The organism is Pseudoalteromonas sp. SWN166 (assembly GCF_015864485.1).
Taxonomy (GTDB): domain Bacteria; phylum Pseudomonadota; class Gammaproteobacteria; order Enterobacterales; family Alteromonadaceae; genus Pseudoalteromonas.
Map to the genome: position 1 here is coordinate 115,343 of NZ_JADYXB010000006.1, position 56,330 is coordinate 171,672.

The window sequence follows — 56,330 nt, forward strand, 5'->3', positions numbered from 1 at the left end:
TAATTGGTATTGCGATTATTATTTCTCGGGGTTTAGCTAAAACCGGTTTGGGAAATCGTATTGGCTATAATTTTATTTCTCTTTTTGGTAAAAAAACAATTGGTATTGGCTATGCACTCGCGCTGTCTGAACTTGTTATAGCGCCTGTAACGCCAAGTAATACCGCGCGAGGCGGCGCTATTATTCACCCAATTATGAAGTCGATAGCAACAAGCTTTGGCTCGTCCCCTGAGAAAGGTACCTCTCGTAAAATTGGGCACTACCTTGCTTTAGTGAGCTACCATATAAACCCTATTACATCCGCTATGTTTATTACGGCGACTGCGCCAAACCCTCTAATTGTAAAGCTTATTGCTGATGCTACCGGTGCAAATATTAGTATTACATGGGATACGTGGGCGCTCGCTGCACTTGTTCCTGGCTTGTTATGTATTGCCCTTGTGCCTTTGGTTGTTTATGCCATTTACCCACCTGAAGTTAAAAGCACACCCGACGCTAAAAACTATGCAGAATCTAAATTAACTGAAATGGGCCCAATGAGTTATGGCGAAAAAATAATGGTGGGAGTTTTTGCCATGCTGCTTGTTTTATGGGCCGGCGTACCTGCAATGATTTTAGGGACTGACTACGCAGTTAACACAACCGCAGTAGCTTTTTTAGGTTTATCGGTTTTATTAGTGACTGGTGTATTAAGCTGGGACGATGCACTTAAAGAAAAGTCTGCGTGGGATACCGTTGTTTGGTTTTCAGCATTAGTAATGATGGCCACTTTTTTAAATAAACTAGGTTTGGTAACGTGGTTTTCAACACTTGTTGAGAGCAACATTGCACAACTGGGTTTTGACTGGATTGTATCGGCCATTATATTGGTAGCTGTGTATTTTTACGCTCATTACTTTTTTGCCAGTACCACAGCACATATTACTGCTATGTTTGCCGCATTTTACGCCGCAGGCTTGGCGCTTGGCGCACCGCCTTTATTTTTAGGTTTACTGTTAGCAGGCGCTTCATCACTCATGATGTCGTTAACGCATTACGCAACAGGTACATCTCCCATCGTGTTTGGCTCAGGCTATGTATCATTAAAAGACTGGTGGGTAATGGGCCTTATAATGAGCTTTATTAATTTAAGTGTATGGGGAATTATTGGCGGGCTTTGGTGGAAAGCACTTGGGTATTGGTAGTACTATAAAGATAGTAATGTCTTTGTTAATTTAACCAGCATATTTAACTCTATGCGCTTGTTTTAGTTGTATCTAATTAAAAGCGCTATAGCCCTAAAAATATAAACATTAGGGCTATATTAGGAAGCATTAAAACTTTATAAACGACTGGGTTTTACCATTCTTGATGAAGATAATTACGAGCACCGCATGCAAACGCGGGCTACTCGTAGCTAAAATTAGTCGCTTTGATCTCTGAAGTCTTTTTTTCTGAAAATAGTTAAATGCCAACCCCAATGCAAAGAGCCTAATCTTAAAAAGATAGTCGTGAAAAATGAGCCTAAAATACACCAAATGTAATCTACATTAAGGCTAAATAAAGCGGCATAAACTGCACCACCCGCTAAACACGCAGAGGCGTAAGGTTCGCTGCGCATAACCGTTGGCACCTCACGGCAAATTACGTCACGTATTAAACCACCAAATATACCTGTAGTGATACCCATGGTAATTGCGACCACCATGCCAGAGCCATTTATCAATGCTTTTTCTATCCCCATAATATTAAATAACGCCATACCAACAGCATCGACCAGCAAAAAGTAGTAGTTATTAACGCGCGGTAAGTATCGAATAAATGCAACGGTTGCTATAACAGCGCCATAGGTAGAATATAAATACTCAGGTGTGGCAATCCAAAATATCGGCTTATCTAAGAGTATGTCTCTTAGCGTGCCGCCACCCAGTGCAGTAACGGTTGCCACCACCACGACGCCAAAGCCACTGATGTTTTTTTCATACCCAAGCAACGCGCCTGCAACAGCAAAAAATGCAACACCGAGTAACCCCAGTGCCATAAAGTATTCAGCAGTCATAGTAATTCCTTTTTAAAATTTATAAGGAGTTGTATCAACTTACGTGCCAAAAAACATCCCTTAAAGGTTGAATTAACTTTAAAAAATACATTTAAAAACAACGCTGTAATTTACACTGAATGCAGTTTGAGGTTAGGTTTTATGAAAGGTAATATTTGAGAAGGTAATTATTTTAAAAGTAGGTATTTTTTACACGTTGTTTATAAGCAGGCCCATAAATTAAGCTAACGCTATTTATCCACTCAAAATAAGCAAGATAGCCTACAAAAATTGACTCAAAGATTAATAAGCTAATACCTATCCAACTTGCAGAATTACATAAAAAATAACGCTGACATCTACCCTAATTTTATTGTTGACGTAGGTCGGATAAATGACGAAGCCATGCCATCCGACAATTAATTTATAAACAAAAATGAGAGTTTATTGTGTTGGTAATTAGAGTGGATGACATCCTAATTTTCATTAAATTCACTCAAAAAAACGCCCTATATCGTCTGTCATTTTTACTGGTAAACCGTTACCAACCATAAAGTGATAAAAACGCAAATCATCAATCAAGTCAGGGGCTGATATTTCTATGTCTCGGTAGGTCGCGTCTCTAAATTTAAACCTTAAGGTATGCTCAAACCGCTTCGTTTGACAATAAAGTACTTCTTCTAGCTCAGACACCTTTATATTTATACCAAGTAATTTAAATTCACCATCCGTAATATCAATAGCTTGTGATTGCTTATTATTTGTAGATAGCCATTCAATAACCACTCCTAAAGAAGATAATCCAAACAAATATAAAAACTGATGCAATAAAGGTTTTTCGTTAATTACTTCCATGTAAAATAGCAAAATGACAATAAATAATGCTGATAGAGCCAAACTATAGACTATTTTAAATCCGGGTAATTTTTTTTGCCTAGGCAAAGTTGCCATAATTAATACCCTGATTAATCTACATAACTCACTTTTGTTCCCGCTATATGATCATGTAAACAGCGTTTATCTTTTCCAAATATAAATAATGGATTAACAAAACCAGCTATAAACTGACCTACCGAAGGGACAAGTGATAATAGTTGCATACAAAGCATGCGTTTAAAGTAAATTGTAGTAAAGCTTGCTTGTGTACCATCTAAATTTTCAATACGGATAGACATTAAAGATTTACCAATTGTTTGTCCGCGTTGGTACATAAGGTAACCATGAAGCACTAACGTGCTTAATATGCCATAACCTAGCAAACCTGCAGATAAAGTAAGCGTTGGTTGGCTTAAATTATCAAACCCTACGAGTATGAATACAGGTATAAAACAAACAACACCTAAAACGCCATCAACAATAGCAGCCATTAGCCTATCTGAGCGTGATGCTTTTCCGCCAACTATTTTTGAGTCGGAATTTTGTGTGGGATCTTGCGCTTCTCGAGTTTCTATCAGCTCGTCTATTTCTTTTGCGCGCTCAGGAAAGCGTTCTCGGTCAATTGCTTGTGCGCTGGAGTAAAGCTCATCTAAAGTGTAGGTAGAAAAATCTATTTCAGAGTCCATGAAAACAAAATCCATATAGTATTATTAAAAAGTAATTTAACACAATTAATTTAGGCTATTCAATTATTTATGACCATAAAATAAAAAAGCTACTAAGTAGTAGCCTTTAATTACTCGTAAAATATTTATTCAATTTACTGTTAAAAGTGCCATTTAACCATCAAGTTTGGGTTGTGCTCTGTTTCACCATCTACACCAAACTTATTTTTCCAAAATACATATTCAATACCTACATCTAGACGGCCTGTGTCTAGGCCAAGCATTGGGGCAATGTTATACTTAAGTTGCGAGGTAAAGTTAAAACCGCCTTCACTTTTACCAAACATGGTGTCGGTACTGTCAGTAATGTCTAAAAAGCCATCGTACCTAAAGTTGCCTTTGTTATAGCCTCACGTAACGGTTATTTGGTTGTTATCTTCACGCTCGATATCTATATCGTCTTGAAAACGAAGGTAATAAGCCACGTTAAAGTATTGAAATCCTGGTACATCTAACGATACACCGCCCCTAATAAATAATTATTTTGATCGGTATCGCCCGAGCCATACTCTGTTTGTAGGCCTAAAAATACCTCTTTGACAAAGCTGTTTTGTGGCTTGTAAAGAATAGGGTTTATGTTTAGCTCACCCTACACTTCATTAGGATTGCTTAGTCTATCCATAAAAAGAAGGTGACCCAGAAGGTGAAAACACCCCAAAAATGATGTCGATAGGTTTACATTGCCGCTTAATTGACAGACCAGGAAGAATAAAAGCATTAGCACGGTTTTTAGAATATGCCCGATCGCATGAGCAGGTTTGGTTTGCCACGCGTGTACAAATGGCCAAGCACTGGCTTAAAACACACCCGTATAACAAAACGTAGTTTATATTTTTTAAAACAAAAAAAGCCCAGCAATGCTGGGCTTAAGGTCACTTTAGGAGTAGTGGTTTATTTAGTTAAATGAAACTGTGATGATGTTAGAACACACATTTTCAGATACACAAAGTTGGTAATCGTACGATGGTAATGTAGCGCCACGTACATAATCACGGTATCTGCCGTTATCTGACGTTGTATCTACTAGCTCACCGTTACGGTATACGCTTAATGACTCAGCGCCTACACGATCCCAGCTTAGATCTACACGCATAGTATCTAATCGAGATTTATTTGCGCGTTTTAAGCTCAGTTCAAGCTCTACATCACTTACAACAACGCTTTGAGTTGATGTATTTGTATTACCTTCACTATCGGTTACTGTTAACACTACATCGTAGTTCCCTGATGCTGCATATACATGCATAGGGTTTTGATCAGTTGATGTTGCGCCATCACCAAAGTCCCAGCTCCATAGAGTGATATCGTTATTAGCATCAGTACTAGAATCTGTAAAATTAACTGTTAAACCTTGAGTTTCAGCCTCAAAACCAGCGCGTGGTGGTTGTGGGCTAACTTCACCAATAGCGCTTAATGTTAGTGACCAACCATTAATTGTTCCAGTATCAGCTGCGGCAGTATCTTCCACTTGTAGTGTCCAATCGCCAGATGCTACTTCACCGTTAAACGCATCTGAACTGAAGCTTTTAACAATATCATCGTTACCACCACCTACACTACTTTGTAATGTTACTTCAGTACCCTGTGCTGATATTAGTTTTACAACTAAATCACCTGAGTATGTATGAGTAATATCAACATCAGCAGTTGTGCCAAATACAGTTAAATCATCAGAAATATTAATTACTGAACTTGCACCCTCAGGATCATTATCTGGTATTTCTATACTTGCAGCGCTACTGTAAGTAAAGTCATTTAAACCAACTGGTTGAACCATTAACTTAACTGATTGCTGCTTAACAATATCACCCGCTGTAGCGGTTACCATTAGCTCGTAATCGCCCCACTGAGTGTCAGTGTCGGTTTCAACGTTAAGTCTTACTTCATCACCAGGGCGCGCTGTAAGCGATGATAAATAAGCACCACCTAATGTTGTTGATAGTTCAAGCGTTACTTCTTCATCCCACTCGGCAATTGAGCCAATTGTAAATGTATACTGTGCAGCTTCTCCGGCTACAATTTGCTGTGTAAGTGGGCTTACTGAAATTTTAAAGCCAGGTGTTGGATCTGCATCTAACAATGCTTGATTTGCGTTAAGGCGTGTACCGGCCACAGTTTTACCTTGAAGGGCTGCATTTGCATCACCGCTGCTCATTAATAACGCTTTTAACTCTTGTGTTGTTAAATCAGGGTTCACTGATAATACTAATGCGGCGGCACCCGCTACATGCGGCGTTGCCATTGATGTGCCCGAATAAGATGCATAGCTTTCACCCGGAGTAGTAGATACAATAGCAGTACCTGGAGCGCCCATATCAACACTGGTTAAGCCCCAATGAGAGAACCATGAAATATCATCAGTTTGATTCGTACTAGCAACCGATAACACACTTGCGTTTTCGTAGTTTGATGGGTAGTGAGGGTTTACATCGTTATCAATAGTATCGTTACCAGCCGCTGCTACAAATAGTAGTTCAGCTGCTTCACTCGATTCGATAGCATCAGCCAGTGCTTGGCTATATCCGCCACCGCCCCAGCTATTATTTAATACACGTAAATTAACGCCTGAATTTTTAAGGCCAACCATGTAATCAATACACTTTATGGCATCAGAAGTTGAGCCATCACCTACTGAGTCTAAAAATTTACAACCCACTATTGATACTTCTTGATTTACACCTACTACCCCAACTGAATTATTACCACTTGCACCAATTGTTCCTGATACATGAGTGCCGTGACCTTGATCGTCCATTGGGTCACCAGTATTTGTAATTGCATTAATACCATGAATATCATCAATAAAGCCGTTACCGTCATTATCAATACCATCACCTGCAATTTCAGCGCTGTTCACCCAAATATTACTTGCTAAGTCACTGTGTGTGTAATCAACACCGGTATCAATAACACCCACAACTACATCTCGGCTACCCGTAGAAATAGCCCATGCCTCTACCGCATCAATATCAGCATCAACAGTACCACCAGTCTGACCTTCGTTATTTAAGCCCCATAGCTCGTCAAAGCGAGGGTCGTTTGGGGTACTTGCCATGCTCACTCGATAATCAGGCTCAACATATTCAATAGCTTGGTGAGATTTCAAACGTGCAATAGCATCTTTAGTGCTCATTCCTGACACTTTAAACTTAGCTAAACGCCCCGACAGCAAGGACGTATAGTTATCATCAATTTCATCTTTATTTATATCAGTAATTTTAGCTCTAACTAATGAACGAGCCTGCTTACGCATTTCTTTCGTAGCATTACTTTTATATTTAACAATTATTGAATCACTGCTAGCGGTTGCCGATTGCTTTACACCCACATCAGGAACCTTTGCAGCGGCTAAACAAGGAAGTAAGGCGAGCGTAATAATAGATAATTTTGTTTTCATTGTTCTATCCATAGTTTTTGTTGGGTTAGCTTAGATGCTCTAAGCACGTTCTTTCACTATTTCGAGTACAAGGGATCACATGGCATACATTTAGAAAACAACCTAATTGATAATTAAACAAGTTAAAAAATTAAAATGCTTAAAAAACCATCCATTTTGACCAGTTAATGTATAAAAAAAACACTAAACACAGACCTTTTAATGAAATTAACACTCGACAACTTACCTAATACAGGGCCGTTAATTTTTACTGCTTTTTGTATCGAATTAAGAATGAAAACCAAAAACCATAATAACCAACTGAAAAATAACAATTAAATAATTGGTAAAAAATGATGATTTAAGAAATGACATTAGAGGAATACAGTAATTGGGTACTTAATAATTAACAGTTATTAAACGTAAGTTAAAAATAATGACAAAACGTTTATTAATAATTATTAATTACATTGTAAATTTTACTTTGAGAGCTTTTCAAGCGGATCACAAAACATTATATCGGCACGGCATGCTGAAACAAAAGATACCTTTTTAAAACTTATAACACCTAAGGTATTTTATTTTACTATTTCAAGGAGAAAAATAATGAAGTTAAACAAATCACTTTTAAGCTGCGCAGTAGCAATTGCAATGGGTACTAGCTTTGCCTCTTATGCAGATACATCAAGCAAATCAGCATCAAACTCAGAACTTGCTACTAACGTTTCTGTAGAAAGTATTGAAAACTCGATGACTTTAACACAAACTTTTAATGAAAATACCGCGCTACTAACTCAAGACGGCGACAGCAATACCATGCTTGTTACTACAACAGGTAACTACAATGAAACTGAAGTTTCTCAACTTCAATCAGGAAACTACGGCGAAGTTACCACGATTGGTGATAACAACGCGCAGGTATACGCCCAGGATGGGGTTGCTAATGGTTTTATTACTGAGCTGACTGGCAATAATAATATGTTAATGGTTTCGCAATTTGGCCAAGGCTTTTTTGTAAATAACGAAGCAATTAATACGGTAACTGGCGATGATAATATCATTGATGTTGAACAAGGCACTGGTGGCCACTGGTTCTACAACATGGATATGCAAGGAAACGCAAATGAAATCACCTCACTACAAACAGGTGAATGGCATGAAGCTGAAATCACCATGCTTACGGGCGATGAAAATGTTCTCGATTTAGTTCAAGATGGATATTGGAGTACGTTCAAGGTAAGTAGTCTTCAAGGTAATGAAAATGAACTTGAGGTTGAGCAACTGGGCGATCGCAATACAGCAACATTTAGTTCTATTTCAGGTGATGCTAATGAGCTTTCAGTTGAGCAAGATGGTAATACAAACGCAGTAACATTTGCAGCCGTTATTGGCGATGATAACGAAATAGATTTAGATCAAGAAGGATCAATGAATACTATTGAATCTAACTTGTTTGAAGGCTCAAATAACGAAGTTTCTGCTACACAAGTTGGCGCTAAAAACTTAACAACTGCCGATATTATTGGTGATAATAACGACGTTACTGCAATCCAAATGGGTGACTTAAACGAAACTTATATGGGTGTTATTGGTTCTGATAATGAGTTTATGGCTAATCAAGTTGGCGATTTAAACTCTATTCATTTAGCTAACTTTAATGGCACAGGTAACGATGTTGATTTGGCTCAGTCTGGTGATGAAAATGCAATGCTAGTGCAATCGTCATACCCCGATGTATCGCTTACATCTAACAATAACGATATCGACATTACGCAAAGTGGCTCGCAAAATGAAGCAATCGTTACGCTCGCTGGCATTTTAGACAGTAACGATAACCAAATTGATATTGCACAAAATGGCATGTTAAATCTTATTGATATGATGGTTGAAGGCAATAACCATAGTATTGATATTTCACAAACAGGCGAAGGTAACTGGGTTACAGGCGTTGAACAATCAGCATTTTTAGTTGGTGGTGAAAACGTATCGTTTAGTGTTACTCAAATGGGTAACGATAACATTGTTGAAGGCTCTGTAATTGGCTTTAACAGCACTGTATCTGTTACCCAAATGGGTGACGGAAACACAGCAACAATTACGCAAATGTAATTATTGAGGTGGGGAGAGCGACCCTCTCCCCATTTTAAATTATGAAAAAAAACATTAGCTTTAATAGTTACCTACTCACACTCTTCCTATGTTTTTCTGGAGCAACTCATGCTGCTGATGAACTAGAAATAGATGGCTTATTACTCGATAGAAGTATTAGCCGCTTTGGTCATCAATTTTATTATGAATTTTCGAACTATTGGCGAGATCTCCCCTCTACGGCTGGTTTTAATATCGAAATAAAAGAAACCGTAATACCAAAAGCGGGCACACAACTTTCTTTAATAATGAATAACCAACTTGTTTACGCGACTTATTTAGGTCGCAGATTAGAACCCCTTGATGAGCGTGTTGAACAAGCGGTATTTACAGTAATAGACGCAATGGCGCGAACAAACATGGCTGCATCAACCCCTGATATGGCTAAAGATGGATGGTAAAATGAAAAAAACGGCCCTTATAATAACAACAATATTAAGCTTTTCGTCCCAAGCGACTGAAATAATTTATACTCCAATTAATCCAAGCTTTGGTGGTAACCCACTAAATGCAAATATGCTGTTAAGCAAAGCACAAGCTCAAAATAAGCACAAAGCACCGGTAATCGAAAAAGGCTACGCAGAACAATTTCAAGACTCTTTAGAGCGCACCTATTTAAACCGCATGGTAAGAGAAATTACCGATATGGCATTTGGTGAGGATATAGAAGATAGCCTTTTTAATCAGGACTCTATTTTTATGAGTGGTGATTATCAAATTGAAGTTATAACCAGCACAACCGATTCTATTACAGTAAAAATAACAAATATATTAGATGACTCTGTTGTGATAATTGAAGTACCGAGGTTTGGATAATGTATAAACTACTAATAACAATAACATTACTGGTTTTGAGCGGCTGTGCAAGTTTGGGAAATCTTATTCCACCATCACAGCAAAAAGCTATTAGCTTAGAGCCAACTGAATTATTTGCAGACCTAAAAAACCTACCTAAACCTGTCGGTAGTATTCCGGTATCTGTTTACTCATTTAGAGATCAAACAGGTCAATATAAGCCGCAAACTAACGTAAGCTCATTTTCAACGGCCGTTACTCAAGGTGCTAATTCAATACTTATACAAGCACTGCACGAATCAGATTGGTTCACGCCATTAGAACGAGAGGGCTTGCAAAACATATTAACTGAGCGAAAAATTATTCGAGCAGGCCAAGGAGATAATCCTAACCAAGCCGATTTACCACCACTTACCACCGCTAAAATCATTTTAGAAGGCGGTATTATAAGCTACGACACCAATGTAAAAACAGGTGGCTTAGGCATGGAGTACTTTGGTATAGGCGCCTCTGAGCTTTATCGTGAAGATGCTATTTCAATATATCTACGCGCTGTAGATGTTCGCACAGGCCAAGTATTACTAAGTGTTGCCACCAGCAAAAAAGTATTAAGCCAAGAAATGCGTGCAGGATTTTTTAGATACGTGAGCTACAAACGTTTAGCCGAAGCAGAAGCGGGCTTTAGTGACAACGAACCTATGAGCATTTGTGTAACACAAGCAATAGAAAAAGCACTTACAGACCTTATAACAAAAGGTATTGATAAAGGCTTATGGGCTAAAAAAGTAAGCTAATCGCACTGGCAGTCATAACAAATAAAAAAGGCTACGCAAAGTAGCCTTTTTTATAGGGAAATTTAATGCTAAATAAGCTATTTAGCCATTGGCAATAATACAGAAACGTAGCGCTGAGCCCAATTAGCAAGCTCCACTCTATTGCGTGAGTTTGTTTTTTTAAACGCACTGTATAGATGTGTTTTTACGGTATGATCACTAATATTGAGTTTATCTGCAATGGTATGGTTACTTGCACCTTGTGCAATTAGATGAATAACAGACTTTTCTCGCTTTGTTAAATGATCGTAATCGTCCTGCTTTAATTCAATATCATCGTGTAGACCATTAAACGACGATGCCACAGCTAAAATATCACTAAATGCTTTTGAAATTACTTTACGCGTAAACCAAAGCTCGCCGCTATTAACCCGAACTAACCCTTTAAAAATATCTTCTGGTGCATCAGATTTATAAAAAACGCCATTAAAATGGTTAAGCAATAAGTTTTGCTCGCATACATCGTCTTTATCAACATTAAAAATAACTACGCTATAATGTTTAGCTAAACAAATAAGGTCTGCTGGAATGAGGTCTTGCCATTTGCTTTTAGCACCATCTATTAAAAACAAATCATAATTAGCTCGCTGCTCTACTTTAGGCACAACATCATCCATTTTAATATCACCGAACAGAGCTTGCAGTGTTCTTAAAATAGCGGTGTAATTATGCGAATGAAAAGATGATTGAAACGTTGTTTTTACAAATACCGAGTTTGTATGGGGCATAAATTTCTTCCTTGAAACATTTACACCACATTACCTAAATCAAATACAACTTACAATGAGATTTTGGTATTAAAATACAGTTATCGCTTCTCATCCTTAAATAAATAAAACAGAATAAAATCAATGCTTAAAATTAAAAATCGAGTCAATTAAATTGCTTTTATAAGATAAATAACAGATCGGATTAGTCGTTTAGTAACTTATAAAATCGAGTTGTTACACCATTTGTCCAACCAAAACCTTGCTGCACTTGGTACTCCCCACCACTTGCTAAAACGTTAGGGGTGCACACATTATATTTTTCGAGCAAGCACTTATTTATCTCAAAATTTTGCTCAACCATCTTTATCCAGTTTTGCATTATATTCGAGCTTAATTGTGTAATACCGTAATTATTAAGCCCTTTTACAGCAAACCACTGTAATGGTGCCCAACCATTTGGGCTGTCCCATTGTTGTGATGTATGAGTAATGGTTGTAACAATACCACCCTCTTTTAAAAAATCATTGGCTAACAATGTTGCTACTTTGGTAGCTTGGTCATTACTGGCTAGATTAACAAACAAAGCGGTAGAGGCTGCAGCACTAAGTACCTGAGATTGAGTGGCTTTACGGCTATTATAATCAACAAAAAAACCGATAGATTCATTCCAAAGATACGTGTTTATAAGTACTTTACGATTGCCAGCAAGTAATTTGTAATGCTCAGCTTGCTTACTATTGCCGAGCAGTTTAAAAAACTTACTTAACTGATTTTCTAAGTTATACATAAGGGAGTTTAAATCAATAGGAACAATATCGGTTGTTTGAATAGAGCTTAGCAAATTAGACTCCCCCAACCAACGAGAACTGAAATCCCACCCCGACTCACACGCAGCACGAATATTACGATAAAAATCAGCTTTTTGATCATCAGCCAACTCTTGTGCTAACTCTAAATCTTCTCGTAGTGACTCAGCCCTTGGCTCGCCCGCATCATCCCAATAACGATTTAAAATACCGCCACAAGGCATTCTTACCACACGGTTTGAACTCAACATATTATCTGAAAGCAACTGCGCGCCTTGCATCCAAAACCTATATTCTTTTTCAAGCGCTGCCACACACATATTTAGCCATTGCATATTAAGCGACTTACGGTGTGTATGCTCCCATAATAATTCGACCATGAGTGCTAAAACAGGTGGTTGCGAGCGTGACAAATAATAGCGGCGGTTACCATTTGGAATACTGCCATAATCGTTAATTAAATCGATAAAATTAAGTAGCATATCTTCAACTACATCACCTTTATCTGCATCAATTAAACCCAAGGCTGTAAAATAGCTATCCCAATAGTAAATTTCTTGAAAACGTCCACCAGGCACAATATAGCTGTGTTTTAGTGCAAGTAATGAGTCTTGCTTTGGAATATCGGCCTCTCTTCTAAGGCCAGTCCATAACGAATTTATATACTGTTTAACAGATGACGTATCAACTTCAGTGTCCATTGTTAGCACGGGGGAAGTAATAAAGTGTGCGTTTACAAACTCACTAAGCTGCGCATTATTTAAAGGAGCTAGTTGCTCATAACTTTTACATGCACTTTGCCAATTAACACGCGCAATTGCATCTGCAAATGTTTTACAGTCACTAAATACATGCTGTGTTTGAACATCTTTAAATAATTGGCTCTCGAAAAAACTCATAACTTTCCTTACTTTTAAGCTGTGGTTGTGTGTTGTGAGATAGCATCTGTCCGTTTTTTGAAAAAAACCACGCTAATAAAAATTAAACTAATAGGAACCAAAGAAAGGTAAAACGCATGCTGGCCACTAAAGTGCTCAAATACATAACCCGTTATTATTGAGCCTGTTGTGCCACCAAGTGCTGAAAAAACTACAATTAAGCCAGTCATAGCGGCATGACGATGTTTTTCAAGTGCGCTGAGCATAACGGAGTTAAGTACCGGATAAATAGGTGCCATAAAAAAACCAATTAACGGCAAAACAAATGCAGCAAGAGGAGCGTCAAATAAACTCGTTACGTTATTTTCAGTAATATTTTCGGTAAGTGGCAAGGTAATGAGTATTAAACCAGCCATAGCAATTAAACAACTGCACAATACAGCAAACCAATTAATATGTTTAAGTACTTGCCCTGCCACTAAGCGCCCAAGCGCAAGTGCTGCAGCAAAAATACTAGCCAACTGAATACTAATAGCGACAGGGAGTTTTAAAACTTCATTATTAAATGTGGGCAACCAAGTACCTACGCCCTGCTCAATTAGTACGTATAAAAAAGCGCTGATTATAAATATGAGCACTAATGGTTGATATGTTAGCTTTAGCATAGCTATAAAGTCATACCAGCTTGAGCGTTTAGTTTTACTTACAATAGCAGGCTTTATAGGCGCAGCAATGACGCTCGCTATAACAATTAGGGTTAGCGCTGCCAGCAAATAATAAACGTTAAGCCACGCGGTTGAATCGTCTGGATCTATAAAAGAAGTAAAAATCCAATAGCCGCTTAATACACCAACCATAAAAATGCCTTCAATGGTGTTTAGTAATGAAGAGTGGCTGTTAGCATCATCTGTTACTTGGCCAATAATAGAGTAAACCGATACTTTAACCACAGCAAAGCCACAACCAATGGCTGCGAATAAAATTTTAAACGCATAAAAGTCACTAATTAAAGCAGTACTTACACAAGCAAGCGCAACAACAGTAAGTGCCCCAAGCATGGCAAGCTTATAGCCCAAGCGAGGAATAAACGAAGCCACTAAAAATGACATTACCGCAATGGATAAATCTTTAAACCCCTCAAGAACTGAGGCCTCTGTTTTACTTACCCCTAGGGTATTTATTGCCTGCAAAATAACGGTACCTACACTATTTAATAAAATAGCGAAAATAAAGTAACTTGCTGCAATAGCCAGTGTGACTTTTGTTTTACTCATAATTGCCCTCGCTTTAGAGCGTTATTGAAACGCTATAACGACCTTTATTGTATGCCCATAATGAGTGCATACACTGTGTGTGTTTATATCAGTGAGGTTTGAGTTTAATTTAGAATAACCGCCAATGCAATCGTTTGCATTTTGATTTTAACATTAACTCAACATCATTTATAAGTTAACGTTTACTCGATTGACGGGTAATTAATTCAATATCAATGACTTGTGATTCGACTTTTTCACCAGCGAGTTGTTGCATTAGCTTTTGAACTAATAGCGTGGCTGCGTACTGTGTGTTTTGTCGGATGGTCGATAATGAAGGGTGGCTAATGTCGGCCATAGCAATATCATCAAAGCCCACTAAGGCTACATCGTTAGGAATACTTACATAGCGCTCTTTTAAGGCTTTCATTGCCCCTAAAGCAACCATGTCACTACATGCAACTATGGCATCAAAATAAAGGCCTTTTTCACGCAGTAATTGGTTAATAGATTGGTACGCAGAGCTACTTGTAATATCAATAGATACAACATGTTGCTTTAATTTGTGGGATGCTAATGCAGCAGAGTAACCTCGATGACGTTCGCTAATTTCACCGTGTTCTGGGTCACCTAAAAATACAATATTTTTAGCTCCATGCTCTATTAAATGCGTAGTTGCTTGCAAGCCCCCTAAATAGTTGTCGCTTCCTACAATGGCATAATTACTGGGTGTTTTAGGATCCCCCCATACTACCAGCGGAACACCTGCGTTAGCCGCATTTTCTATATTGGTTTGGTTTTTACCTTGGCCTACCACAATAATGCCGTCTGCACGGCGGCTATTAATAAAGTAATTAGCCCAATCGTCTTGCGCCATTATTGAGTTTGATAATAAAAGCTCTAACCCTTGTTGATTAAGCGCAAGGTTAATTTCGCTCACCACTTTAAGTAAAAATGGGTCGCTAATCGACTGCTCTGTTTGTTCATCAAGGTTAATTATAACTGCCACAACATTGGTTTTTTGTGTACGCAAGCGGCTTGCAGCAGTATTCAGGCTAAAATTATGTTCTTTAGCTAAGCGCTGTAGTTTGTCGCGGGTTTCTTGCTTAATTAGCGGATTATCATTAAGCGCACGCGAAACTGTTGAAGTCGATACACCTGCTAGTTTTGCTAAATCAATTAATTTAATTTTTTTATTATTCATGATTTCCCTAAATCGCCGGTTGCCACTAATTAGCCTGAACTCTGGTTGCTTAATACAATTATCTAACCTGCTGACAATATAGCATTATTATTTTTTACTGGCGCGAACAACGTCTTAAAAAATGTTTATCTGATAAATAAGCTCAATAAATAAACCATATAAATTCATAAATAATTTACAAATAAATATTGCAAACGTTTGCATTTATCTCTAAGGTTTCAACATACACAGCTTATTTACATTAAATTTTGAGAGATAAGGCTGAAAAATCACACTGTTTCACACACTAAACGGGATCACACACATGAAAATCAATAAAGCAAAAAGCACATTAGCGTGTGCAATTACTTTAGCGCTTAGCACTCAATGCGCATTTGCAGCAGAGCAAACACAAGAAAAACAGAAAGTTGAGCGCATTGTGGTATCGGGAACACCTACGGGTGTTGGAGTTAGAAAAATAGATGCCAGCTATGCGGTAACTAATATCGATAGTGAACAAATTATTAAACTGTCTCCAAAAAGCACCGCTGACTTGTTTAAAGCAATACCTGGTGTTTGGGTAGAAAGCTCAGGTGGTGAATCGGGCGCTAATGTATTTGTTCGTGGTTTTCCTGGTGGTGGTGATGCCCCATTTTTAACACTCAGTATTGAAGGCTCACCTATTTATCCTGCTTCAACATTGTCATTTTTAGAAAACTCATCAATGTTTCGTATTGATGAAACTATTGAGACAGTAGAAGCTCTACGTGGTGGACCTAATCCTGTTTTATCTAACGGACAACCAGGATTAACAACCAATTTTAGATTAAAACGTGGTGGCGAAGAAACAGAAGGCTTATTTAAATACACAACATCTGATTACGACCTACAGCGAGTTGATGCTGTGATGAGTGGTGAAATTACTGACGATTTATACTTTATGGTTGGCGGTTACGTAAAAAGCTCTCCGGGTATTCGTGATGCGGGCTTTACTTCTGAAAAAGGTAGCCAATTTACAATCAACATTACTAAAGATTTAGACAACGGTGAGCTTAACTTTTATACCCGCCAAACAGACGATCACGGTGCATGGTACTTACCAACACCCCTTAATGTTGATGGTATTGACGCAGAATATACGCAACTTGGTACGCTAAATCGTCAAGCAACAATATTTACAGGCCCCGATGCACAAGCACTTGATATTGACCTAGGTGATGGCCGAGGGTGGGACGGCCATGTTTCGGGCGGTAGTATTAAGCTAGAGCTAAAAGATGGTTGGCATTTTTCAGATCGCTTTAACATTACCAAAGGCGATGCAAATACCTACGGTTTAGTACCTAGTGGCTCAGCAACAACGGTTGGAGCCGTTGCTGATAACGGCCAAACTGCATTTGGAGCAGTTACAAACACTGAATACGCAAGCGATACCCCAGTCCAACAACTTGGTCGATGGGTCGTACTTAAAGAAATCAGCTCATTTACTAATGATTTAGCTTTTTCGAAAAAATTTGGCGACCTATCAACAACCTTTGGGTATTACACTGCAAGTACTTCAGCAAAAGATTGGTGGAGCTTAGGTAACACTGCATACCATGTACTTGAATCAGGCGGAGAAGCATTAACGGGGATTGAATGTAATCAAAGCACCGATGGTTGTGATTTTAACTACGACATAAGCTCAACAGGTGATGCGCGCACTAACGCGTTTTATGTCACCGGTGAATACAAATTTGCTGATGCGTTTACGCTTGATGTTGGCGTACGTCAAGAAAACCACGAAGTAGAATACAGTGTAGATGAGGGCCTTGACGGTATTATTACTAAAACCGTTAGCTATGATGAAAGTAAAACATCGTGGACTACAGGGTTAAACTACTCAATTAATGATGATATGGGTGTGTTTGCCCGTGTTAACCGTGGTTATAAAATGCCTTACTTTGATGACTTTAGAGATAACTTTGATGCTTACGAAGGCGGCGAAAAGCTTATTAAAGAAATAACTCAAGGCGAGCTTGGCTATAAGTTAATTACTGAATCAACCGACTTTTATGCAACCGTATTTGTAAATGAAGTTAAAGGCGACACATTTGTACGACGACCTGGCGTACCTGCTGAAATTTTAACAAACGAAGCATACGGTATAGAGCTTGATTACAACTTTAATCATGAGTCTGGTTTTTCTGTTAATTTAAATACGACTTTACAAGATGCTGAAATTACAGAGAGCCCAACAAACGATGGTAACCAGTCGCAGCGCCAACCAAAATGGCAAGTACGTGTAACACCAAGCTACGACTTTGAACTGCAAGGTATGTATGCAACTTTATACGGTACACTTTCAGCTGTTGATGATCGCTTTGGCAATAACGAAAATACGGTAACACTCGATGGCTATGAGAAAGTTGATTTAGGTTTCATCCTAGAACCAATGGAAGGTATTAAGCTTCAAGTAGCAATTGATAACTTAACTGATGAGCAAGGCATCACGGAGGGTGACCCACGTAATGCAGATTCACCAAATGGTCGCTACATTATGCCTCGCACTACGCGTTTTAGTGTAAGTTACGCGTTTTAAATAAAATACAATAGAAAGGGAGCATTCGCTCCCTTTCACTTTAATTAACCTAAACAAATGAATTTAAAGGCTACTCAATATTCGCTTTTAATTTATTTAACGCATCTACCGAAAAACCTCGGTCATAAAAATATAAAATTTCGCCACTGTTATTAATAAGTACTACGCGAGAGTTATTTGGACTTTCATTACCTGTAAATTTTTGAACCGCTTCACCATCTTTATAAATAGTGATTACTCCGCCCCATAATTCTTTAGGGATGCCTTTGCGCATACCACTGTCTATAAATGTACTGAACATGCGTGGCGCCATGCCCGCAATAGTAGGTAGCTCGTAGGTAGGAAGCGTAACGCCCGCCATGTCTAAGCCAATTAACCAACGGTCTATATCAAACTGACTGTCTTGCTTGTAACCAATAAGCAGCAGTGTTTTATCTGCTTTAAAGTCGCTAGGTATAGTTACCATATTTTGTTCTAAGCTTTCGCCGTTAATAATTGGAAACTGCTTCCCTGTTATTTGTTGGTTTGGGTATTGCGTGGTACATGCGCTAAGTAGTAAAAATGCAAAAGCACTTAATATTAATTTGATCATAATAAACATAATTTTTTAAATTTCATAACGATACGTTTAGTATGGCAGCTGAGATCTAAAAATGTTGATTAGCTATGTAACTTTTAAATTTAGATGCAGTCATAGCCTTGCCATATTTCCAACCTTGTCCGTAATGTACACCCGCTGTTTTTAAAATAGCTTCTTGTTCTGTGGTTTCAATCCCTTCGGCTACGCAGGTATAATTAAACTTATGCACAAGTTCCATAATATTTGGGATCATAGAAGCTTTTAAGCCCTCAGTTGCTATATCTTGAACAAACGTACGGTCAATTTTGAGTTGGTGAAAACTTAAATTTTGTAAGTTTCTTAAATTTGAGTAACCCGTACCAAAATCATCTAATGATAAATTAAACCCCGATTCAACTAATGTTCTAAAATGAGCATGCGCAATGCTTGTATCAAGGTATTCGTCTTCGGTTATCTCTAAACAAATAATAAAGCGTGAATTGGTTAGCTCTGTAATTTGCGGCAGTAACGACACATTACCTTGCTCTACATCGCACGGAAATATATTAAGCGATACTTTAAAGCCATCAGGTAATGCCTCTATAGCGGTCAACTCTTTTATCGCTGTAGCAATCATTGCCTTAGTAAAAGTCCATGTTAAATTGTTTTTTCTGATAACCGGAATAAACTCATCTGGGAATAAAGCCCCGTACTTATCTTCAAAACGCGCAAGTACCTCACAACCAATCAGCTTGCCACTTTGTAAACAAATAATGGGCTGGTAAGTCCAATAAAATGATCCCTTTTTAAGCCCTTTACGGATACGCTGGTTAGTAGAGCGACGTGCAGCAATTCTTGCATCAACAATTAGTGCAGTCGATATGCCCGCTAAACAGGTTAAAATTAACGAAATTATTAATAATAAGTGATTATTAGAAAAAAACAGACTCCAAGGTAAGTGCACTACTACACAATAATGACTATTTGTAGAGCTGCAAACTGAATTAGTTGAGTAAGGAAAGAAAACATTACTTTTTACCTGCTGATACACCCCCTCTTTACCCGCTAAATGATGTAAAGCATTTGGTGCTTTATAAATAACCTCCCAATCTGGCGCAATAATTCCGATATTGGTAAAAGGCGTGCTCTGCACAATTAAATTATAGTCACCTTGCCTGACTATAATTACTTCCATAGGGCGTTCACTAAATAATAATAAATAAAGCTCTGGCTCAAAACGAACTCTCACCTCTTCATCATCTCGAATAAAGTCAGGCTGTTTGTCATTAATTGGTTTACTTAATAAGCCCGCGCCAGTAGTGCAAACTAGCTGGTTATCTTTAAAAAAGCCTATATCAATTACATATTTTGCGTCAAATAAAGCGCGGCGCATCTCAAGAAGAGTCGCGTTATCACACTGTTTAAATGCCAGCTTATTTAATGGGGTAAGAATTCGACGCCTCTCTGCAATTGCACCATCTATATGAGTTAGAATATACTCAGCATCAGATTTTGTTTGTGCTGTTAACCGCTGGGCTGAAAAATTAAGCAAAATAAAGCAGCCAGTTACAAAAACTAACCCTCCGGTTAAAATAGCTATAATCGATTTTTGTTGGTACTTTTTCATAGCATCCCGAGCTTATTAATTTATATCACTACTTTATTTAGATGATTGCATAAGTTGCATTAAATTCAAACAGGTAGATTTAAGGGATTTTTAACAATTCTTGAACTAATTGAGTAATTTCAAAGCTTACCGTTAAGTGTTGGCTACTTTCAAAATGGATCCCGTCACCGCCAAACACGTTAATAGATGCATTAAGGTCAATAAAATCGCATTTATTATTAGCTGCCACGCACTTAAATTCGTTAGATAGTTCTATTGCTTTTATATCGGCCCCTTCAAAAATACGTGAGTACTGCTCGGTAATTCTTATTTTAGGTGGGCTGGCAATAATAATTTCAGGGGCTTGTAAAGTACTACCTTGCTGATAATAAATATGTATAGAGTTAATTAAATCATTTAAGCCATCGGCTATTAAACGAGGTGTTAAGTTAAAGCGCTTTTTAAGATCGTTCGTACCAAGAGCAATAATAATAAAGTCGAGCTCGTGCTTATCTAAATAAGGCTTTAAATAACTAACACCACTTAGCACACCATCAAAAGGCGGGTTATATACTAAAGTACGATTAGGTTGCCCCGCCTCAATTACAGTAAAGTCACACCCTAAGTTTTTAGCTAATAGCGATGTCCAGCGGGTATTTTCATCAAAACGTTTACCCGTTATAGGGTTTAATCCCCAGGTATTAGAATCGCCAAAGCAGAGTATGTTTTTTGTCATTTGAGTCATTAAAATGGATTGAGTGTATAACCTTGTTGTTGTAACTGAGCATGTGCTGTCATCGCCGAAAGTGACATTTGCACACCTTCTATTAGTTGTTCTGGCGCTACTTTATAATGTGTAGCCGACTGCCCACATACATAAACTACGGTGTTATTGGCCAACAATTGTTTTATTAAACTTTGATTTTTGTTGTCCATTTTAAAACGTTCTTTATATTCACTGCTAGCCAATACATCAACGCTAGCACTACCATGAACTACTAACGCTAATTGAATGTTATCTGGTTTTACACCGTGTGCTACATGCATGTTAATAAAGCGGGCAAGTGAATTCATTGAATTGTTTTGATCACCTTTTTTAGCACCATCACCAACATCAAAAGCTATTTTAAATACGGTGGAATCATTAATCGGTGCATGCTGAGGTACATTATAAAAGCTACCAAAGCCTTTAATAAGGTTTTCACCCGCTTGCGAAAATGGGCTAATAAGTAAAAGTATTAATAGGTATTTCATAAACAATCCTGTGTTTTTTAAGATTATTACTAAACTACCAGAGACAACCAAAAAAGGCTGCAATTTAAGCAACCTTTTGGGTACTTTTATGGCTATGGTTAATAAACTGCATACCTAAATAGCAAAACGTATTCTTAAACTGCTCTATAAAACAAGCGGGAGCTTCGGTTGATGACGCATTTGAGAGCACTGAAAAATGCTTACCACGTAAACTACGAAGCTTTGGTTTTAATACTTCATCGTCCATGTAATCGGTTATTCTATCAATAAATAATTTCATTTGTACTGTGGTGCTGTACCAATAAACGGGTGAGGCAAACACCCAATGGTCATACTTTAAAAGCGCTTCAAATACAGCGTGAAAATCATCATTTTTATATTTTTTGTCATAACAGTACGGCGCAATTTTATAATTATCCAGGCAAATTACACGCACATCATTTTGCTCGGCAAAGCTATTAACATGGGCTGTGGTATTGCCGTTTTTTCGTGCGCTTGAATAAATAATAACAGTACTACGCTCAAGTTTTTGTTGCATTTAGTTAGCTCCTTTTTTAATGTGGTAGGAGCTTAAAACCTCAAGCTATATTGAGGTCAACTAAAGGATTAAAATAATGGACGCTTCACAAAAAAAATTAACCGAAGCCAATCTAACCGTTGGATATGTAGCAAAAAGAAGCGGTGTGAAAGTATCTACTCTTCACTTTTACGAAACAAAATTTTTGATACGTAGTTGGCGAAACAGTGGTAATCAGCGACGTTATAAACCCGATGTTCTGCGCCGAGTAGCGGTTATAAAAGCGGCACAAGCGATGGGAATTACACTCGATGAAATTAAAAACACCTTAGCCACCCTACCCGACAACCGCACACCAACAAAACAAGATTGGTCAGCACTTTCAAAACATTGGCAAGCGCAACTTGATGAGCGCATTACGCATATGCAGCGTTTACGCGACCGCGTTGATGGTTGCATAGGTTGCGGCTGTTTATCGCTCAAAAGCTGCCCTATTTATAATAAGGATGATCATTTAGGCGAGAATAAAAGCGGTGCTGTGCTTTTAAAGTCAGATCCTTTATCTGTGAAAAATAAAGCTTAACTTTTAGCTAAAGTAAAAACAGGTTATCCACAATCTCCGTATTATCAATTATATAATGATCAATATACTTTCCTTATGCGATAAACAAAGCCTTGCCCATACATATTAATTACTTACATTTAAATTAGATAATATCATGCCCGCTTATTTTATTTCTAGCTTAACAGTTAACCAACCCAGCCAAATAAATAGGTCATTAATCAATTATACCCGCACCAGATGTGTATCTTTTTTGTAGTACTTTGTAGTCTCGCCATTACATTTGAAACCATTTCTTTAATTAATATATTTAATCCTATTTTATGCAGGAATTAATTTTTTTAAAAAAAGATAATAAAAAACAACTCTCCTTCAAAAATCATGATAAATAACTCTAAATAACAGCCACTTAGAGTTTTAAGAAAAAACTCTATTTCTATAAACAAAAAACAACTTATAATAAAACTTAAATAATAAAAACGCCTTTTATATTAATAAATATTTAATATATCCCTATCTATAATTTTATATTTCGAAATTATTCACTTTTGTTTGGGTTTTATACATGCTTAGAAAAATATCAATCCGACTGCGCTCGGCACTCGCCTTTAGCTTTATAGGGTTATTAGTTATTCTTGTTGGCTTAGTTTCAATATTTAGACTTAACCTATTAAATACCGAGATTAATACGATTGCAGAAACTAACGTGCCAGCACTTGAAACCTCTCTAATTATCCTTTCAGACTTTTATAATTTAAGGTTGCAAAATAGCAATGTAATTAATGCAACTGAAGCGAATCAACTTTCATACAAACAAATTTTCGATAATACAAAACGCACGTTACTCGATAATATAAAAAAAATGGCGCCACTGCTTAATACTAAAAATGAAAAACACCAATTAGAAGTGATTGAATCTGATATTTATAAATTTTTATCTCTACAAAATCAGCAAATTAAATTATTAGCTGAAAATAACTTACAAGGCGTTCAAAGCCTTCAAGAGAATGAGATGAAGCAGGTTCGTGATGGCGTAACACAAGCTATTAATAGTATTGTAGAAAGTCAGCAAGCAAATATTCGTGATGGTAAAATTAAAGCACAATACGTTTTTGACCAATCCGTTTTTTTTGCTTGGATCACGTTAATTGTCGCCATTATTTTAGTTTGGTTTTTTGCTTGGTCGTTTACCAGAAGTATTATAAAGCCTATGCGCAACGTTTTACATTTAGCGCATTCCATAGCCCGAGGCGATTTAACCCAACCGATTAGCGATGAAGGGAATGATGAAACCACAAGCATGATTATAGCACTGAGTCAGATGCAACAAACGCTCAGAAATACCATTAATAAAATTCAAGACTCATCTCATAACTTAGTCTCTACATCAGAAGAGTTAAGTGTTATTACTGAGCAATCAACGCAGGGTATCATTTTGCAAAATGAGCAGTTAGAGCAAGCTATTTCCGCAGTTACCGAGTTAACAGTTTCAGCTGAACACGTTGCGCAAAGCTCAGCCGACACATCTCGAGAGTCAGACTCAGCAAATGAACAAGCGCTTGCTGGCTTAAAACAAGTAGAAGATACAGTAACTACTATTACCGCTCTTCTTAGTGAAATCGATAAAACTCAAGACGGTATCAAAAACTTAGCCACAGAGGTCAATAAAATAGGATCGGTGCTTGATGTGATCAGAGATGTAACCGATCAAACGAATCTACTGGCTGTCAATGCCGCGATTGAAGCAGCAAGAGCAGGTAGTTATGGCCGAGGCTTTGCTGTTGTAGCGGATGGTGTTCGTGCATTAGCCCATAGAACAAGTGAATCAACAAAAGAAATAGAGCTAATGATTCAGTCAGTTCAAAGTGGAACTAAAAACACAGTAATTTCAGTACAAAGCAGCCATGACAAAGCACAAAAAAGCTTAGATATATCACAGTTAGCAGGCAAAGCTTTAATAGAGATAACGACTGCTGTTGCGCATATAAACAGTCAAAATGCGACAATTGCATCTTCAGCTCACGAACAGGCAAATGTATCTCGTGAAATTGATAAAAACTTGCTAGTAATACGAGACATTGCTGCAGAAGTAGCCTCTGGCGCTACACAAACTAATATGTCGAGCCATGAACTTTCTCGTTTAGCCGACTCGCTAGATGACTTAATCAAACAATTTAAAGTTTAAAATAGTTCTGCCTTAGCTTAAATACTCACTTTATTAGGTATTTAAGCTAAGTAAAAATCTACCGGATAGCTATTTTTATATGCTGGAATATATATGTAAAAACATCTCCAATATGAGAAGCGGTATTGCTAACTGGCTAATTTTTAAGTATTCTTGCGTGCCTAAAAAGGAAGCAAAAATTTAAGGAATAAGCTATTGGAACCAACTAATCACACCCCAGAAAACAATACAAAACCACCTATAGTTACTCAAAAATTCACTCAAGCCCTTAAAACGGTCGATCATAAAGAACTGAAAAGCACAGGTTTTTGGCTAAATCAATTTTTTATGGTTATTTCTACTGTATTTGGTGTTTTTTTAGCGGCTCAAAGCGGCTTAGAACAAGCACTTAAGTTTGATTCATTTAGTAAAATGGAAGATAACTACTATTTACGTACATCACTTTATGACGAAGTTAATGATAATGCCAACACGGTAGCCGAGTATTCAGAACGCTTAGCGAAGAGCCCACCAACATCAGAGATGGAGTTTTTTAAACCGACACTTGAGCAGTATATATGGAAAACCATGCAATTTTCTCCTACTACGCTTGAAACACCGAGTGAATTTTTAACTAGAATACGTCGGTTTTATTCTCGAGCCGACTTTATCATCAATGCCGCAATAAATCGCAAAATGTCTGCTAAGCAAGCCTCTATCGAATTAGCAAAAATAACAGACTTAATTAAAACTCAAACACTACCAGCATTAAAAAATAGCGCTAAACAATTAAAAATGGAATTACAGCAGAATGATATTTCTGTTGGTTCGTTAAAGGAACTTGAAAATGCTAACTAAGAACTGTCCTCATTGCAAAGACCATCCATTAGAAGCAACCAATTATCAAGGTGAAGAAATAGATGTTTGCCGTGAGTGCGGTGGTTTATGGTTCGAGAAAAATGAAGTGAACAGGATGATTTCTGAGATAAATGACGGTCCTGAAGGTGATAAATTTGAAACTCACTTTGGTGAGCCATTAGGCGTTTCTGAGCTTGACTGTCCGGATTGTAAAAAAAGTTTGGAGCGTTTTCATTTACTTGAAGCTTTTCATACCGAAATTGATGTTTGTAGACACTGCGATGGCACCTGGATTGATAAAGATGAGCTTGAAAGTGTAGAAAAAAGCCCTGAAATAAAAGCGAGTTTAGGCGAGCTAAATCAAAAAGTAAGTTGGAAAACCTACTTGTTCCAATTTTTAACGCAAATGCCTGTTGAATATAACATTAAACCACAAAAAACCCCTTGGGTTACTCGCGGCCTTATTGTTTTAAATACATTGATTTTTGCACTTTATTTTTTAAATCCGAGCTCATTTAGCTATGTTATTGATAACTTTGCTATGACACCTGCAGATTTAAGCAAAGGTAATGAGCTATGGACTGTATTAACTTGCGTATTTTTACATGGCTCTATAATGCATTTAGTCGGCAATATGTACTTTTTATATATCGTTGGCGATAACCTAGAAGATGTTTTAGGCCATAAACGCTTTCTGTTGTGGTATTTAGCCTGTGGACTACTCGCATCGTTTGCAAGCTACATTGTAAGCCCAATGTCGGATATACCAGGCGTGGGTGCAAGTGGCGCCATAGCAGGTTTATTTGGCATGTACTTAATGTGGTTTAGACACGCAAGCCTTACTTTTATGTTTGTAATTTATCAGAAGAAACTTTCTGCAGTATGGTTTTTTGCTATTTGGTTAGGATTTAACATTTTTGGTGCAGTAACAGGCCCTGATGGCATTGATTATGGTGCGCATATTGGTGGCTTTATAGCTGGACTAATTATTGGTTATATTTTGAAAAGTAAAATATTAGAGCAAAACCCTATAATTCGTTTACTAAACCAAAATGAAGCACAGTTAAAACGTTAATCGTTATATTAAAGCCACTAATAGATAAACATTAGTGGCTTTATAAAACTTCTCACTAATTTCTATAACTTACAACGTGTATAAACTGTATAAAATTGACCCGTGTTTTTTATCGGTATATCGTATGTTATTGGCTCTTCAGTAAGCTCGCATTCAAAGTTATTTAATATATCAGACAGCAGCAGTACTTGCTCTTCGGTGAACTGTATAGTGGTGTACCATAAGATTGAATTTTCATCTTTTTTGTTTTCAATATAAATACTCTGTAGCAAAGAGCTATTAAAAAACATGTTTGAAGGCTTTGAACTGCGTATTTTTTTGTTATTAAAATAGAAGTAGCCAGCACTATCACTTATTGCTTCATCAACATAAGTGTCGCCATAAATCAGCTCTCTTGTTACTTTAACGCCCTGTTGGGGCTCACCCTTGTTTAATAGTCTGCCTTTTACAGGCAACGACAACGTAACGTCTTGTTTATTAAAAAAGCCAAACATGTCTGCACATCCTTGCATTGGTATTAATAAAAATAAAATAAGCGTTAAAGTCACGCCAGCCGATCTTGTATTAGTCATAAAAAGTCCTTTTCCTATTTATACTTTAACCTAACAATAAATCTGGAAAATAAATAGCGACAATACTACATCCCACATTAACTAAAATACATAACCACAACACAATAATAAAGCGTCGCTTTTGCGATTTATGACGTAGTAATTGTTGAGCAAGCAATGCCCCCGGCCATCCTCCAAATAATGCAAGAAGCTGCAGCGTGCGCTCTGGTGTGCGGTTCACTTTTGTATGTGAAGAGCGCTTAGCTTGTCGTTTATCCCATGCATACATTAAAAAGGTTATAGCACTTAATACACTTACATAACCTGGTACATATATTGGTATATAAACGGGTAAGTATTGCAGCGGGTAAGCCAACCAAATGACAGCTAAATAAAGCAATGAGAACGTGATTAATATTTTCTTTATCAATTAATTATCACCTATACTGGGCACTACGATTATAAAAATAAGAATCAAATTATGACATACTTTAAATCGCTATTCTTAGTATTATGCTTATGTACATTTGGTTGTTTTGCTAGTGAAACTGCCAGTAATCTCGATAAAGAGCTTGAAGTGTTTAAACCTTACCTAGGAACGTGGCAAGCTGACTTTAATGTACCTGAAGGCGCAAAACCTGTACAAGATGTAGGTAAGTGGGAACGCGCGCTAAATGGTAAAGCTATACGTACTATGCACTCAATTAACGAAGGTGAGTATGGCGGTGAGTCGATGATTTTTTACGATACTAAAAAGCAGTCACTCGTATTTTACTACTTCACCACCGCAGGATTTTATACAAAAGGGATTATGAAGGTATTAAGCCCTACTCAATTTGTCGCTTATGAAGATGTAACAGGCAGCAAAGATGGGATCACTAAGGTTAAATCGACCAGTAACTTACAAAACGGTAAGTTTGAAGTGTCGACCTCATATCTAAAAAAAGGTGAATGGACTAAACCTGAAAGCCGTACTTATACCCACAGTACAAAAGCGGTTAAATTTAAATAGCCGCAATTTATATACAAAAGGCAGCCTAGGCTGCCTTTTTGTTATTTCACTCTTTAAAAATCGTAAATTATTTTACGAATTTTTTAAATGGTGCATCTACTGGTGTATCAGCAAGGTGATTAGTGTAGTTGCTCATTACTTTTTGAGATAAACCAACAATAATTTCAAGTAGTTGCTGCTTGCCGTAACCTGCTGCAAAGAACTTTTCGATTTGCTCATCGCTGATCACGCCACGTTCACGTGTCATTGCAAGTGTAGTTTCACGAAGAGTTTCTAGCTTAGGGTTAGCTAGTGGTGTTTTGTTTACAAGTGCATCAACAATATCTTGGTCAACTTTCATTGAAGCTGCAATTGCACTATGTGCTGGTACGCAGTAGTGACACGCGTGCTCAACGTTAATTGACTGCCATACAACTGTTAGCTCTTCTGCGTTGAACGATGTTTTTTGAAACAACTCATGCAGTACTTGGTAACCTTTAAGTAATGTTGGTGCTTCAGCCATTACCGCGTGTAAGTTAGGTACCATACCAAATGCAGCTACTGAATCAGCCATTAGAGATTTTGATTCTTCAGGTGCATTTTCTGCTGTGTATAAAGTAAATTCTGTCATATCTAGCTCCAATAATTAATTAGTTTTAAGTAACTTCGAGACACATAATATTTGATTTTGAGCGACTGTTCAAGTTAAAATTGAGCAAATGTTCAAATTGATTGAGAATGATATGGCTAATAAGGTTAAATTTGAACGCGAGAATGTAGTTCGCGTTGCTAGTCAGCTATTTTGGCAAAAAGGGTTTCACGCAACCTCAACGCGTGACTTACAAGAAGCCGTTAATATGCGCCCGGGTAGTATTTACTCTGCGTTTGGCTCTAAAGAAGGGCTATACAGCGAATCGCTGAAAGATTACACCGTACAAATGAAAAACCAAATAGAAGGGTTTTTATCAAGTGCCGATACGGTTCTTGGTGGATTGCGTGCATTTGTAGAAAACGTGGTAATTAAAACAAAAGATTGCAGCCCAAGTGCAATTTGCATGTTAGTTAAAGCAAACAGTGAATTTGCAGAAAAAGACTCAAACCTATACGAGTTAAGTTTAGAGTTAGCAGCTCAATTTGAAGCTTATTTAACGCAATTGTTTACACAAGCAATAAACAAAGGTGAGTTAGGTGATACGTTAACCGCTGTTGAATATGCGCGCTTTTTTCAGGTGCAATTTACAGGATTACGTGGCTACTTTAACCGCCCTGGTGTTGAGCAATTAGCGCAGCCGATGATCAACCAAATGTTTATGTTGATTAAAAAGTTATAAACATTGATTGGCGTTTATTATCAACAAGTTATACTTACTCACTAAATAAAAATGGCCAGCATAAGCTGGCCATTTTTATACCTAAAACTTAAAATTAAGTTTTAAGTTTGTTTAGCTCGCTATCTTGCTGGGCAACAAGCGCATTAAGTGCTTCGCTGCTATCCCCAGCTTGAGTTGATAGGTCAGCAAGCTGCGACGCGGCATCAGATATAAGCGTAAGATTACGGTTAATTTCTTCAGTCACTAAGCTTTGTTCTTCAGCGGCGGTAGCAATGTGCGTAATTTGATTGGTTATTTCATCAACTTTAACAACAACACTGTGCAGTGCATCAAAAGCTACTGACGTTTCATCAACGGCATTTTGTGCTCGTACTACGCCTTTTTCTATTACCGTTGAAGCATTACCAACCTCGTGTAATAAGCTATCAATTAACTTACTTATGTCGTCAGTTGATGAACGTGTTTTAGAAGCAAGTGCACGTACTTCATCTGCTACAACTGCAAAGCCTCGGCCATGTTCGCCAGCGCGCGCAGCTTCAATAGCGGCATTTAGTGCCAGTAAGTTTGTTTGCTCTGAAATAGTCCGAATTACATCTAATATTTGCGTAATATCTTTACTACGTGAAGCTACTTTTTCGACTGCTTGGTTAGCTTCTTTAATTTCTTCAGACATGGTTTTAACTTGCGTCATTGCTGACGATAAACTCGATTCACTGCTAACAACTAAACCATTTATTTCATCGGCTTGCTGGGCTGATTGCTCTGATGCTCTTGCAACTTCAAGTGCTGTAGCGCTCATTTCGTTCATAGCCGTTACAACGCTTTCAATTTCGTGAAACTGCGATTGCACATTATGCTTAGTATCAATAGCTATATGCTGCGCTATTTCACCTTGTTGCTTGGTTTGATCAGACACATCTTTTAATTCTGTAATTAAAATACGTAACTTTGATAAAAAGGCATTAAAGCCCCCCGCCAGAGCAATAAGTTCTGCGTGGGTTTCAACATGAAGTGTATGTGTTAAATCGCCTTCTGAGCTTGCAAGATTATCTACACGTTGTTGAATTTGCTGAAGCGGTGCAACCACACTACCAATAACAATTTTCATAATGATAAACGCGATTACTGCAATTACAGCACCTGTAATTAAAATCATTGCGCCTAAGTCGTTTGCTGTGTCAGTCATATCTTGCGATAAAGCATCAGGGCCAGCTAAAGCTAAGTTACTTGGTACTTCAATAATTAAAAACCAGTCTGTGTTAGCTAGCTTTATATTTATAGGGTAATTAACTAAGTACTCAGAGGATGTTTTAAATATACCTTTTTGGCCTTTAAATTTTTCAAGCTCTTTAAACAAGTCAGAACTAACGGCTTCTTTAAATGGGCGTCCTAATTTAGATTTATAATGGCTACTGCCTACAACTAAACCAATATCGCTAAGCACGGTTACTTTGGCTTGGCCATTATAAAGCTGCTTAGAAAGCTCTTCAGTCATTGTTTGAAAAGTAGGTAGCGTTAAATCAACCCCCGCTAAACCAATAAACTGGCCTGACTTTAAAATAGGCACGGTTAACGAAGTTAGCATTACTGAATCGCCCGAAGGAATTTCGTATAAGTACGGTTCCATAATACAAGGCTTAAGCGTGTCTTTTGCACATAAGTACCAATGCGCTTCGCGAATACCAAATTCGTTTAAAGAGGCAATGTATTTATCGGCAGCATTAGCTACTTTTTGCTGCTCAATTACACCGTTTTGGTCACGTGTTATATAAACTTCTAAGGTACCATCGCCATTAACGGAGTGTTTGTAGCCTTTTTTAAAGCTCGAATCTTGTCCGTCAAACGCGTTTGGTTCAAACTGAGAATAAATAGATGAGAGTAATGTGTTTTGTTCTAAAATAGAGCGATTTATACTTACTACCGTATCGCGGCTAAGGGTTTCGCTTTTTGCGGTATCACCTAATAAAGCGGCTAAAGAGTATGGCACTCGGTAAGCTTCGTTTATAAAACCCGCTATTTTTTCACCATATATTGCGGCATTCGCATTTAACTTTTCTTCTACTTCAGCAACAATATAATTTTCTGACTTGCTTGCAAGCTCTTCATTACTTGCAGATAACTGCCACCATAAAATGCTCGAAAGCACCAATACGGTAATAAATATACTTCCGACAGTAAGCCACAGTAATTTTTTTGCTAGCGATATTTCCCGCATTCATCTCACCCTTTAATTAAAACTACTGATACAGTTTAGTAGATCTAACCAACGAAGCTATGAATATCATCAAACAAATTGAAATTAATACAATAAGTTGAGTTTTTAACGCTTAGCCAAGCATGCAGTTGTAATTGTAGCCATAATTAATAAACACACACTTACCCATAAACACGCCACCAGCCCATATACTTGAAAAACCCAGCCAGAGAGCACCGTACCAAGCAAACGCCCTATTGCATTGGCCATATAGTAAAAACCAACATCGAGCGATACCCCATCGTCTTTAGCAAAACTTACTATTAAATAGCTATGCAATGATGAATTTATAGCAAATACACCGCCAAAAATAAGTAAGCCGATTACAAGCGTAAAATGTACCGCTATATCAAATTGCATCAGTAACGCTAAAATACTGGTTACGCCACTTAATAAAGCAACCCACCAATACGCTTTTTTGACTGTGTGTAAGTTTGAATCACTTTGCCCGGTTATACGTGGCGCTTGCGACTGCACTAATCCATAAGCAATAACCCATAGGGCCATAAAGCCACTTACCCACCAATGATCCCAGTTAAACTGAGCAGCTAAGTAAACTGGCAATGCCACTACAAACCACACATCGCGCGCTGCAAATAAACATAGACGCGCTGCGCTAAGTAGGTTTATTGCCCGCGATTTAGAAAATAGCTCTTTAAACTTAGGTTTATTTTTGGCTTTGCCAATATCGCCTTTTAAATAAATTAAACTAATAACCCACGCAACACTAAGTAAAGCTATTAAACTTACTAGCGCACCTACAAAGCCAAATACGGTAAGTAGCAAGCCACCTAAAAAAAAGCCCACTCCTTTTAACGCATTTTTAGAACCCGTAAGTATGGCAACCCATTTATATAATTGGCTCTGCCCGGCATCGCCTTGCGGTACTAAATACTTAATAGCGCTTTTTGCGCTCATTTTATTTAAATCTTTAGCTATACCACTAAGTGCTTGCGCTGCCATTACGTAGGCAACAGTTAGCCAATCTCCAGGCACGCAAAGCATGGCCAAAGCGACAAGCTGCAGCCCAAGCCCTACATTCATGGTTTTATTTAACCCTAAATGCGCCCCAAGCCAACCACCGACTAAATTGGTGATCACACCAAAAATTTCATAAAACAAAAACAGCATGGCTATTGCAAATGCGCCATATCCTAACTGATGAAAATACAGCACCACCAGCATGCGCAGCGCACCATCTGTTAAAGTAAATGCCCAGTAATTACCGGTAATTATTAAATATTGTTTTATAGAACTTGGTAAACTAGCTAACTGCGCAAACATAGCGTTAAACCTTTTTAAACGAGATTAAACCACATCACTTTTTGCAACTTTAAGCATTAACTCAGCAGTACGGTTTGCATAACCCCACTCGTTATCATACCAAGCGTATAACTTAAGCTGAGTGTTGTTAATTACCATGGTTGAAAGGGCATCTATGGTGCAGCTGCGCGGATCTGTTTTGTAATCTACCGATACAAGCGGTCTTTCTTCGTAGCCTAAAATATCTTTTAGCTCGTTATTTGCAGCGTTTTTAAACCAAGTATTCACTTCACTTTGTGTAACGCCGCGCTCAAGCTCAAATACGCAATCGGTAATTGACGCATTAGTAAGAGGTACACGTACAGCATGGCCGTTTAACTTGCCCTTAAGCTCAGGGAATATATGCGTAATAGCCGTTGCACTGCCGGTTGTGGTTGGTATTAAACTAGTCCCACACGAACGTGCGCGACGTAAATCTTTATGCGGTGCATCAATAATAGTTTGTGTATTGGTTATATCGTGAATAGTGGTCATTGAGCCGTGCTTAATGCCCACTTTTTCTTGCAAAACCTTTACTATTGGCGCTAAACAGTTAGTTGTACACGAGGCCGCCGTAACAATTTTATGCTCGCTTGGGTTATAAAGGTCATCGTTTACACCCATTACAACATTTAGTATGCCGTCTTCTTTTACTGGCGCCGTTACTACAACACGCTTAACACCTTGTTCTAAATATTGCTTTAGCAATTCAGTGGTTTTCATTTTTCCGCTGGCTTCTATTACTACATCGCAATCTGACCAATCAGTTTCATTTATAGTTTTATTATTCGTCACTAAAATAGTGTGTTTACCTACACTAAAAGAGTTTTCATCGCTGGTAATGTGTTGTGCTAAGCGCCCGTGTACTGAGTCAAACTCAATTAAATGAGCATGGGTTTTAGCATCGCCCGCTACGTCATTTACTTTAATAAACTCTATTTCTGGCCAATCAACTGCTGCGCGCAGTGTTAAACGCCCCATACGGCCAAAACCGTTAATGCCTACTTTAATCGTCATAATAAAATACCTTTAATGAGTTAATTTATTTACTAATTAGTTAGTTAACAACAGCTAGCTGCTCGTTCAGGGCGATTACCCATAGTATTTAACCGCGTTAAATCGTTTTCATAAAATGAAGGGTTAGCAGTCAGGGTTTGCGTTAATACATTTTTAGCCCATTCAGGCAGGACTTTATTAATACTGTAATAAACCCATTGATTTTGCTTACGGTCGCTCAGTAATCCGCATTGCCTTAACTGTGCTAAATGGCGCGACACTTTAGGCTGGCTTAGTTCAAGTGCAGCAACAAGTTCGCACACACACAGCTCTTCTTGGTCGCTAATTAATAGCATTGCTTTTAAACGCGTATCGTCCGCTAGGCATTTATAAAATTGAAGTGGGTTGAATTGTTCCATAGTGTCCTCGCAGTGTTAGTGCATATACAATAAAACAAAAACTAAACATATGAAATAGTGAATATACGATTATTTGTATATTTAAATTATTTTGCTTTAAAACGCAAAAAAGCACACAACGACTAGTTGTCGTTGTGTGCTTTTATAACTTTTCTTTATTTAGTTATTAAATAACAGAAAGCTCTATTTCAATATTGCCACGTGTTGCGTTTGAATAAGGGCATACTTGATGCGCTTTATCTACAAGCTCTTGCGCAGCTGCTTTATCCATATCACCTAGTGATACAGCCAATTTTACTGCAATACCAAAACCGCCTTCAATAGCACCAATAGACACTTGTGAATTAATATGTGTGTCGCTTGGTAAATCTATTTTTTCGCTACCTGCTACAAATTTAAGTGCGCCAATAAAACATGCTGCATAACCTGCGGCAAATAATTGCTCTGGGTTAGTGCCTTGTCCGTCGTCTCCGCCTAAACCTTTAGGTGTTGATAAATTTACATCTAAACGACCATCATCAGATTTAGCTACGCCTTCACGGCCGCCAGTTGCAGTTGCTTTTGCTGTGTAAGCTACGTTTTGTAATACATTCATAATGAACTCCAAAGTTTTAAAATATCAATCAATTTAGTTTGTGTGCAAAATAATAGAGCAAGTAATTAGAGATTGCAAATACTTTGCATGCAAATTAAAATAGCATGTATTGAAATAAAGGATAACGTTATGCCGTTTGAGCAATTAAAGTTAAAAAATCAGTTATGCCACCGGTTATATATGGCATCTAACAGCATTGCGCGTGCGTATCGCGAGCCTTTAAACGAGCTAAATTTAACTTACCCGCAATACGTAGTAATGATGGCGCTGTGGGAGCAAGACGAAATAACAATTGCAGGGCTAATAGATAAAACCGCGATCGACGGCGGTGCAATGACCCAAATACTCAAAAAAATGAGCGAAAAATCATTACTGGCTGTTATTAAAGATGAGCACGACAAACGCAAACGCCTAGTGAAGCTAACCCAGCATGGCCAATCACTTAAGTTAAAAGCAGCCGATATTCCTAAAAATATTTTATGTAAATTTGATAGTGTAGATGCAACACAAGCGAAGCAGTTGATGCAGCTGCTCGATTTAGTAGTAAACGACTTAGCCGATTAGGCTCTTAATTTTTAAACAATAAACGTGTTTTAAAAGGTTTTAAAAATGACTCATATTAAAAAATTACTATTAGCTGCGGCGTGTAGCACGGCACTTTTAAGTAGCAACGCCGTATCTGCCAATACTGCTAATACTGCTGGCCAAAATGCTGATTTAAAAACAGTAGCCACTTTTGATGCGCAGCACCCACCGGGTAACATTGCTATTACCCCATCGGGCAGAAAGTTTTTATCTGTGCACGGTTTTTTTGGCCAAAAGCAAAAAATTATGGAGCTTTTAAGCGATGGTACAACTAAGCCCTACCCTAATGAAGAATGGGCATACGCTTACAATAACGGTAAAGGTTTTTACGATGTGCTTGGCATAAACGTATCAAGCGATGGCGTTTTATGGATGCTCGACACTTCAGGGCCCGATCACGCTGGGCGCTTAGTGGGTTGGGATACAAATAAAGAGCAACTGCATAAAATTATTTATCTGGCTAAACCTACCATTACCGACACCTCATTTTTAAACGATTTAGTCATCGATAATAAGCATGGCGTTGTATACATTGCCGACACAGCCCAAGGCAGCCAAGCCGCTATTATTACGGTAAACCTTAAAACAGGTGTAGCACGCAGAGTGCTACAAAATAGCCATTACACCACAGCCGAAAATATCGATATGGTTATTGATGGGCGCACAATGAGCCTTGGCGGACAACCTGCCCGCTTAGGTGTTAACCCAATTACGCTTGACCCTAACGAAGACTGGCTTTACTTTGGATCTATGTCGGGCACGTCGGTTTACCGTATTGCCACCAGCGATATAAATAACGAGAGCCTTTCGGCTAAAGCACTTGAGGATAAAGTTACGCGTTACGGCACTAAGCCAATTTCAGACGGTATTATTGTTGATGGCGGCGGTAACGTATACGTAACCGACATAACCAACGGTGCAATTGGCGTAATTAAACCTACTGGCGACTACGAAGTATTATTTAAAGACGAACGTCTTAGCTGGCCAGATGGTTTTAGCTACGGAGCTGATGATAAAATATACTTTACCGTTGATGATTTACATAATTCGCCTGTACTTAATAATGGCAAAAATCAAAGCCACGGTAAGTTTAAAGTAATGTCGTTCGAGCCTTTAGTAAAAGGAAAAGTAGGCCGCTAATTTACTTTTTAAGTGACTGTATTTTTTAAAAAGCCTTGCACATTTAAGTGACCCAATAGTTGCAGGGCTTTTTGTTAAAAACACACCACACTGGTGCATATTTTAAAAATACTTCACCTCTTTGGTGCTAATTCTTTAGTACATATTTACACTTAAATACTAAACACCTGATTTCTATTCATAAAATATTCAAGTTAATGTTGGCATACTTCTTCCTATAAACTGATGTGTTCAGTGAAAATACCAAGGAAAAACCATGTTCAATTTATACCATACTCTTTACCTTTTATGGCGTTTAGACATTAGCGTTTGGCAAGTTAATGATCCAACAAATACCCGCACTACTGCTGATAAAGAACGCGCCTATGTTAAGTAGCATCGTATTGTGTAAAGGCTTGGCATAAAGCTTAAATGTATAAACCTACTTTAGGCTAAGCTTTTGCACACTATGAAATTTATGAATAAACCTTATTTAATTACTTATTAGCCACCTGATATAAAAACGAAGCTCCCTGCAAAAAATCACACATATAAAAACATCGAAAAATTAGTAAAAACACTGCGTTTATAACTTTGCAAGCAGCCCTATTGCGTTGTATTGTTGCACCCTATTGAAAATTTTTAGTTGGAACGTGTATGCACGCTTTGGAAGTTAATTTTGATGGCTTAGTTGGCCCTACTCACAACTACGCTGGTTTATCGTATGGTAATGTTGCCTCGTTAAATAACGCAGCAAGCTTTTCAAATCCTCAAGAGGCTGTGCTTCAAGGCCTTGAAAAAATGAAAGCCATGCACGACAAAGGCCTAACTCAAGGTGTATTTGCCCCTCATGCGCGCCCCGACTTAAACGTACTACGCCGCTTAGGCTTTACCGGTAACGATGCGCAAGTTATTCATAAAGCGTTTAAAGCCGATCCTATTTTATTACGTGCGTGTTATTCAGCGTCTGCAATGTGGACAGCCAATGCCGCTACGGTATCGCCATCTCCTGATACAACCGACGGCAAAGTACATTTTACTTCAGCTAATTTAAATAATAAGTTTCATCGTTCATTAGAGCCTGCAACCACTACGCGCTTATTAAAAGCCATGTTTAATAACGATAAGTACTTTGCACACCATACCCATTTGCCTGACCAAGGCTTTTTTGGCGACGAAGGTGCAGCAAACCATACTCGTTTTTGTGACAGCCACGGCGAGCAAGGTCTTGAAATGTTTGTATTTGGTGCCAGCGCGTTTAACAGCCAATTACCAAAACCCGCTAAGTTTCCTGCAAGGCAAACACTTGAAGCCTCAGAAGCAATTTGTCGCTTACATAACTTAAAAGATTCAAGCCAAATTTTACTACAGCAAAATCCAGACGTAATAGACCAAGGCGTGTTTCATAACGATGTAATTGCAGTAGGTAACGCCAACGTATTACTGTGCCACCAGCAAGCATTTTTAAACCAAGCTTTGGCACTGCAAGATATTCGCGAAGCGTATGTGGGCAATAAAGAATTTTATATTATTGAAGTACCTACCGATAAAGTAAGCATTACCGACGCTGTAAGTAGCTATTTATTTAACAGCCAGCTAGTGAGCCTTGAAGATGGTTCAATGCTGTTAGTGGCACCACAAGAGTGTAAACGCAACAGCGCGGTTAACGCCTACATTGAAGAAATGATTATGGCTGATAACCCAGTAAACCAAGTGCAGTTTTTTGATTTACGCCAAAGTATGCAAAATGGCGGCGGCCCAGCTTGCTTGCGTTTACGTGTAGCTCTTAATGAGCAAGAACTTGCTGCAGTAAACCCAGAGGTTATTTTAACTGATACTAAATACACACAACTGTGTGACTGGGCAAAACGTAACTACCGCGACAAATTAGGCGCAAGTGACTTTGCAGACTCAGCCCTACTCACTGAAAGCTACCAAGCACTTGATGAGCTTACACAACTACTTAATTTAGGCTCAGTGTACGACTTTCAATTAGAGCGTTAATACCTCAGTCAATACAAAAATAGCGAGCCAAGGCTCGCTATTTTTATTTATGTTTATGTTTATTTTTATGCTAATACGTATTTAAGCATCTTTTTTAACAGTTATTGTCGATGCCATCGACTCAGATATATGCAGCGTACGCTGCGGAAACGGAATACTCAGCCCAGCACCTTCAATAGCTTCTTTAACGCGTTTATTTAGATCCCACACGGTTTGCCAATAATCACCATTTACAGTCCATGCGCGTAATTGAATGTTTACCGCGCTTTCACCTATTGATGTCACCATTACTTTAGGTGCAGGCTCTGCGAGTAATCGGCTCTCTGATGCGGCTAATTCTTTAAGCACATTTAAACCAACGTCAATCGAGTCGGCATACGAAATACCCACCACTATGTCCATTCGTCTTTTGCCATTACGGGTAAAGTTTTTAATATTGCCACCCCACACTTTACTGTTAGGGGATGCAATATAAAGACCGTCGGTGGTTTTAAAAATAGTAGTAAATAAATGTATTTCACTCACCGTGCCAAGCGTGCCACTGGCATCAACAAAGTCGCCTATTTTAAAAGGTCTGAGTATTAGCAGCATAATACCCGCAGCAATATTGCTCAGCGTATTTTTAAGCGCTAAACCAATCGCTAAACCAGCAGCACCCATTAGCGCAATTAAGCTTGCCGTATTAACGCCAAAAATATCTAAAATAAACAGCCCTGCAATTATATAAACCAAATAACCAGCAATGCTCGATAAAAGAGGAAGTAACGTACTATCCACTCTTTTTAATGGCGATTTAGAGTTTTTAATCGCTTTTTTAACCGAACGTGCAATAAGCGCGCTCGCAACTAAAATCGCCAATGCTAAAACCACTTTGTAACCTAAAGTGATGATTGTTTCTGAATGGCTTTGCCAAAACGCTAAAAGTTTCTCTTTCATGTTTGTTCCGATAAATGTGGCTGAAACTCAGCAAAATAATGGTTAAATTTAATAAAAACCGACTTCAAAAGAAGTGGCGCGAGTATATAGAATAAAAAATTTAAACCTACTTTTTTTAATCACTTATTTCAATTTTAATAACGGCCTATAAACCACGGTTATTAGAATATAAAACACAGCTATTTACGGCGAATTTATAGCGACTATTCAATGTAGGTTAATCGTTTATTGGTATGGTCGGTTTAAGTTTTTAACGTTCATTAAAGAGGTTATTTATGGCAAAAGAAAAAATAGTACTCATAACCGGCGCTTCAAGTGGCATTGGTGAAGCAACCGCAAAAACCCTTGTTAATAATGGTCATAAAGTAATACTTACCGCTAGACGCGAAGATAAATTAACTGAGTTAGTAGAGTCATTAGGCTCAAATAATGCACTGGGCGTAGCCGCAGATGCAACCGACTTTACTGCGCTTGAAAACGTAGTTACTAAAGGCATTGAAAAGTTTGGCCGATTAGATGTAGCCTTTGCTAACGCAGGCATGGGGGTTTCAACCGCAGGCACCGAAAAAGGCGACCCTGATGAGTGGTCAACCATGATCGATATAAACATCAAAGCGCTACTTTGGACGGCAAAATTAACCCTGCCGCATTTACGCCAAAACAAAGGTCACTTTATATTAACCAGCTCTGCCGCTGGCCGTAAGCCAATTGGAGGCTCTATTTACGGTGCAACTAAATGGTTTGCTTACGGGTTTGGACAAAACCTAGCTGAGGAAATGAGCGAGTGGAATGGCCGCTGCACCACCATAGCCCCAGGCATGGTAAACACCCCGTTTTTTGATGAAGCTAAACCCGACAAACTCGACCCACAAGATGTAGCCGACGCCGTACTGTTTGCTATTGAAGCAAACCAACGCAACAGCGTGCGTGAGATTTATTTAATGCCGACTAATTAAAACGTTATTTAGCTTGGACTGTCAGGTGTAATGCCAATGGTGTTAAACCTGATGGTTGTTAGTGCTTAGTTTGGGTTCGATGTTAGTAGGTAAGAATGGATTAAAGGTATTAGGCATTTAAAGTCTTGTTAATTGCCAATGCTGTCCTTAAACCATATGTAAGCAAAATATAGGACAACGGCAATATATCCAAAAGAAATAACTAGGTTTACTTTCCAAAGGTTTAGCCAAAAATTGCCTCTGAAATAAGTGCGTTCTCTTACTTTATGGTAAAACAATGCTACTGAAGTGGGCACTAATATTAACGCAGACCAACCAAGCATAGGTAACACCATAAACATAATGCCTATACCTGCACCTCCCGCTGAAGCATCGGATGCTTCACCATCAATTGGGGCTAGCATCACGTAGCCTAAAATAAACCCGGCAGTCGCAAGTATAAAACCTAAAAGCTGAAGTGTTCGCATAATTATCCTTGGCAACTAACAAGACTGTAAAATAACGCCAACAGCCAAATTCAATTAAAAAACGAGATTATGTAATTAACTTTAAGCATTTTTAAAGCATTACAAAATTTAGGTTGGGTGTCACTGTAATTCACGCAGGAGCAAAACCAACTGTTTTTGTCCTTATCGAATCGTCTTGTTAGCACAACGTACCACAACACTTTTTGAATTTTTTACCACTTTTACAAGGGCATTGTTCATTGCGACCAGTTTTTTTAGTGCCTTGAGAAGGTATTTGTGGTGGTTCGTAACCTGTAGTCATGGACATGCTTACACTACCTCCTCCGACACCTAAGCTCATTGATTCATTATTTATATCAACGCCTACTTTACTGCCAAATATTTCAATTGCACTGGCATTTAAAACATAACCTGTAGGACTTATGACTTTTAAGTTTTGATTTTCTCTACAAGTAATTTTTGAGCCAAGGTATTCCATTTCTAAACGCTCAATTATTAAATTTCGTGGAGGTTCAGTTCTTAAAATTAAAACAATATCTCCAAGTGCTTTCCTTATTGTAATTCGCCTGCCAACAACTTCTACATCCCAGTTTTCTGTTGTTGTAACCCACTCATTGTCTACAATTTTAAGTATTTCTTTCCCTTCTCGATCAGCTAATAAAGCATTAATTCTAAATGGTGCCCCATCAACTTCTGGTGGATGAATAGAAAAAATACTATTACCATTAATTCTGATTAATGTTTCTACATCTTCACATAGTAAAGTGCCAATTTTTATTTTAGGAGGCACAAGCCCCAAATCAAAAGGACCGAATGAAAAGCCTTGATTTAAACAGTAAGGTTTTTGAGAGCGTAATTTTATGGTCTCTTTAGACAGAATTTTTCTTGTAACTCGATCATGGCAACCACCGCACAAAAGTACAATATGATTTGGATTATGCTCAGTAGCTTCGGCAAATGTAGGCTCTACGTGTTCATATTGGTAAACGGCATTTCCACAATTAACACAACCAAAACCACACCTCTGTCTGATTTCTCTTTTTACACCATCTTTTATGGTATCAGTTAATCCAAACTTATTGATTCGTGCCATATGACTCCATTAGTTGTGCTAACAATTTAGTCTACGACATTTGTCGTTTTACAAACCGACAAATGTCTTTATATTACAATAATTTTATCCTAGCTATAAAATAAACAACTGTAAACTGTTAGTTAGCTTCGCCTTACCTTTTCTAAATGCAGCAAAAACCCCAAATGATGGAGGTCAGTAATATCAGGCAAATTGCTGTTTAGTTGTACTAGTTGCATATTAGTTAAAAGGTTATATTTTAAATACCTGTGTTTAAACTAATAACGCGTTCACCCTTAAACTTGTAGCTCGTTATTACTTATAAAATCTGTTAAAAATCACAATCTATTCCTATTGAATACTCTGTATTTTTACTTCATATTAAATACTCTTATTTCTCACTTATTATGCTGTTATGTCATTTTTAAAACTTAGCCATGCACTTATTCTCACACTTGCTAGTACCTTACCGCTTACAAGCCATGCGGCGCTTGATAAAAACGAGCGTGAAATAATAAAACAGGTCGATAAAAATATTCCCCAAGCTCTGCAAGAAATAGAGCAAGCCGTAAATATTAATAGCGGTTCGCTTAATATTGAAGGTGTAAAAAAAGTAGGTGCGCTGACAAGCGAGCAGCTTAAAGCCATTGGTTTTAAAGTAGAGTGGCTTGATGGCAGTGCGTTTAACCGAGCAGGGCATGTATTAGCAACCCATGAGAGTAATGATCCCGATGCAATAAAAATACTGATGATCGGCCATCTAGATACGGTATTTGCCAAAAACGATGACTTTACCACTTATAAAAAGCTTGATGCCAATACAGCCAGTGGCCCAGGCGTTGCCGATATGAAAGGCGGTAACACGATAATAATTACCGCACTTAAAAGCTTACAAGCCCTTAATTTACTCGAAAATGTAAGCATAAAAGTATTACTGACTGGCGATGAAGAAAGCAGCGGTCGCCCTCTTAGCTTATCTAAACAAGCTATTGTTGATGCAGCAATTTGGGCGGATGTAGCGCTTGGCTATGAAAATGGCGACAACAATATTAAAACTGCCATGGCGGCGCGCCGTGGTTATACCGGCTGGACGCTAAACGTAACGGCCAATGCTGCACATTCGTCGCAAATATTTAGTGAAAGCGTTGGTTATGGCGCTATTTACGAAGCATCGCGTATTTTAAATGATTTTAGAGAACAACTTGCCACGCAACCTAACTTAACATTTAATCCTGGGCTTATTGTGGGAGGCACAAATGCCGACTACGACAGTGCTAACTCGTCAGCAACGGCGTTTGGTAAAAGTAACGTAATAGCACAAACCGTGCATGTAGCAGGTGATTTACGTGCGCTTTCGCCAAAACAATTCGAAAGCGCAAAAAGGTCAATGCAACTCATTGCTAGCAACAGTTTAAATGGTAGTAAAGCTGAGCTTATTTTTGAAGACGGTTACCCGCCAATGGCATTAACTGATGGCAATAAAAAGCTATTAGAACTTTACAGCGACGCAAGCCACGATTTAGGCTTTAACAAAGTAGTAGCAGCAAACCCACGTAATGCCGGCGCTGCAGATATTTCGTTTGCGGCAAGCCATGTTGATATGGCACTTGATGGTTTGGGCTTAATGGGCAGCGGCGCGCACACTAAAAACGAAACAGCTGACTTAACCAGCCTTGATAAAAATATCAAAAAAACCGCATTACTTATTTATAGATTAGGGCAGCTACAAGAGTAGGTTTTTTACAAGTAAGCGAGGGCCAAATAAACTCAGTCCTACGCTTACTTACCGTTACTTTTAAGACATTATTTTAAACAATAAGTCTTTTACGGTTGCTGGCTCAAATGGTTTATCACAAATTGCATCAACACCTGCTTGGGCAATATTTGCTAGATGTGTTTCGTTTGCCTCTGAGCTCACCATTAAAATAGGGATATGGGAGTAACTATTTGAGCTTCTAACGGTTTCGGTTAGTTCGCGCCCGTCCATTTCTGGCATGTTGTAGTCGGTTACTATTAAGTCGAATGATTGATTATTTAAGTGCTCAATAGCTTCTTTACCGTTTTCAGCTTCTACTGGTGCAGGTATTCCCATACCGGCAAGTACGCGAATAATGTGCTTGCGCGCAAAGCGACTGTCATCTACAACCAATACTCGTAGTAATGTTACATCGAAATGTTCAAGCTCTACTTCTTCTTCACTAATTATGTCTAGCGTGGCTTTAAGTGCGCGTGTAATAGCGGTTGCACTAAAAGGCTTTGGTAAAATAGCTAATACGCCCGATTGACGAAGTTGCTCTAAATACTTTTTATTTCGCTCGCTCGATACAAGCATAAACGGTTGATGCTCGGTGCTTGGGTTTGATCTGATTTTTTGCAATAAGGTGTCGGCTGTTCCATCGGCCAAATACATGGCGCTTATTACTAAATCTGGTTGGTATTTAATAAGCAGTGCTAATGTTTGCTCTTGTGTGGTTGCCGTTTCTACTTGTTTAACGCCACTATCTAATAACGATTTTATAATTATTTTTTGTTGAACGTCTGAAGGTTCTACTAAAAGTATTGATAAATTGGCTATTGCGGTTAAATCACTCATTTATGTCTCTTGTATATTATTATGTTTTTATAAAGCGATTGCTTTTGCTAATTAATATTATAGAACAACATGTATAACTGGAGAGATAAAAACTTTGCAAAATTGTAAATAACATTAAAGATTGCGCGTTAAATACTCATAACGCGCTTACTTTAGTTGTTTTGAATGTACTCCAGTGCCGTCATTTTTTTATAACTCACATTGGGGTGTAAAATATGAGCCGGTTCGGGGTCCACAACTTCAATGGGAATGTTGTAATCACGGGCTATTTCTATCGCCATTTGTGTAATATTAACGCTAAACGAGGTGCCCATAAATACGATTTTATCGGCGTTGCTCATACGTTTTTGTGCTTCGCTAATTCTATAAAGCTCGGTGTAGTACTCGTCAAACAGCAAAACAAAGGGTTTAAAAGATTGATTAAGCTCGGGTGTTTGGTTTTTAATATTAAACACTTCAAATAAAGAGTTGTGCAGGCGGCTTTCGTCTACGTCTTCCCACGGAGCGGTAAATGGCGTTACGTCGTCGCCTTGCTCATGAAATAAGGTCATTTGATCAAGCCTGCCGTGTATAGCTATGTAATTTTTGTTACCTGCTTTGCCATCAAGCCCATCTATGTTTTGAGTAATTAGATTTTTGTCACTTAGCCAATGGTGCACGTCGTTTGGGCCATGGTTACGATACGTCGCAAAGCGATGGTAATACCATGCTAAAAACTCTTTAGGAGCGTTTTGGTACATTGCGCGTGTTGCCATTTCCATAGGCGTATAATTTTTACTGCCTATGGTCCAGTAACCATCCTCCCCTCGAAATGTGGGAATACCACTGGCTGCGCTGACTCCCGCCCCGGTAATGTAAAGGGTGTTCATTTTTGAACCTCGTAACCGAGTACGTTAGCACTTACTTGCTGGTTATTATCAATACCGCCAATTCGGTATAAAACACCGTTGTGCTCAAGTAAACCACGGTGATCCATACTTTTTACGTCAACCGGTGATAAAACCTGCCATTCGTTTTTATCAACACTAAAGCGCCAAACATGATTGCTTGCTGGTGCAGGTTTACCGTCGTAGCCTATTGCACCGTAGTTATATGGGTTATTAGAGCCTGCCAGCATATAAATATTGCCGTTATAGCTGGTGGCTGCCATTCGATAGTGAGCGGTGCCCGTTGGGTGTGGCAGCGTGCGCCAATCTATTTTTTGTGGATTAGTTGAATCTATAGTGCCTTTTAAGCACTGTGCTACGCCTGCAAACGAGCGACGCGAATCTGGGTTTGCTTGTGTTTTAACGCCATCACAAATAACAATGGTATTACCGCTAATTGCAGCAGCTTGGCCAAATACGGGCTCACCGAGAAATGGCGAGGCTTGTTGCCATGTATTATTTTGTGTGTCGTACACTTGTACTAAATTTACGTTGCCGTCGTTATGCCAGCCGCTAATTAAGTAAATGTAACGCGCTTTATAGCTTAGCGCTACGCTGTCGTCTACGGGTACTGGCATGCTCGCAAGGTGGGTGTAAGTATCTTTTATTACGTCGTACTTATATACGTCTGGGCTTGAAACTTCAGTATGATCCTCTGCTACCGTATAGCCGCCAAACACATAGGCGTACTCACCTAAACCCACTGCGGTACTAGCTAAGCGCCCTTTTAGTGGCAAACTTGAAGGCACGCCAGTTTTAGATTGCCACTGTGAATCGCCAATTTTAAGCGCCCACACTTTGTTATGCACTGACGAGTGCTGTTTATCGCGGCCCAGCCCCATAAAGCTTAAAAAATAGGTTTGGTTTTGTGCTGTTACTTTAGCTACCGCATTATTAGCAACAGGCTCTGGTAAAGCGGGAAGACTTGCTAACGCAAGGGAAAAAATAAGGCTCATAAGGCAAATAATTTAATAAAGATTAATATACCCAGATTAAATTATTTTAGCCTTATGAGCCAGTATTGTTATATCTAAATAATCAAACGCTTTTAATTGATAATTAGGCTAGTAGGCAATACTAATATGCTGATTTACATGCGCCGCATTTTGCGCTTCATCAACCATTGCTGTTGCGTAATCAGTGACCGAAACTTTGCTTTCGCCTGCGTCATTAGTAAAAAATGTATTGTCGCCTATACGGTAATCGCCTTCATTATCACCCGGATAAATAATGGCAGCAGGGCTTACAAACGTCCATGAAGCAGAGCTAGTTGTTGTTTTAAATACTTTAAGTGCTTCACCTTGTGCTAGCGCTTCGGCTTTATATTCATCAGGAAACTCTGGTGTTGATACAAGCGTAACTCCAGGTGCGACTTCTAAACTACCTGCACCACCCACCCACAATAAACGTGTATTAGTATTATTAAGTGCGTTAAGTAAGCGCTCTGCTGTTTGCGCTACAAGTTCGTGATTGCCACTTGCTCGACCGCCTACCGAAGCAATAACAACATCAACGCCTTCAAGTACTGATGCAATGCTATCTTGGCTTTGTAAATCAAATACACGAACGACCTTGTTATCAGTTACTTTTGCGGTATCGCGTACAATGCTAATTACTTCTAAACCACGTTTAGTTGCTTGTTGTACTATTGTGCTGCCAATCCAACCTGTTGCGCCTAAAACTGCTATTTTCATTATCGTTTCTCTATCTGTTAAGTTGATAAAGTAAGTTTACTTGCATTACTTAAAGTGATAAATACACAGTTAAGACACATATTAGTTCAAAGTAAGTTACCAATGGATAAAATAACCGCAATTACGAGTTTTGTTGAAGTTGCCCGCTGTGGCAGCTTTACTAAATCAGCCGAACATTTAGAGTTAAGCCGTTTACAAGTAACTCGCCATGTACAAGAAATAGAACAATGGCTTTCACTCAGGCTATTTCATAGAACCACACGTAAAGTAAGCTTGACCATTCAGGGCGAAGAAGCACTTATTTACTGCCAACAAATCCTCAGTACGGTGTCTGATTTACAAAGCAGAGCGCATAGCCATAATAATGAGCTGGTGGGCACAATTCGAATCGCCTCTCCTATTGGGCTTGGCCAAAACTTGTTATTTGATATGGTGGAGCAATTTACTGCTATTCATCCTCAAACTAATATTCAACTTGTACTTTCGGATAACTTGTCACAATTGGTTGATGAACGTGTTGATGTGGCGCTGCGTTATATTGATCAACCTAGTGAGCAGCTTATTGCGCGTAAACTCATGCATATAGATAGTGTGTTGTGTGCATCAAAAACCTATTTAGCTACATCACCTTTGCTAAACGAGCCACAGGACTTACTTAATCATAATTGCTTAGTGCATAGCAGCGCGGCTAAATGGCGAATATTATCGAGTAAAAGTAATGAACAAGTTGGCGTAAGTGGCAATTTGCAATCAAACGAAATGACCGTATTAGTTAAAGCTGCAGTTAAAGGAATGGGGATTGCTAATATTCCATGCGATTTAGCTAATCCTTACTTAAGGAGTGGCGAACTCGTTGAGGTTTTACCTGAGTATTACTCACCAGGACACAATTTATGGGCAGTTTATTTATCAAGAAACTACCAACAAACTGTTGTAAGAGCATTTATAGATTTTTTAGCACAGCACTGGCAAAGTGATATTAAAAATATGGCGACAAGTAAGATACTGTAGCGAAAGGTGTTGTGGTCATGAGTTAGTTTAAGGTGAAAAATCAACGTCGGTATTAAGGTAAATAGGCTACGTTGTCTAAGCCTCGTTGTTTATTTTTGTACATCGCTTGGTCAGCATGTTTTATAAGTTCGTGATCTGTTTGACCGTGCTCGGGGTAGTTTGCAATACCAATACTAGGTGAGATATTTAAGCTTAATTCATCAAGTGTAAATGTCGCTTTAAATTGGGCAAGCAATTTTAATTTTATAAAGTCAGCCTCGGTTAGTGATTTTAAATTATCTAAAATAATCAAAAATTCATCTCCCCCTAAACGCCCAACTGTATCGTACTCTCTAATGACACTAGAGAGCCTAATAGCAATGCTGTGCAGTAGTTTATCTCCCACACTATGCCCGTAAGTATCGTTAACAGCTTTAAAGCCGTCTATGTCGATAAATAGTAATGAAAAAAATGAATCGTTTCTTTGTGCTTTTATTAGCGTGCTTTGCAATCTATCCATTAATAACGAGCGATTAGGTAAGCCGGTAAGTACATCGTGGCCTGCCAGATAATACAATTGTTCTTCCATTATTTTACGCTCAGTTATGTCGTGCGCTACAGCAATTCTTACTTGATGTTGCTCTGACCAACGAACAGACCATAGTATATGAACTATTTGACCATTTTTTCTTATCCAGCGGTTTTCAAAGCGGGGGTTTACCGTTTCGCCAGACAATAGCGTAGCTACAGCGTTATGTGTTTTATAATGATCACCTTCGTAAACATAGTTAATCATTTTTTTGCCAACAACTTCATCGGCTGTATAACCAAAAATTTGCTCAAACGCGGCACTGACAAAAACAAATGTGCCTTGTTTATCTACCACGCATACCGCATCAAGCATTAAATCGAGAACTTCTTCTACATTAATTAATTCATTTTTTTCCATACTTTGGTGCCTTCAAAGCAAAACCAAGCGAATTTAAGTATTCTATATACCTTTAATAAAAGCAAAGAGAATTAAGTACTCAACAATAGTTAATTTAACGTTACACTATAATTTTATTTTTATGCCACTCTCTCTACCTTTATAAAAACATGGTCTAAAATATTAATGACCTAAAAGTGCTTTTAAATCCCTCTAAAATAGACTAACTTTTAACTTATATAACTGATAGCTATGAGTAACTTCCTCTTTGCTTACTCTGCTGAAAATATTTATATGAAGGCTGTATACTTTATTTCCAGATTTTTTTTACAATTCGTAACGTGTAATAAAAATTTAATAACTACAAAATTGATTTGTTTGATTTAATCGTAATTATACTTTTACATTGCTAATATATGTTAACATTGTGTGATATCACATGTTTTACAAAAACAATGACTGTTTTTGATTTTTTGATTGCGCTGGAGACTTTTGGGTGAAAATATCACAACGTTTATTTTGGCCGTTACTTTTTGTTTGCCCACTTTTAGCGGCTGAGCCGTTTGAAGACGAAGACCTTGATCTTGATGCTTTAATGGGTATGGATGTGCAAGCAACCTCTGCAATGAAAAGAGCGCAATCAGCATTTGATACCGCTTCATCTATTTACGTTTTAAGTAAAGAGCAAATAACAAAATCTGGAGCAACCTCTGTTCCCGAAGCACTCAAAATGGTGCCTGGTTTAATTGTACGTCAGCTCGATAATAATCAATGGGCTATTTCATCAAGAGGCATTGCCTCTCGCTTTTCAAGCAAACTGTTAGTAATGATTGATGGGCAAAGCTTGTATACCCCAAAATTTGCGGCAGTTTACTGGGAAACCCTAAACGTGCCTTTGTACGATATTGAACGCATTGAGGTAATACGCGGACAAGGCGGGTTACTTTGGGGTAGCAACGCAAATAATGGTGTAATTAACATTATTACTAAAAATAGTATTGATACTCGCGGTGGATACGCAAATATAACCACTGGTAACCAAATAAATGCTGATGCAAACCTTCGCTACGGTGGTGATATAAGTAACAAAGGAAGTTACCGAGTTTACGGCCACTTAAAAGATGCCAATGAGTCAAAAAAAGGAATTTCACTCACTCCAAGCGATACAACCAAGCAAAATTCTTTAGGTTTTAGGGCTGACTTTACCCCTAGTGATGAGTGGTCAGCACTACTTCAAGGCGATATAACTCACTCAAAACTTGGCCAAAACTATCGAGGCGTTATAGATGAAACCAACGCAAACATTGCATTTTCGGATGATTTAAAACGAACAGACTCACGCATAATGGCAAGGTTAGAAAATAGAATGTCGCCAGATGCAAACCAGATGCTACAAGTTTCTTGGCTTAAACAAAATGGCTCTCAAAATTATATTAAAGAAGACTTTCAATCGATAGATATTGATTATCAGATGAACTTTATATATCAATCTCTACAACTAGATTGGGGCTTAAACTACCGATACAATTCTATATCTTTCGCAGAAAGCGTATTTTTAGATAGTGATAAAGACTTCGATAACCTCACACAATATGGTGCACTTGTCCAAGCTCAGTACAATGTGATTCCTGATACCCTTGACTTTATTATTGGTACTAAACTTGACCATAACGATTTAACTGGGTGGGAAAATCAACCATCAGCAAGACTTATTTATAAGCCAGCCGACAACAACATTGTATGGGGTGCTGTATCACGAAGTGTTCGAACTCCTACTCTAATTGAGTTTAACGATAACTTTAAAGTTAATGGTACAAAAGTAATAAACCTAGCGGGTATCAGTTCAGGCTTTGAACAAATAGACAACTATAGAATTCCAACATACCTAAATGGTAATGACAATGTTAAGTCAGAAAACTATCTATCGTATGAATTAGGCTACCGATTTACAACTAACGACTGGTCGTTAGATTTATCGTCTTATTATACTGATGCTAAAAATGTAGCGGTTATTGATATGAATACTCATGCTGAGCAATTCATTTCTATACTCGATTTATTTCTAGCAGGGAGAATTCCAGAAGTCTTTCAAGCACTAACAATGACTCGCTTAGATTTAGACTTTGCATCTGTAGCAGACACAACCACTAAAGGGTTCGACCTAGTTGTATCATGGCAACCAGTTGATAACCTCAATACTGAGTTTGGCTATAGCTATACTGACTATAATTACGACTTACCTCCAAGAGTAGAACCGGCTATCGGCTATGACTCTAAAAACAGGCAGTTATTTGTAAAAGCCGATTATACATTCTTAGATGACCATAATGTATTTGCGACATTACGATCAGTAAACTCCAATGCATATAACACCGATAATTACACAACGTTAGATATTAGTTGGAATTGGCAGGCTACTCCAGTGTGGTCTACTGCAATTTCAGGTAAAAACCTATTTTCAGGTTCACATATTGAGTACAACAATACGCGCGAAACCTATACATTACCGAACTATATTGATGAATGTATTACATTCACTATTTCAGCAAATTTCTAAGTTAATTAGATGATTAAGTTAAGAAGTATAATTCACAGTAGCTTAATAACATTGACACTTTTTAGTGCCAGCGTTAGCGCTGTTGAAAAAGAATACATGTTAAAAGCAGGCTTCTTATATAACTTTGCACGTTTTGGACACTGGGATTATCAATTAGAATCCCTTAATGAATTTACTATTTGTAGCCCTGATAAATACTTTATTAATGTGGCTAATACCGCTTTAAAAAATCGCACGATAAAAAACTTACCTCTATACAACAAATTAATTACTCTTGATGAAGTCTCAACTTCTGCGTGTAACATGCTATTTATTACCTCGGATACATTTGCTCAATGGCAAAACATAACTCCTTTAGATCTAAAAAATATTATGGTCATTGGTGAAACAGACTCATTTATTGAAAATGGCGGCCATATCAAATTCTTTCTTTCCAGTGGTAAAATTCGCTTTGAAATTGCACCACAACAGCTTAAAGATGCAGGCATTACTATGAGTTCAAAAGTACTACGCCTAGCCCGCGTTGTAGAAAGGTAATGTAATGAAAAAACTATTTTCACTCAATACAATAAGTAAAAAATTATTATTCATCTTAATGAGTGTAGCGCTCGTATCTACCGCAATAGTGACGATTGTATTTAGTGCTTATGAGATCAGCAGCGCTAAAGAGGAGCAAATAGAAAGCTTAGGTTCTCTGTCAAAAATGCTTTCACCCAATATAACTACCGCACTTATGTTTGACGATATAGACGCAGTACAAGAACTTATAAACCCAATACTGATGCGAGCAGATGTCATTAGTATAATGGTAATGAGTACGACTGGTGAACAATTAGCTATTGCACACTCCGAAGATACACAAACAGAACAAAGCATTGAAGTTAATACTTTGCTTCAACTTGATATGTATAATTATGGTGTATTAAAGATACGTGCTAACGACAGCTACATTAAAGAAAGAATCACTTTTTATACCAAGTTTATAATGATCCTGATGGTATTTACCTTTGCGGTTAGCCTTATTTTGTCTCTTTTACTAAGACGTAAATTTTTAAACCCAATTTTATATTTAGCACAAACAGCCAGTAAAATAACCACATCACATGACTATAGTTTACGCGCAGAACAACTATCACAAGATGAAGTCGGACAGTTAACATCTTGTTTTAACGATATGTTATATAACATCGAAAAAAGAGAAAACTCATTAGAAAATCAAGTAAGGCTCCGTACTAATGAACTTGAAAATGCAAATATTCAGTTGCAACAATATGCCTACCAGGATGGGTTAACCGATTTACCAAATAGACGGTATTTTTACGAGAAACTACAAAGCTTAGTAAGTGTTGAAGGAATGAAATTCGCACTTATATTTATAGATTTAGATGGTTTTAAAGAAGTAAACGATAGCCTAGGCCATGATTATGGTGACTTATTATTACATCAAGTAGGAGCCAGGCTTCAAAGCTGTATAACAAGTAAAGATACAGTAGCTCGTTTAGGCGGAGACGAATTTACATTAATTTTAGAGGGTGTAAACAGTCCAGATGAAGCATCAAAAATTGCCGAAGCTATAAAAAACAGCTTAATGCAGAGTATTAAAATAAAAAAAGAAACCGTATTTGTTACGGCAAGCATAGGTTTAACGTTTTTTCCTACTGATGGTTCAACAGTAGAAGAACTCGTTAAACGTGCGGATCAAGCAATGTACTTGTCTAAGAATAAAGGTCGAAATCGCTACGAGTTTTTCTCGTATACTATTGAAGAAAAAGCCACAGAAAAACGTCGCCTAATAGAAGAAATACGCATAGCAATAACTCATAATCAATTTGAATTATATTACCAACCTATATTTTCAATTGATGGACAATCGGTGCCAAAAGCTGAAGCCCTTATTCGTTGGAATCATCCTGACCGAGGCCTAATAGGACCCAATGAATTTATACCCGTCGCTGAAAAAAATGGGTTAATAAACGACATCGGTCAATGGGTAAAATCTCAAGCGATTCAAGATACCGTTCAATTTAACGTTTTGAGTAAAAAAACAATTCAAATAAGTGTAAATACATCACCGCTTGAAATTGATCGTGCTGGTTGCTGGGTAGATGATTGGATTGCAGCAAGTAGGGAATATCAGCTGCCTGCAAAAACTATATTAATTGAAGTAACTGAAAACACACTAATGGATCCAGACTCGTCAATACAGCGACAATTAAAACGGTTGAGCGCCATTGATATAGATATAGCTATTGATGACTTTGGTGTTGGATACTCTTCTCTTGCATATTTACAGCGTTTAGATATCGATATTTTAAAAATAGATCGCTCGTTTATCAATGACCTTGAATCTAATGATAATAGCATCGCTCTCGTTAAAGCAATTATTACTATGGCACATAATTTAGATGTTATGGTTGTTGCTGAAGGCGTAGAAACACAAAAACAATACGATCTATTAAAGCAGCTTACCTGCGATTATATCCAAGGTTATATCTTTTCAAAGGCAGTTTCTAAAAAAGAGTTTATTAAAAAATATATAGAACAAAAAGAAGTTATCTAACTTATGCCTGTTATGCTTAAATTTATTAATCTAACATGGAGCACCCCACTAACTCTTCAATTTAAATCCTATATATTTAGAGTTTAATCCCAAGCTATAACCAGCGAGGGACAAGTTGCTTATACTCTTTATATTGTGTAGAAAAACGATGAGCTAAATGAGCTTCCTCAACTAAAGTTTGTCTATATATAGCTATAAAACCAATTACTAAGCAGGCCAAACTGAATACACTAGGTAAGGCTAAAAAGAAGCCGACCTGCGCTGCTACAACACCTAAGTACATCGGGTTTCTAGAATATTCATATAGCCCTGATGTTTTAAGCTCATGCGGTCCCTTGGGATCAATTCCTGAGCGCCAAAGTGCTGCCATATGAAAATGTACAAACATTGTTAAAATAAAGCCTGCGGTCAATAATACATCGCCAAATAATACTCCTGGCCAGCCATTGAGTATTGGGAATAGCCCTAGATAGCTATCTAACTCAGGTACAAACACCCTAATTACACATACAAACCAAATAGCAGCTCTGAAAAATTTAAAAACCATATGGTTCCACCAACTAGTACAGTATTTATCACCGGGATAAATAACGCCTGATGGTGTATCTCGATTTTTATAAATAATTCTAAATGTATAAAACCCCGCAACAAAAGTATAAAAAATAGCTAAGTAAATACGTGTAAATTCAACTAGCGAAGTAGAGTCATCTAAAAATGTTTCATAGGGCATCTAGTTACAGCTCACAATCATTATTGGTAGTAATTTTAAAACAACTAACTCAATAAATTTTAGTTATAAGGTCATGAAATTATATTAGTATTCATTGCCTTCATAAACAAGTTAAGTCGCTCGTTTGTTAGCTAATTTCAGTATTATTCAGAGAGTTAAATATAAAAAATAAGCTTATTCATTTACTAGTATTACCAAAAGCTCACTTTGTTTAAAACAGTTCATCAAGAGAATGCTGAATTAGCGATGAAAGGTCACAGTGTAAGTACTGCATTATTATTGGCGTAGCTTATTTTGTGTAATTAAACATTCTTTTAGCGTCGGGAGTCGCTGCGCTCGCCCGACCTACGTGGTAGGTGTTGATATGAGTGTGTATTAATTGCGCGTATTTCACTTTTCTTCAGACGTTAAAAAGCCCGAATCGCTAGATTCGGGCTTTCTACAATTTGAGGTCGGTGCGCTACGCAGTAGGATGTCGTAGTGCCCACAGCGGTAGAGAGTCACATAGCAAATGCTACACTATCTTTGGCCGGGGCTCGCCTTCGAGCTGTTTTGTTTCACTACTGAGTTCTGCATGCGCTTTTGGCTATTTATTAAATTCCAGACAGCAAAAAAACCGTCACATTTCTGTAACGGGTTTCTTTAATTTGAAGCCTGGTAATGTCGTAGTGCCCACAGCGGTGGAGAGTCACGTAGCAAATGCTACTATATTGGCGTGCAGAGGTATTGAGGGGTTTTATTGTGATTTTATTGTATTTTTAGCATCGGGAGTCGCGTTGCTCGCCCGACCTACGTGGTAGGTGTTGATGCATGTGCATTAATTGCGCGCATTTCACTTTTCTGTAGACGTAAAAAAGCCCAAATCGTTAGATTCGGGCTCTCTACAATTTGAAGCCTGGTAATGTCCTACTTTCACATAGCAAATGCTACACTATCATCGGCGCTGTTTCGTTTCACTACTGAGTTCGGCATGGAATCAGGTGGGTCCAAAACGCTATTGT

52 protein-coding genes, 1 rRNA gene and 1 pseudogene (1 of these 54 cut by a window edge) are annotated in these 56,330 nt (G+C 38.0%); 22 read left to right on the forward strand and 32 right to left on the reverse strand.

Annotated features, from left to right (window positions below):
* Window positions 1-1,184 carry the 3' portion of a DASS family sodium-coupled anion symporter gene (locus tag I6F49_RS05485; RefSeq protein WP_197179010.1) on the forward strand. It extends 283 nt beyond the left edge of the window, so 1,184 of the gene's 1,467 nt are visible here — the last part of the coding sequence; its start codon lies off the left edge, out of view; its stop codon occupies window positions 1,182-1,184.
* Window positions 1,185-1,402: 218 nt separating this feature from the next.
* Here I6F49_RS05485 and I6F49_RS05490 read toward each other — a convergent pair whose 3' ends face one another.
* The 4 genes from I6F49_RS05490 to I6F49_RS20325 all read right to left on the reverse strand — a co-directional run bounded on the left by I6F49_RS05490 (window position 1,403) and on the right by I6F49_RS20325 (window position 3,905).
* The gene (locus tag I6F49_RS05490; RefSeq protein WP_197179012.1) at window positions 1,403-2,038 is read right to left on the reverse strand and encodes a trimeric intracellular cation channel family protein; all 636 of its coding nucleotides are present in this window, start codon (window positions 2,036-2,038) and stop codon (window positions 1,403-1,405) included.
* Window positions 2,039-2,509: 471 nt separating this feature from the next.
* Window positions 2,510-2,968, reverse strand: a complete 459-nt coding sequence (locus tag I6F49_RS05495; protein WP_231615042.1) for a hypothetical protein — start codon at window positions 2,966-2,968, stop codon at window positions 2,510-2,512.
* Between the two features lie 14 nt (window positions 2,969-2,982).
* Window positions 2,983-3,579, reverse strand: a complete 597-nt coding sequence (locus I6F49_RS05500) for an RDD family protein (protein WP_197179014.1) — start codon at window positions 3,577-3,579, stop codon at window positions 2,983-2,985.
* A 140-nt stretch (window positions 3,580-3,719) separates the two neighbouring features.
* Window positions 3,720-3,905: a hypothetical protein gene (locus I6F49_RS20325; RefSeq protein WP_231615043.1), complete on the reverse strand. Its 186-nt coding sequence runs from the start codon at window positions 3,903-3,905 to the stop codon at window positions 3,720-3,722.
* Between the two features lie 337 nt (window positions 3,906-4,242).
* Here I6F49_RS20325 and I6F49_RS20330 point away from each other — a divergent pair.
* Window positions 4,243-4,443: pseudogene (locus I6F49_RS20330) on the forward strand (allantoinase); the annotation flags it as partial.
* A gap of 70 nt (window positions 4,444-4,513) precedes the next feature.
* Here I6F49_RS20330 and I6F49_RS05510 read toward each other — a convergent pair.
* Entirely contained in the window at window positions 4,514-7,015 is a 2,502-nt protein-coding gene (locus I6F49_RS05510; protein WP_197179016.1) for a S8 family serine peptidase, read from the reverse strand.
* A gap of 585 nt (window positions 7,016-7,600) precedes the next feature.
* On the opposite strand from I6F49_RS05510, the gene I6F49_RS05515 reads away from it, so the two are divergent.
* The 4 genes from I6F49_RS05515 to I6F49_RS05530 are packed head-to-tail and all read left to right on the forward strand — an operon-like array spanning window position 7,601 to window position 10,731.
* On the forward strand, window positions 7,601-9,103 hold the full coding sequence (locus I6F49_RS05515; protein WP_197179024.1) for a curlin: 1,503 nt from the start codon (window positions 7,601-7,603) through the stop codon (window positions 9,101-9,103).
* A gap of 41 nt (window positions 9,104-9,144) precedes the next feature.
* Entirely contained in the window at window positions 9,145-9,543 is a 399-nt protein-coding gene (locus I6F49_RS05520) for a curli production assembly/transport protein CsgE (RefSeq protein ID WP_197179026.1), read from the forward strand.
* Window positions 9,533-9,958 (forward strand): curli assembly protein CsgF, encoded by a 426-nt coding sequence (locus tag I6F49_RS05525; protein ID WP_197179028.1) that lies wholly within the window; start codon window positions 9,533-9,535, stop codon window positions 9,956-9,958. Before I6F49_RS05520 ends, I6F49_RS05525 begins: the two co-directional genes overlap by 11 nt.
* Entirely contained in the window at window positions 9,958-10,731 is a 774-nt protein-coding gene (locus I6F49_RS05530; protein WP_197179030.1) for a CsgG/HfaB family protein, read from the forward strand. The genes I6F49_RS05525 and I6F49_RS05530 overlap by 1 nt, the downstream gene beginning before the upstream one ends.
* 77 nt (window positions 10,732-10,808) lie before the next feature.
* Here the strand turns inward: I6F49_RS05530 and I6F49_RS05535 are convergent, their stop codons facing one another.
* The 4 genes from I6F49_RS05535 to I6F49_RS05550 form a co-directional block, all read right to left on the reverse strand.
* Window positions 10,809-11,498 (reverse strand): response regulator transcription factor, encoded by a 690-nt coding sequence (locus tag I6F49_RS05535; RefSeq protein WP_197179032.1) that lies wholly within the window; start codon window positions 11,496-11,498, stop codon window positions 10,809-10,811.
* Window positions 11,499-11,682: 184 nt separating this feature from the next.
* Window positions 11,683-13,185 carry a trehalase family glycosidase gene (locus I6F49_RS05540; RefSeq protein WP_197179033.1) on the reverse strand — a complete coding sequence of 501 codons (1,503 nt, stop codon included), beginning with the start codon at window positions 13,183-13,185 and terminating at the stop codon, window positions 11,683-11,685.
* A 14-nt stretch (window positions 13,186-13,199) separates the two neighbouring features.
* Window positions 13,200-14,438: an MFS transporter gene (locus I6F49_RS05545; protein WP_197179035.1), complete on the reverse strand. Its 1,239-nt coding sequence runs from the start codon at window positions 14,436-14,438 to the stop codon at window positions 13,200-13,202.
* 175 nt (window positions 14,439-14,613) lie between these two features.
* Window positions 14,614-15,621 (reverse strand): LacI family DNA-binding transcriptional regulator, encoded by a 1,008-nt coding sequence (locus I6F49_RS05550; protein WP_197179037.1) that lies wholly within the window; start codon window positions 15,619-15,621, stop codon window positions 14,614-14,616.
* Window positions 15,622-15,925: 304 nt separating this feature from the next.
* Here I6F49_RS05550 and I6F49_RS05555 point away from each other — a divergent pair, with 304 nt between their 5' ends.
* Window positions 15,926-18,178, forward strand: a complete 2,253-nt coding sequence (locus tag I6F49_RS05555; protein ID WP_165729404.1) for a TonB-dependent receptor — start codon at window positions 15,926-15,928, stop codon at window positions 18,176-18,178.
* A gap of 70 nt (window positions 18,179-18,248) precedes the next feature.
* On the opposite strand, the gene I6F49_RS05560 is transcribed toward I6F49_RS05555, so the two are convergent.
* The 5 genes from I6F49_RS05560 to I6F49_RS05580 all read right to left on the reverse strand — a co-directional run bounded on the left by I6F49_RS05560 (window position 18,249) and on the right by I6F49_RS05580 (window position 22,135).
* Complete coding sequence (locus I6F49_RS05560) at window positions 18,249-18,770, reverse strand: hypothetical protein (RefSeq protein ID WP_165729403.1); 522 nt, start codon at window positions 18,768-18,770, stop codon at window positions 18,249-18,251.
* Window positions 18,771-18,825: 55 nt separating this feature from the next.
* Window positions 18,826-20,364 (reverse strand): EAL domain-containing protein, encoded by a 1,539-nt coding sequence (locus tag I6F49_RS05565; RefSeq protein ID WP_197179039.1) that lies wholly within the window; start codon window positions 20,362-20,364, stop codon window positions 18,826-18,828.
* Window positions 20,365-20,443: 79 nt separating this feature from the next.
* Complete coding sequence (locus tag I6F49_RS05570; RefSeq protein WP_197179041.1) at window positions 20,444-21,079, reverse strand: SGNH/GDSL hydrolase family protein; 636 nt, start codon at window positions 21,077-21,079, stop codon at window positions 20,444-20,446.
* Window positions 21,080-21,087: 8 nt separating this feature from the next.
* On the reverse strand, window positions 21,088-21,597 hold the full coding sequence (locus I6F49_RS05575; protein ID WP_197179043.1) for a DsrE family protein: 510 nt from the start codon (window positions 21,595-21,597) through the stop codon (window positions 21,088-21,090).
* A gap of 64 nt (window positions 21,598-21,661) precedes the next feature.
* The gene (locus I6F49_RS05580) at window positions 21,662-22,135 is read right to left on the reverse strand and encodes a flavodoxin family protein (RefSeq protein WP_197179045.1); all 474 of its coding nucleotides are present in this window, start codon (window positions 22,133-22,135) and stop codon (window positions 21,662-21,664) included.
* Window positions 22,136-22,211: 76 nt separating this feature from the next.
* On the opposite strand from I6F49_RS05580, the gene soxR reads away from it, so the two are divergent.
* The 4 genes from soxR to I6F49_RS05600 all read left to right on the forward strand — a co-directional run bounded on the left by soxR (window position 22,212) and on the right by I6F49_RS05600 (window position 26,773).
* Window positions 22,212-22,697, forward strand: coding sequence for a redox-sensitive transcriptional activator SoxR (gene soxR, locus I6F49_RS05585; RefSeq protein ID WP_197179047.1), 486 nt, complete (start codon window positions 22,212-22,214; stop codon window positions 22,695-22,697).
* A 544-nt stretch (window positions 22,698-23,241) separates the two neighbouring features.
* The gene (locus tag I6F49_RS05590; RefSeq protein WP_197179049.1) at window positions 23,242-24,861 is read left to right on the forward strand and encodes a methyl-accepting chemotaxis protein; all 1,620 of its coding nucleotides are present in this window, start codon (window positions 23,242-23,244) and stop codon (window positions 24,859-24,861) included.
* Between the two features lie 195 nt (window positions 24,862-25,056).
* Entirely contained in the window at window positions 25,057-25,698 is a 642-nt protein-coding gene (locus tag I6F49_RS05595) for a hypothetical protein (protein WP_197179051.1), read from the forward strand.
* The gene (locus tag I6F49_RS05600; RefSeq protein WP_197179059.1) at window positions 25,688-26,773 is read left to right on the forward strand and encodes a rhomboid family intramembrane serine protease; all 1,086 of its coding nucleotides are present in this window, start codon (window positions 25,688-25,690) and stop codon (window positions 26,771-26,773) included. The genes I6F49_RS05595 and I6F49_RS05600 overlap by 11 nt, the downstream gene beginning before the upstream one ends.
* A gap of 62 nt (window positions 26,774-26,835) precedes the next feature.
* Here the strand turns inward: I6F49_RS05600 and I6F49_RS05605 are convergent, their stop codons facing one another.
* Together I6F49_RS05605 and I6F49_RS05610 are read right to left on the reverse strand one after the other, a co-directional pair.
* A complete protein-coding gene (locus I6F49_RS05605) occupies window positions 26,836-27,345 on the reverse strand; it encodes a DUF6795 domain-containing protein (RefSeq protein ID WP_231615044.1) in 510 nt (169 codons plus the stop codon).
* A gap of 25 nt (window positions 27,346-27,370) precedes the next feature.
* Entirely contained in the window at window positions 27,371-27,754 is a 384-nt protein-coding gene (locus I6F49_RS05610) for a DUF1294 domain-containing protein (RefSeq protein ID WP_197179061.1), read from the reverse strand.
* Between the two features lie 51 nt (window positions 27,755-27,805).
* Between I6F49_RS05610 and I6F49_RS05615 the strand changes: the two genes are divergently transcribed.
* The gene (locus tag I6F49_RS05615; protein ID WP_197179063.1) at window positions 27,806-28,336 is read left to right on the forward strand and encodes a hypothetical protein; all 531 of its coding nucleotides are present in this window, start codon (window positions 27,806-27,808) and stop codon (window positions 28,334-28,336) included.
* Between the two features lie 67 nt (window positions 28,337-28,403).
* Here I6F49_RS05615 and I6F49_RS05620 read toward each other — a convergent pair whose 3' ends face one another.
* Window positions 28,404-28,946, reverse strand: coding sequence for a carboxymuconolactone decarboxylase family protein (locus I6F49_RS05620; RefSeq protein ID WP_166421034.1), 543 nt, complete (start codon window positions 28,944-28,946; stop codon window positions 28,404-28,406).
* 112 nt (window positions 28,947-29,058) lie between these two features.
* Here I6F49_RS05620 and I6F49_RS05625 point away from each other — a divergent pair, with 112 nt between their 5' ends.
* On the forward strand, window positions 29,059-29,646 hold the full coding sequence (locus tag I6F49_RS05625; RefSeq protein WP_166421033.1) for a TetR/AcrR family transcriptional regulator: 588 nt from the start codon (window positions 29,059-29,061) through the stop codon (window positions 29,644-29,646).
* A gap of 94 nt (window positions 29,647-29,740) precedes the next feature.
* Here the strand turns inward: I6F49_RS05625 and I6F49_RS05630 are convergent, their stop codons facing one another.
* The 5 genes from I6F49_RS05630 to I6F49_RS05650 all read right to left on the reverse strand — a co-directional run bounded on the left by I6F49_RS05630 (window position 29,741) and on the right by I6F49_RS05650 (window position 35,212).
* Complete coding sequence (locus I6F49_RS05630; RefSeq protein ID WP_197179065.1) at window positions 29,741-31,861, reverse strand: methyl-accepting chemotaxis protein; 2,121 nt, start codon at window positions 31,859-31,861, stop codon at window positions 29,741-29,743.
* Window positions 31,862-31,966: 105 nt separating this feature from the next.
* Window positions 31,967-33,184, reverse strand: a complete 1,218-nt coding sequence (gene arsJ / locus I6F49_RS05635) for an organoarsenical effux MFS transporter ArsJ (RefSeq protein ID WP_197179067.1) — start codon at window positions 33,182-33,184, stop codon at window positions 31,967-31,969.
* 24 nt (window positions 33,185-33,208) lie between these two features.
* A complete protein-coding gene (locus I6F49_RS05640; protein WP_197179069.1) occupies window positions 33,209-34,219 on the reverse strand; it encodes an ArsJ-associated glyceraldehyde-3-phosphate dehydrogenase in 1,011 nt (336 codons plus the stop codon).
* Between the two features lie 44 nt (window positions 34,220-34,263).
* Window positions 34,264-34,617 carry a metalloregulator ArsR/SmtB family transcription factor gene (locus tag I6F49_RS05645; protein ID WP_197179079.1) on the reverse strand — a complete coding sequence of 118 codons (354 nt, stop codon included), beginning with the start codon at window positions 34,615-34,617 and terminating at the stop codon, window positions 34,264-34,266.
* 166 nt (window positions 34,618-34,783) lie between these two features.
* A complete protein-coding gene (locus I6F49_RS05650; protein WP_165729437.1) occupies window positions 34,784-35,212 on the reverse strand; it encodes an organic hydroperoxide resistance protein in 429 nt (142 codons plus the stop codon).
* Between the two features lie 129 nt (window positions 35,213-35,341).
* On the opposite strand from I6F49_RS05650, the gene I6F49_RS05655 reads away from it, so the two are divergent.
* The 3 genes from I6F49_RS05655 (at window position 35,342) to astB (ending at window position 38,920) form a co-directional block, all read left to right on the forward strand.
* On the forward strand, window positions 35,342-35,776 hold the full coding sequence (locus I6F49_RS05655; protein ID WP_165741420.1) for a MarR family winged helix-turn-helix transcriptional regulator: 435 nt from the start codon (window positions 35,342-35,344) through the stop codon (window positions 35,774-35,776).
* 45 nt (window positions 35,777-35,821) lie between these two features.
* On the forward strand, window positions 35,822-36,937 hold the full coding sequence (locus I6F49_RS05660) for an L-dopachrome tautomerase-related protein (protein WP_197179081.1): 1,116 nt from the start codon (window positions 35,822-35,824) through the stop codon (window positions 36,935-36,937).
* A gap of 636 nt (window positions 36,938-37,573) precedes the next feature.
* Entirely contained in the window at window positions 37,574-38,920 is a 1,347-nt protein-coding gene (astB, locus tag I6F49_RS05665) for an N-succinylarginine dihydrolase (RefSeq protein WP_197120064.1), read from the forward strand.
* Window positions 38,921-39,001: 81 nt separating this feature from the next.
* Here astB and I6F49_RS05670 read toward each other — a convergent pair whose 3' ends face one another.
* The gene (locus tag I6F49_RS05670) at window positions 39,002-39,856 is read right to left on the reverse strand and encodes a mechanosensitive ion channel family protein (protein ID WP_197179090.1); all 855 of its coding nucleotides are present in this window, start codon (window positions 39,854-39,856) and stop codon (window positions 39,002-39,004) included.
* Window positions 39,857-40,131: 275 nt separating this feature from the next.
* On the opposite strand from I6F49_RS05670, the gene I6F49_RS05675 reads away from it, so the two are divergent.
* Window positions 40,132-40,812 (forward strand): SDR family oxidoreductase, encoded by a 681-nt coding sequence (locus I6F49_RS05675; protein WP_197179092.1) that lies wholly within the window; start codon window positions 40,132-40,134, stop codon window positions 40,810-40,812.
* Between the two features lie 128 nt (window positions 40,813-40,940).
* Here I6F49_RS05675 and I6F49_RS05680 read toward each other — a convergent pair whose 3' ends face one another.
* Together I6F49_RS05680 and I6F49_RS05685 are read right to left on the reverse strand one after the other, a co-directional pair.
* On the reverse strand, window positions 40,941-41,279 hold the full coding sequence (locus I6F49_RS05680) for a carbon starvation protein CstA (protein ID WP_197179094.1): 339 nt from the start codon (window positions 41,277-41,279) through the stop codon (window positions 40,941-40,943).
* 178 nt (window positions 41,280-41,457) lie between these two features.
* Window positions 41,458-42,372: a YecA family protein gene (locus I6F49_RS05685; protein ID WP_197179096.1), complete on the reverse strand. Its 915-nt coding sequence runs from the start codon at window positions 42,370-42,372 to the stop codon at window positions 41,458-41,460.
* A gap of 394 nt (window positions 42,373-42,766) precedes the next feature.
* Here I6F49_RS05685 and I6F49_RS05690 point away from each other — a divergent pair, with 394 nt between their 5' ends.
* A complete protein-coding gene (locus I6F49_RS05690) occupies window positions 42,767-44,086 on the forward strand; it encodes a M20/M25/M40 family metallo-hydrolase (RefSeq protein WP_197179098.1) in 1,320 nt (439 codons plus the stop codon).
* A 60-nt stretch (window positions 44,087-44,146) separates the two neighbouring features.
* On the opposite strand, the gene I6F49_RS05695 is transcribed toward I6F49_RS05690, so the two are convergent.
* The 4 genes from I6F49_RS05695 to I6F49_RS05710 all read right to left on the reverse strand — a co-directional run bounded on the left by I6F49_RS05695 (window position 44,147) and on the right by I6F49_RS05710 (window position 47,564).
* Window positions 44,147-44,944 (reverse strand): response regulator, encoded by a 798-nt coding sequence (locus I6F49_RS05695; RefSeq protein ID WP_149593276.1) that lies wholly within the window; start codon window positions 44,942-44,944, stop codon window positions 44,147-44,149.
* Between the two features lie 152 nt (window positions 44,945-45,096).
* Window positions 45,097-45,813 carry an SIR2 family NAD-dependent protein deacylase gene (locus I6F49_RS05700; RefSeq protein WP_197179100.1) on the reverse strand — a complete coding sequence of 239 codons (717 nt, stop codon included), beginning with the start codon at window positions 45,811-45,813 and terminating at the stop codon, window positions 45,097-45,099.
* Window positions 45,810-46,826, reverse strand: a complete 1,017-nt coding sequence (locus I6F49_RS05705; RefSeq protein WP_197179108.1) for a Kelch repeat-containing protein — start codon at window positions 46,824-46,826, stop codon at window positions 45,810-45,812. The genes I6F49_RS05700 and I6F49_RS05705 overlap by 4 nt, the downstream gene beginning before the upstream one ends.
* 108 nt (window positions 46,827-46,934) lie before the next feature.
* Complete coding sequence (locus tag I6F49_RS05710; RefSeq protein ID WP_197179110.1) at window positions 46,935-47,564, reverse strand: NAD(P)-dependent oxidoreductase; 630 nt, start codon at window positions 47,562-47,564, stop codon at window positions 46,935-46,937.
* 102 nt (window positions 47,565-47,666) lie between these two features.
* Here I6F49_RS05710 and I6F49_RS05715 point away from each other — a divergent pair, with 102 nt between their 5' ends.
* Entirely contained in the window at window positions 47,667-48,575 is a 909-nt protein-coding gene (locus I6F49_RS05715; RefSeq protein WP_197179112.1) for a LysR family transcriptional regulator, read from the forward strand.
* 52 nt (window positions 48,576-48,627) lie between these two features.
* Here I6F49_RS05715 and I6F49_RS05720 read toward each other — a convergent pair whose 3' ends face one another.
* Window positions 48,628-49,503: a diguanylate cyclase domain-containing protein gene (locus I6F49_RS05720; protein ID WP_197179122.1), complete on the reverse strand. Its 876-nt coding sequence runs from the start codon at window positions 49,501-49,503 to the stop codon at window positions 48,628-48,630.
* A gap of 475 nt (window positions 49,504-49,978) precedes the next feature.
* On the opposite strand from I6F49_RS05720, the gene I6F49_RS05725 reads away from it, so the two are divergent.
* Genes I6F49_RS05725 through I6F49_RS05735 form a run of 3 tightly spaced genes read left to right on the forward strand, consistent with a single transcriptional unit; the run spans window position 49,979 to window position 54,599 of the window.
* Window positions 49,979-52,039: a TonB-dependent receptor plug domain-containing protein gene (locus I6F49_RS05725; RefSeq protein WP_197179130.1), complete on the forward strand. Its 2,061-nt coding sequence runs from the start codon at window positions 49,979-49,981 to the stop codon at window positions 52,037-52,039.
* A 9-nt stretch (window positions 52,040-52,048) separates the two neighbouring features.
* Window positions 52,049-52,576 carry a YfiR family protein gene (locus I6F49_RS05730; protein ID WP_166421902.1) on the forward strand — a complete coding sequence of 176 codons (528 nt, stop codon included), beginning with the start codon at window positions 52,049-52,051 and terminating at the stop codon, window positions 52,574-52,576.
* Window positions 52,577-52,580: 4 nt separating this feature from the next.
* The gene (locus I6F49_RS05735) at window positions 52,581-54,599 is read left to right on the forward strand and encodes an EAL domain-containing protein (protein WP_197179132.1); all 2,019 of its coding nucleotides are present in this window, start codon (window positions 52,581-52,583) and stop codon (window positions 54,597-54,599) included.
* Between the two features lie 94 nt (window positions 54,600-54,693).
* Here I6F49_RS05735 and I6F49_RS05740 read toward each other — a convergent pair whose 3' ends face one another.
* Both I6F49_RS05740 and rrf read right to left on the reverse strand, forming a co-directional pair.
* Entirely contained in the window at window positions 54,694-55,329 is a 636-nt protein-coding gene (locus I6F49_RS05740; RefSeq protein WP_197179134.1) for a methyltransferase family protein, read from the reverse strand.
* A gap of 893 nt (window positions 55,330-56,222) precedes the next feature.
* Window positions 56,223-56,330: ribosomal RNA gene (gene rrf, locus I6F49_RS05745) — 5S ribosomal RNA — on the reverse strand; the annotation flags it as partial.

Coding starts and splice junctions, on each gene's coding strand:
- I6F49_RS05490 (WP_197179012.1), bottom strand. CDS start 2,038: ATGACTGCTGAATACTTTATGGCACTGGGGTTACTCGGTGTTGCATTT.
- I6F49_RS05495 (WP_231615042.1), bottom strand. CDS start 2,968: ATGGCAACTTTGCCTAGGCAAAAAAAATTACCCGGATTTAAAATAGTC.
- I6F49_RS05500 (WP_197179014.1), bottom strand. CDS start 3,579: ATGGACTCTGAAATAGATTTTTCTACCTACACTTTAGATGAGCTTTAC.
- I6F49_RS20325 (WP_231615043.1), bottom strand. CDS start 3,905: ATGTTTGGTAAAAGTGAAGGCGGTTTTAACTTTACCTCGCAACTTAAG.
- I6F49_RS05510 (WP_197179016.1), bottom strand. CDS start 7,015: ATGAAAACAAAATTATCTATTATTACGCTCGCCTTACTTCCTTGTTTA.
- I6F49_RS05515 (WP_197179024.1), top strand. CDS start 7,601: ATGAAGTTAAACAAATCACTTTTAAGCTGCGCAGTAGCAATTGCAATG.
- I6F49_RS05520 (WP_197179026.1), top strand. CDS start 9,145: ATGAAAAAAAACATTAGCTTTAATAGTTACCTACTCACACTCTTCCTA.
- I6F49_RS05525 (WP_197179028.1), top strand. CDS start 9,533: ATGGATGGTAAAATGAAAAAAACGGCCCTTATAATAACAACAATATTA.
- I6F49_RS05530 (WP_197179030.1), top strand. CDS start 9,958: ATGTATAAACTACTAATAACAATAACATTACTGGTTTTGAGCGGCTGT.
- I6F49_RS05535 (WP_197179032.1), bottom strand. CDS start 11,498: ATGCCCCATACAAACTCGGTATTTGTAAAAACAACGTTTCAATCATCT.
- I6F49_RS05540 (WP_197179033.1), bottom strand. CDS start 13,185: ATGAGTTTTTTCGAGAGCCAATTATTTAAAGATGTTCAAACACAGCAT.
- I6F49_RS05545 (WP_197179035.1), bottom strand. CDS start 14,438: ATGAGTAAAACAAAAGTCACACTGGCTATTGCAGCAAGTTACTTTATT.
- I6F49_RS05550 (WP_197179037.1), bottom strand. CDS start 15,621: ATGAATAATAAAAAAATTAAATTAATTGATTTAGCAAAACTAGCAGGT.
- I6F49_RS05555 (WP_165729404.1), top strand. CDS start 15,926: ATGAAAATCAATAAAGCAAAAAGCACATTAGCGTGTGCAATTACTTTA.
- I6F49_RS05560 (WP_165729403.1), bottom strand. CDS start 18,770: ATGATCAAATTAATATTAAGTGCTTTTGCATTTTTACTACTTAGCGCA.
- I6F49_RS05565 (WP_197179039.1), bottom strand. CDS start 20,364: ATGAAAAAGTACCAACAAAAATCGATTATAGCTATTTTAACCGGAGGG.
- I6F49_RS05570 (WP_197179041.1), bottom strand. CDS start 21,079: ATGACAAAAAACATACTCTGCTTTGGCGATTCTAATACCTGGGGATTA.
- I6F49_RS05575 (WP_197179043.1), bottom strand. CDS start 21,597: ATGAAATACCTATTAATACTTTTACTTATTAGCCCATTTTCGCAAGCG.
- I6F49_RS05580 (WP_197179045.1), bottom strand. CDS start 22,135: ATGCAACAAAAACTTGAGCGTAGTACTGTTATTATTTATTCAAGCGCA.
- soxR (WP_197179047.1), top strand. CDS start 22,212: ATGGACGCTTCACAAAAAAAATTAACCGAAGCCAATCTAACCGTTGGA.
- I6F49_RS05590 (WP_197179049.1), top strand. CDS start 23,242: ATGCTTAGAAAAATATCAATCCGACTGCGCTCGGCACTCGCCTTTAGC.
- I6F49_RS05600 (WP_197179059.1), top strand. CDS start 25,688: ATGCTAACTAAGAACTGTCCTCATTGCAAAGACCATCCATTAGAAGCA.
- I6F49_RS05605 (WP_231615044.1), bottom strand. CDS start 27,345: ATGACTAATACAAGATCGGCTGGCGTGACTTTAACGCTTATTTTATTT.
- I6F49_RS05615 (WP_197179063.1), top strand. CDS start 27,806: ATGACATACTTTAAATCGCTATTCTTAGTATTATGCTTATGTACATTT.
- I6F49_RS05620 (WP_166421034.1), bottom strand. CDS start 28,946: ATGACAGAATTTACTTTATACACAGCAGAAAATGCACCTGAAGAATCA.
- I6F49_RS05625 (WP_166421033.1), top strand. CDS start 29,059: ATGGCTAATAAGGTTAAATTTGAACGCGAGAATGTAGTTCGCGTTGCT.
- I6F49_RS05630 (WP_197179065.1), bottom strand. CDS start 31,861: ATGCGGGAAATATCGCTAGCAAAAAAATTACTGTGGCTTACTGTCGGA.
- arsJ (WP_197179067.1), bottom strand. CDS start 33,184: ATGTTTGCGCAGTTAGCTAGTTTACCAAGTTCTATAAAACAATATTTA.
- I6F49_RS05640 (WP_197179069.1), bottom strand. CDS start 34,219: ATGACGATTAAAGTAGGCATTAACGGTTTTGGCCGTATGGGGCGTTTA.
- I6F49_RS05645 (WP_197179079.1), bottom strand. CDS start 34,617: ATGGAACAATTCAACCCACTTCAATTTTATAAATGCCTAGCGGACGAT.
- I6F49_RS05650 (WP_165729437.1), bottom strand. CDS start 35,212: ATGAATGTATTACAAAACGTAGCTTACACAGCAAAAGCAACTGCAACT.
- I6F49_RS05655 (WP_165741420.1), top strand. CDS start 35,342: ATGCCGTTTGAGCAATTAAAGTTAAAAAATCAGTTATGCCACCGGTTA.
- I6F49_RS05660 (WP_197179081.1), top strand. CDS start 35,822: ATGACTCATATTAAAAAATTACTATTAGCTGCGGCGTGTAGCACGGCA.
- astB (WP_197120064.1), top strand. CDS start 37,574: ATGCACGCTTTGGAAGTTAATTTTGATGGCTTAGTTGGCCCTACTCAC.
- I6F49_RS05670 (WP_197179090.1), bottom strand. CDS start 39,856: ATGAAAGAGAAACTTTTAGCGTTTTGGCAAAGCCATTCAGAAACAATC.
- I6F49_RS05675 (WP_197179092.1), top strand. CDS start 40,132: ATGGCAAAAGAAAAAATAGTACTCATAACCGGCGCTTCAAGTGGCATT.
- I6F49_RS05680 (WP_197179094.1), bottom strand. CDS start 41,279: ATGCGAACACTTCAGCTTTTAGGTTTTATACTTGCGACTGCCGGGTTT.
- I6F49_RS05685 (WP_197179096.1), bottom strand. CDS start 42,372: ATGGCACGAATCAATAAGTTTGGATTAACTGATACCATAAAAGATGGT.
- I6F49_RS05690 (WP_197179098.1), top strand. CDS start 42,767: ATGTCATTTTTAAAACTTAGCCATGCACTTATTCTCACACTTGCTAGT.
- I6F49_RS05695 (WP_149593276.1), bottom strand. CDS start 44,944: ATGAGTGATTTAACCGCAATAGCCAATTTATCAATACTTTTAGTAGAA.
- I6F49_RS05700 (WP_197179100.1), bottom strand. CDS start 45,813: ATGAACACCCTTTACATTACCGGGGCGGGAGTCAGCGCAGCCAGTGGT.
- I6F49_RS05705 (WP_197179108.1), bottom strand. CDS start 46,826: ATGAGCCTTATTTTTTCCCTTGCGTTAGCAAGTCTTCCCGCTTTACCA.
- I6F49_RS05710 (WP_197179110.1), bottom strand. CDS start 47,564: ATGAAAATAGCAGTTTTAGGCGCAACAGGTTGGATTGGCAGCACAATA.
- I6F49_RS05715 (WP_197179112.1), top strand. CDS start 47,667: ATGGATAAAATAACCGCAATTACGAGTTTTGTTGAAGTTGCCCGCTGT.
- I6F49_RS05720 (WP_197179122.1), bottom strand. CDS start 49,503: ATGGAAAAAAATGAATTAATTAATGTAGAAGAAGTTCTCGATTTAATG.
- I6F49_RS05730 (WP_166421902.1), top strand. CDS start 52,049: ATGATTAAGTTAAGAAGTATAATTCACAGTAGCTTAATAACATTGACA.
- I6F49_RS05735 (WP_197179132.1), top strand. CDS start 52,581: ATGAAAAAACTATTTTCACTCAATACAATAAGTAAAAAATTATTATTC.
- I6F49_RS05740 (WP_197179134.1), bottom strand. CDS start 55,329: ATGCCCTATGAAACATTTTTAGATGACTCTACTTCGCTAGTTGAATTT.